Consider the following 56485-nt stretch of genomic DNA (forward strand, 5'->3'; position numbering starts at 1 on the left):
GCTCCGGGCCGCCGGGCTCCGGGCCGCGGAGCCGCCGGGCTGCCGGGCTGCCGGGCTCCGGGCCACGGGGCTGTGGAGCCGCCGGGCCGCCGGGCTGCCAAGCTCCCGGGCTGTCGAGCTGCCTAGCCGCCTGGCCGCCGGGTTCCGGGCCGCGGGGCTGCCGGGCCGCCGGGCCGTCGAGCCGCCTGGCCGCCGAGCCGCTTCCGTCGTCCGGCGAGGCCGAGGTTGAGATGGTGCGTGGCCCGGCGGGGCCGCGCCGGGCCGCGCGCATCGATCGGCGTGGCGTTCGCCGCAGCCGATGCGCACCCGTACGCCCGCGCATCGGCTACGCGCGGGCCGCGCTCCGCCATCCGAGTGGAAACGCTGTGCGTCCTCTGGCCCATCTGACGTAGTCCCCTGCTTACTTGCAGATACCGACTGGTGGGTCGCCCATACCTCTGTCGGGGGACAGTCGGCTTGTCCGCTTGACGTAGGCAGGCCGACCGTATGGGCACCCCCAGGCAGAGGCCATGGCTCCGCGCGGCCTGTACCGCGCGGAGCCGGGCGGCTCATCCCCCTGCCAGCAGGAAAGGGCGGCCGCCTCCATGTCCACCACCACGGTGACCTCCACACCGAACCCCTCCGTCTTCGGTCAGTCCGTCACCTACACCGCCACCGTCACCGGTATCACCGCCGGGTCCGCTCCGTTCGGGGACGTGACCTTCGTCCTCGCCGGCGGTCCGACGCTGGGGCCCGTGACGCTCACCGCCACCGGGCCGGACTCCGGCACGGCCAGTGTCACCGACTCGTCGCTCGCCGTCGGCTCCCATCTGGTCACCGCCACCTTCGTCAACTCCACCGATCCGTTGGACAACTCCTCCGGCACGACGATCCAGCAGGTCAACCTGGCCGCGACCACCACCACCGTCTCGTCCGTCCCGCCCGCGCCGGTCTGCGGGCAGACCGTGACGCTGACCGCCCACGTGGCGGCCGTGCCCCCGGGCAGCGGCACCCCCACGGGGACGGTCACCTTCATCATCAGCGCCGACGGGCCCACGGTGACCGGAACCCTCGACGGCTCGGGGAACGCCTCCGTCACCGTCCCCGGCCTGGCCGTGGGTGCCCACCAGGTCGCCGCGTTCTACAGCGGCGACACCGACTTCGCCGCGTCCAACTCGCCATTGGTGCCGCTCACCGTCAGCCCGGCCTCCTCGACCACGACCCTCACGGTGTCCCCCGCCTCGCCGGTCTGCGGTGCGGCGGTGACCCTGTGCGCGCAGGTGGCGGTGGTGGCGCCCGGCACCTGTACCCCGACGGGCACGGTGACCTTCTCCGTGGCGGGCGGGCCGACGCTCACGGGCACGCTGGACGGAACCGGCCAGGCGTGCGTGACGACCAGTGCCATCCCGGTGGGTACGCATGCCGTGACGGCCACCTACGGCGGCAACGGGGATGTCGTGGGCTCCTCCGGCACCGGATCGGTCACGGTCGGCCAGGGAGTGTCGACCACATCGGTCACGGTGACACCGGCCGCTCCGGTCTGCGGTGAGGCGATCACCATCTGTGCGCAGGTGTCGGTGGCGCCGCCGAGCACCTGTACGCCCACGGGCACGGTGACGTTCGCGATCACCGGCGGCCCGACCCTGACCGGCACGCTGGACGGAACCGGCCAGGCATGTGTGACCACCAGCGCGCTGACGACCGGGTCGTACACCGTGACGGCCACGTACGGGGGCAGCGCGGATGTCGCGGGCTCCAGCGGCTCGGCGCCGATCACCGTGGGCCAGGGCACATCGGCCACCTCGGTGAGCGTCTCGCCCAGCCCGTCCGTCTGCGGTGAGCCGGTGACCATCTGCGCGGACGTGACCGTCGCGCCGCCGAGCACCTGCACACCCACCGGGAACGTGACGTTCACCGTCTCGGGCGGCCCGACCCTGACCGGCACGCTGAACGGGGCCGGTCAGGCATGCGTGACCACCAGCGCCATCCCGGTGGGCACGCACACCGTGACCGTCGTCTACGCGGGCGACACGAACATCACGAGTTCGACGGCCAGCACGCCGATCACGGTGAACCAGGCGGCCTCCACGACCGCCCTGACCGTCTCGCCCAACCCGGCGGTGTGCGGTCAGCCGGTCACTTTGTGCGCACAGGTCACCACGGTGGCGCCGGGTACCTGTACGCCGACCGGGACGGTGACGTTCGCGATCGCGGGCGGCCCGACGTTGACGGGGACGCTGGATGTGACGGGCCAGGCGTGTGTGACGACCGGTGCCTTGCCGGTGGGTACGCATGCGGTGACGGCTACGTACGCGGGCGACGCGGGTGTGGCGGGTTCGTCGGGTTCCGGCTCCGTCACGGTGGGGCAGGCCGCGTCGACGACCACGCTGTCCTTCCTGCCCAGCAACCCGGTGTGCGGCCAGCCGGTGACCCTGTGTGCGCAGGTGACGCCTGTGGCGCCGGGGACGTGTGTCCCGACGGGATCGGTGACGTTCACGGTCGCGGGCGGCCCGACGCTGACGGGGACGCTGGATGTGACGGGCCAGGCGTGTGTGACCACCAGTGCCATCCCGGTGGGTACGCATGCGGTGACGGCTACGTACGCGGGCGACGCGGGTGTGGCGGGTTCGTCGGGTTCCGGCTCGGTCACCGTCGGCCAGGCCGCGTCGACAACGACGGTGACGGTGTCGCCTGTTTCTCCGGTGTGCGGTCAGTCCGTGACGGTGTGCGCACAGGTCACCACGGTGGCGCCGGGTACCTGTACGCCGACCGGGACGGTGACGTTCGCGATCGCGGGTGGTCCGACGTTGACGGGGACGTTGGATGGGTCGGGTAAGGCGTGTGTGACGACTGGTGCGTTGTCGGTGGGTGCGCATGCGGTGACGGCTACGTACGCGGGTGACGCGGGTGTGGCGGGTTCGTCGGGTTCCGGTTCGGTCACGGTGGGTCAGGCCGCGTCGACGACGACGGTGACGGTGTCGCCGGTTTCTCCGGTGTGCGGTCAGTCGGTGACGGTGTGTGCGCAGGTGACGCCTGTGGCGCCGGGGACGTGTGTGCCGACGGGGTCGGTGACGTTCGCGGTCGCGGGTGGTCCGACGTTGACGGGGACGTTGGATGGGTCGGGTAAGGCGTGTGTGACGACTGGTGCGTTGTCGGTGGGTACGCATGCGGTGACGGCCACGTACGCCGGTGACGCGGGTGTGGCGGGTTCGTCCGGCTCCGGCTCCGTCACCGTCGGCCAGGCGAGCACCACCACCACGCTCACCTCCTCGCCGAACCCGTCCGCCCCCGGCCAGACCGTGACCTTCACCGCCACCGTGTCCGCGCTGCCGCCGGCGACGGGCACCCCGACCGGGACCGTCACCTTCCTGATCAGCGGTGGCCCCACCCTCACCGGCACGCTGAACGGCTCGGGACAGGCCACCGTCAGCACCAGCGCCCTCACCGCCGGACCGCACACGGTCGTCGCCACCTACGGCGGCGACGGCTGCTTCGCCGGTTCGACCTCACCGGCCATCGTCCAGACCGTGGTCGTGGCGGGGACCACGACCACCGTGACCGCCACCCCGGCCACCATCCGGCTGCGGTTCAACGGCACGCTGGTCATTCCGACCATGAGCGCGACGCTGAGGGACGCGTCGAACAACCCGCTCCCCGGCCGGACCATCACCTTCGTCGCCAACTCCGCGCTGGGCCCGATCACCCTGGGCAGCGCGGTCACCAACGCCAGTGGCACGGCGACGCTCAGCAACGTCACCGTGGATCCGACCGTCCTCACCGCCTCGACGTACACCGCCTCCTTCGCCGGCGCTCCGGGGCTGAGCCCGTCGTCGGGTTCGGCCTCGCTGACCTTCCAGCCGACGCCGATCCTCCCGTAACGCCCGGAGGTCGGCGGACACCTGGAGCAGACACAGCACACGGCAACAGACACAGGACACAGCCACACAGGACTCAGCCACACAGGACTCAGCCACACAGGACTCAGCCACACAGGACACAGGACGCAGCCACAGGAGACACCGCACGCCCGCGCCGGACCGCCGCACGGCGGCCCGGCGCGGGCCGCCGTGCGGACGCGGAGCCTCCACCCCGCCCACCGGCGTCACCACCGGTGGGCGCCCCATATGCTCATCCGCATGAGCGATGCAGCGCAGCTGGACCCCGAAGACCGCAAGATCATCACGCTGGCCCGCTCCGCGCGGGCCCGCAACTCCGTGGCGGAAGGTGCCGCCGTCCGCGACGAGACGGGGCGTACCTACGTCGCCGGCACCGTGGCCCTCGACTCGCTGAAGCTGAGCGCGCTGCGGACCGCCGTCGCCATGGCCGTGGCGAGCGGTGCCACGTCCCTGGAGGCCGCGGCCGTGGTGACCGAGGCCGAGAGCGCGTCCGAGGAGGACCGCGCGGCCGTACGGGACCTCGGCGGGGCCGGGACCCCGGTGCTGGTGGCCGGCCCCGACGGCGGCTTGCGGACCACCCTGCCGGCCTGACCCACCGCCATCGGCGGTCGCACGGGGCCGGGACGGCCTGGTCCGAACCGGTCGGGGGGATCGGGGAGAATGGGGTCCATGACTGCCCGTACCTCCCCGTCCTCGACCGAGCAGCGGGAGACTCCGCACCGCTCGGGCTTCGCCTGCTTCGTCGGCCGCCCCAACGCGGGCAAGTCGACCCTGACCAACGCGCTGGTGGGGACGAAGGTCGCGATCACCTCCAACCGCCCGCAGACCACCCGCCACACCGTCCGTGGCATCGTGCACCGCCCCGACGCCCAGTTGGTGCTCGTCGACACCCCCGGTCTGCACAAGCCGCGCACCCTGCTCGGCGAGCGGCTCAACGACGTCGTGCGCACCACCTGGGCCGAAGTCGACGTCATCGGCTTCTGTCTGCCCGCCGACCAGAAGCTGGGCCCCGGCGACCGCTACATCGCCACCGAGCTCGCGGGGATCAAGAAGACCCCCAAGGTCGCGATCGTCACCAAGACCGATCTGGTCGAGTCCGAGCAACTGGCCCAGCAGCTGATCGCCATCGACCGGCTCGGCAAGGAACTGGGCATCGAGTGGGCCGAGATCGTCCCGGTGTCGGCCGTCGGTGACCAGCAAGTGGGTCTGCTGGCGGACCTGCTGGTCCCGCTGCTGCCGGAGGGCCCGACGCTCTACGCGGAGGGCGACCTCACCGATGAGCCCGAGCAGGTCATGGTCGCCGAGCTGATCCGGGAGGCCGCGCTGGAGGGCGTACGGGACGAGCTGCCGCACTCCATCGCGGTGGTCGTGGAGGAGATGCTGCCCCGCGAGGGCCGCCCCGCGGACCGGCCGCTCCTCGACGTCCACGCCAACCTCTACATCGAGCGGCCCAGCCAGAAGGGGATCATCATCGGTCCCAAGGGACGCCGCCTGAAAGAGGTCGGCACCAAGTCCCGCAAACACATCGAGGCGCTTCTCGGTACGCCGGTTTTCCTGGACCTTCATGTGAAGGTGGCCAAGGATTGGCAGCGGGATCCGAAGCAGTTGCGGAAGCTGGGGTTCTGAGGTCGGCCCTTACGCCGGTCGGAGGCCGGCGCGGGCGCCCGAAGCCCGGGAGGCCGCCCGGGGCCGAGCGGTGCGAGGGCGGCAGAAGGAGGGGGCTCGAGGCGCTCCTCGGTACGCCGGTTTTCCTGGACCTTCATGTGAAGGTGGCCAAGGATTGGCAGCGGGATCCGAAGCAGTTGCGGAAGCTGGGGTTCTGAGGTCGGCCCTTACCGCCGGTCGGGGGTTCTGAGCCGCCCGGCGGACGCGTTGCCACCCGCCCCGGGCGACCGTGCCCGGGGCGGGCGCGCCCCGGCGGCCCGCACCCGCATCCCCCGCCGCGCTCCTATGCGCCCCGGCGCGCCCTCCGGCCCGTTACGCCCCCTCCTTCAGCACCGTCCGGATCAGTTCCCGCTGGGCGTCGCTCAGGTGGGGGTCCGCGGCGTGGATGGTGCGGCCGTCGACGGTGATCTCGTACTGGAAGCCGTCGGGGACCCCGCGCGGGGCCGTGGTGTGGCCGGTCTCGACGGCCTGATGGGCCAGGGCGTCCAGATGGGTGGCGTCGGGCCGGCCGGTGGTGTCCAGCTCGGCCCGGCGCTCGATTCCGGCGAATCCGCCGGTGCGGATGACGGAGATGCGCATGGCTCCATCACTACCCGATGGCGTGCCCTAGCGCGCGCCCGCGTGGGCCCGCAGATCGGTGATGCCCACCTGCGTCCATGCCTCCCGCACCGCCGCCTGCTCCTCGCCCTCGCCGTAGCGGGCGTGTGCCGCGGCCACCGTGAGCTGGGCGAAGTCGGCGAACTCCGCGTCGGAGGCCAGGTCGCCGCCGGTCAGCACGTCGTACCAGATCTGCCCGGCGCGCTCCCAGGCGTGGCCGCCCAGGGCGGTGGCGGCGAGGTAGAAGGCGTGGTTGGGGATGCCGGAGTTGATGTGGACGCCGCCGTTGTCCCGTGAGGTGCGGACGTAGTCGTCCATCGTGCCCGGCTGGGGGTCCTTGCCCAGCACATCGTCGTCGTACGCCGTGCCCGGGGCCTTCAGCGAGCGCAGCGCCACGCCGGTGACCCGCTCCGTCAGCAGCCCCGCGCCGATCAGCCAGTCGGCCTCCTCGGCGCTCTGGCCGAGCGCGTGCTGCTTGACGAGTGAGCCGAAGACGTCGGACATCGACTCGTTGAGCGCCCCGGACTGGCCGAAGTACTCGAGGTTGGCGGTGTACTGCGTGACGCCGTGGGTGAGCTCGTGGGCCATGACGTCGATCGGGATGGTGAAGTCCAGGAAGACCTCGCCGTCCCCGTCGCCGAAGACCATCTGCTCGCCGTCCCAGAAGGCGTTGTTGTAGTCCTCGCTGTAGTGGACGCTCGCGTTCAGCGGCAGGCCGGAGTCGTCGACCGAGCGCCGGCCGTACGCCTTCAGGAAGAGCTCGAAGGTCGCGCCGAGCCCGTCGTAGGCGCGGTTGACCGAGGCGTCCGCGCCCGCCTGGTCGCCTTCGCCGCGCACCTTGCTGCCCGGCAGCGTGGTCTTGTGCTGGGCGTCGTAGATGGTGCGCCGGGGCTTGTCGGAGGGGGCGGCGGCACGCGCGGCGGGGATTCCGCGCACGGTGGTGATCCGGCGGCGGGTGCGCTGCAGGGCGTCGTGCTCCAGGGTGCGGCGGGCGGGATCGGCCAGCGAGGCGTCCTCGGCGTGGGACAGCTTGTCGAGCACGTGCGGCGGCACGATCGTGCAGAAGGCGGTGCGGTGGGGTCCGGGGGCGGCGGTGCGGCGGTGACCGCGGGCAGAGGCGTTGGCGTCCATGGGGTCCATGGCTGGCAATGTCGCACCGCGTCGTACGGGTGTCACGCCTTGCGGTCATGATTGCTGAAATCGAGTGGAAGATGCGTATTCCTCCGCGAAGCATGCGCCGGTCCGCATGAGGCACATGTGCCGGTCCGCATGAGGCCCACGCGGCGGTCCGCGTGGCACATGCGCCGGTCCGCGTGAGGGCACATGCGCCGGGCCGCGTGAGGCCCACGCGGCGGTCCGGGTGAGGCATGTCCCGGTCCGTATAGTGATACGGGTCCGCCGTGTCCCGTCCGTCTCGGTTAGGCTGCTTCCCATCATGCGTTTCGGGCTGCTTCTTCTTAGCTGCCGCGGCGAGGGCCTGTAGTCGAAGGCCGACCCCCTCCCCGCGGAGTTCGGCGTTGCGGTGATCGCGCCCCGTCGGCCGCCCCCAGGACTTCCGCACAGCGGATCCGTCCAGCGGACAGCGGATCTACACAAGGAGCCCCGCGCACCATGACCCACTCCGATACGCCCGGCCATTCCGAGATCTCCGGCAACGCCGTCGGCCGTCCCACGCCCATCACCGCCGCGACCGTCACCCAGCGGCCCTCGGGCATGCCGATCCACAAGTACGGCCCCTACGAGGCCGTCGACATCCCGGACCGCACCTGGCCGAACAACCGCATCACCGCCGCCCCGCGCTGGCTGTCCACCGATCTGCGGGACGGCAACCAGGCGCTGATCGACCCGATGTCCCCGGTCCGCAAGCGCGCGATGTTCGACCTGCTGGTGCGCATGGGCTACAAGGAGATCGAGGTCGGCTTCCCCTCCTCCGGCCAGACCGACTTCGACTTCGTACGGTCGATCATCGAGGAGGGCGCGATCCCGGAGGACGTGACGATCTCCGTCCTCACCCAGGCGCGCGAGGAGCTGATCGAGCGCACCGTCGAGTCGCTGCGCGGGGCGCACAAGGCCACCGTGCACCTGTACAACGCCACCGCCCCCACCTTCCGCCGTGTGGTCTTCCGCGGCACCAGGGAGCAGGTCAAGCAGATCGCGGTGGACGGCACCCGGCTGGTGATGGAGTACGCCGACAAGATCCTCGGTGATGACACGGTCTTCGGCTACCAGTACAGCCCGGAGATCTTCACCGACACCGAGCTGGACTTCGCGCTGGAGGTCTGCGAGGGCGTCATGGACGTCTGGCAGCCCGAGGCGGGCCGAGAGATCATCCTCAATCTGCCGGCCACCGTCGAGCGCTCCACCCCCTCCACCCACGCGGACCGCTTCGAGTGGATGTCGCGCCATCTGTCCCGGCGCGAGCACATCTGCCTGTCGGTGCACCCGCACAACGACCGGGGCACCGCGGTCGCCGCCGCCGAGCTGGCGATCATGGCCGGGGCCGACCGGATCGAGGGCTGCCTGTTCGGGCAGGGCGAGCGCACCGGCAATGTCGACCTGGTGACGCTGGGCATGAACCTGTTCTCCCAGGGCGTCGACCCGCAGATCGACTTCTCGCAGATCGACGAGATCCGCCGCACCGCCGAGTACTGCAACCAGATGGAGATCCACCCGCGCCACCCCTACGCGGGCGATCTGGTCTACACCGCCTTCTCCGGCTCCCACCAGGACGCCATCAAGAAGGGGTTCGAGGCGCTGGAGGCGAGCGCCGCCGAGCAGGGCAAGACGGTGGACGAGATCGAGTGGGCGGTCCCGTACCTGCCCATCGACCCCAAGGACGTCGGCCGCTCCTACGAGGCCGTGATCCGGGTGAACTCCCAGTCCGGCAAGGGCGGCATCGCCTATGTCCTGAAGAACGACCACAACCTGGACCTGCCGCGCAGGATGCAGATCGAGTTCTCCAAGACGATTCAGGCCAAGACCGATGCCGAGGGCGGCGAGGTCACCCCGGACCAGATCTGGGCGGTCTTCCGGGACGAGTACCTGCCGACCGACGACAACCAGTGGGGCCGGATCGCGCTGCGCAGCGCGCAGACGTCCACCACCAGCGAGGGCACCGACGCGCTCACCGTCGAGGCGGTCGTGGACGGCGCCGAGACCGTGCTGACCGGCACCGGCAACGGCCCGCTGGCGGCCTTCTTCGACGCCCTGGCCGCGATCGACGTGGACGTACGGCTGCTGGACTACTCCGAGCACACCCTGAGCGAGGGCGCCGCCTCCCAGGCCGCCTCGTACATCGAATGCGCGATCGACGGGCAGGTGCTGTGGGGAGTCGGGATCGACGCCAACATCGTGCGCGCCTCCCTGAAGGCGGTCGTCTCGGCGGTGAACCGGGCGCGGCGGTGATCTTTCACCGGACGGGTCCGTCACCCCGTTGACCTGTCACCCACACGGGCCCCGTTCACCGCATGAGGTGGGCGGGGCCTCGGGTTTGGCCTGTTGTCTCCGTTCGGGGTACTGACGCCACATCATGGATGTGGCTAGCATCACGTCAACGCGGCAACGTGGCCGAAGCGTTATGGAGGTGTGACGTGGTGCACCGGCGAGCCCGCCGTGACCGTGACCTGTGTGTGGTAGGCGTACGCACGCTGTGGCGGACCGTCGGCGATGGTGAGTTCTTCTGCCCGGAGTGCGGAGGCGACCGCAATTACCGCCGCCGCACCGGCCGCCGCCGCATCGTGCTGCTCGGCCTGCCGCTGCTGCCGCGCGGACCGGTCGCCCCCATTGTCGAATGCGCCGCCTGCGACAGCCGTTACGGCATGGAGGTGCTCGACCACCCGACCACCACCCGCTTCTCGGCGATGCTCCGCGACGCGGTGCACACCGTGGCGCTCGCGGTCCTCGCCGCCGGCGGCACCGAGTCGGCGGCGGTCCGGCAGGTCGCGGTCGGCGCGGTGCGCGCCGCCGGGTTCGCCGACTGCGGTGAGGAGCAGCTGCTCGCCCTCATCGAGGCGCTCGCCGCCGACACCGGGCGGCTCCCGGGCGCGGGCAGCGGTGAGCGCGACGGCCTGGACCCGTGCGGTACGGCGCTCGCCATCGAGCTGCACGAGTCCCTGGAGCCCCTGGCACCGCATCTGGCCCCCACCGGCCGGGAGGCCGTCCTGCTGCAGGGCGCCCGGATCGCCGTGGCCGACGGGCCGTACCGGCCGGCCGAGCGCGCGGTCCTGGAGACGGTCGGCCGGGCGCTGATGATCTGCCCCGACGACACGGCCCGGCTGCTGGCCGCGACACGGGCGGCGTTCTGACGTTCAGGTGCTCAGGTCACCGGGCACCGTTGGGCTTCCGTGCGCAAGGAGCTCTACGAGGGCGACAGGGTCGAGTACGCGGTGACACAGGGACCGAAGGGGCCGCAGGCGGAGAACGTCGTTCGGCAGAAGTAACGATGCGGGAGCATATCTAGGGGCTCCGCACCGACCGTGAGGTCACTGGGACGGAGCCTCGGCGCTGATCCGCCGAAGCGACCGGGCAGGACATCGGGAGCCGTGTACCTGTGCTGACGCCAGCTCAAACTGCACGTGTCGCCGGGTCGACGCGCCTGCGCCCTGGAGGGTCACGCAGCGGCCGCCCCACTTCACGCGGCTTTGCAGGGTGACCTTGGCCTGGACGAGGGCGAGGTAGGGCAGGATGACCCACCATCACAGGTCCCAGGAGCTCATCGGCTCTCCTTGGCGCTCATGAATGCTCTCGTGGTCGGGTAGGGGAGCGACGCCGGTTGCCCGGGCGCGGGCTGGCGATCCAGTCCGGTCTGTTCTGGTGGCCCGAAAGGTTCCAGGCCGACCTGTTCGCCCGGTGGTCCCTCGACGGCCAGCCTGCCCCAGGCGTCGCGCTCACGCCGGGTTGGTTCGGGCAGGCGGCCGCAGAGCGTGTCGAGGACGCCGGCGTAGGGGGTGGAGTGTTCGTGGAGGGCTTGGCGGAGGAGTTCGAGGCCGGCGTGGCACTGCAGGAGGATGCGGTGGCCGCGGAACTGGCTGCCGCCATCCGACGGGGCGAAGCCCGGCAGGGGTGGCGGAGCCGCCGACAGCTGGTCCTCGTCGTGGGCGGCGAGATCGGCCACCCCGCCGGGATAGTCCAGGGAGCAGTGCTGAGCCATCAGCGCGCCGCTGCCCTCGGCATGCACCTTGGGGATGTACGAAGCCATCTCCCCCACCGACGGCGGCTACTTCTTCGCCCTGTCCTCGCTCTCGCGGGTCTGCTCGCGGTCATGGCCTCTGGGTGACCCGGTGCACGAAAGCGGGCGGCAGGTTCGCCCACACCGTCTTCGAACGTTCCAAGCGGTCGAAACGGCAGGCCAGTTCGGCGGTGAAGTGGCGGGCAGGCGGGGTCCAGGCCGCGTGCAGGTAGGCGAAGGTGGTGAACCGGCCACCGGGCGCGAGGACTGCGGTCACGGCATCCAGGATGTACCCGCGCTGGTTCTGCGGCATGACCGTCCACGGCAGCCCGGAGACCACCGCGTCGACCGGTCCGCCGACCACGACGGCCAGCTCGGCCGCCGAACCCTGCACCACGGTCAGCCGTGTGTCGCGCCGGGTGGCCGACAGCCGGGCGGCGAGCACCGGGTTGAGCTCGACGGCGACGAGCCGTGCGTCGGAGGCGAGCCGGGCGAGGATCGCGTCGGTGAACACCCCGGTCCCCGGGCCGAGCTCGACAACGGTCCGGGCCTGCTCCAGGCCGATGCCCTCGGTCATCGCGTACGCCAGTCGTCGTGAACTGGCCGCCACGGCACCGGTCATGAGGGGCCGTCTGAAGAACTCTGTGGTGATCGACATGGCGGCCATGGTGGAAACGCCCCGGGTGGCCGCACGTCGTATCCCCGGCCGGTGTCCGTACGACTGCGGGAGGACCCCGTGACGCCCGCCAGGACGATGCCGGGGAGCGGGCCCCGGCCGTAGCGTGAGGCGGTGCACCGGCTGATTGAGACCCTGCCCCGCCTGCGGCGCGGACATCCGTGGCTGACGGACCTGCTGCTGGTCGTGCTGGTTGCCGTGCCCCCGGTGATCCGCCCGCAGCCGGGCTGGCGGCCGGTCTGGGTGCAGGCGGTCGTGTACGCCGCTCTGGTGCTGCCGCTGCTGTGGCGCCGCCGCCGGCCGGTGCTCGTCGCGGCCCTGGTGGCGGCCGGGTTCTGGGCGCAGTACCTCGGGCAGGTGTGGGGACAGGAACCGGGACGCGGCGCCGTCGCCCTGGCCGCGGTCCTGGCCACCCTCACGGTACGCGGCCTGCGCCGGGCCGCCGCAGCGACGGTGATCTGTGCCGCCGGCTGCGTCGTGCTGTGGATTCCCGCCTGGCAGCGCGACTACGGGGGCCCGGGTGCCCGCGGTGCCTGGCCCACCCCGCTCGCCGTGGGGCTCCTGCTGGCCGGGGCCTGGGTGTTCGGCGAGTACGTCCGTGCCCGGCGCGCCTATATCGCCGAGTTCGAGCGGCGGGCCGCGCTCGCCGAGTCGGAACGCCTCGCCCTGGCCCGGGTCGCCGTCGCCGAGGAGCGGGCTCGCATCGCCCGCGAGATCCACGACGTCCTCGCACACAGCGTGAGCGTGATGGTGCTGAACGCCGAGGGCGGCAGGCTGATGCGGCACGCCGACCCCACGGTCGTCGACCGCACCCTTGGCGTCATCAGCGCGACCGGCCGCGACGCCCTGGACGAACTGCGCCGACTGCTGGAGGTGCTGCGCACCCCCGACGAGGACGCCCCGGCCGGCAGCCCCGGGGCCGGGCCCGATCATGGTGGGGCCGGTGAGTCCCTCTCGGCCGATCTGCGGCGGCTGGTCGGGCGCCTCAACACGAACGGCACGCGCGCCCGGCTGGACCTTCGCGGAGAGCCAGGCGGCCTTCCGGCGGATCTCACCGTGCAGACGTACCGCATCGTGCAGGAAGCGCTCACCAACGTCGTCAAGCACGCGCCGCCGGACGCAACGGTCCATGTACGGGTCGACACTGGTACCGACGGGCCGGGGCGGCTGGTCCTCGTCAGGGTGGAGAACTCGGCCGGAGCGGGAGCCGTCCCGGAGCACCCCGCCCGACTGCTCTCCTGCGGTCACGGACTAACCGGCATGCGCGAACGCACCGCCCTGTACGGCGGGAGCGTCGACGCCGGACCCACACCCGACGGGGGCTACCGAGTCACCGCCTCCTTGCGCCCCACCAAGCCCGAGCCCACCACGGCGACCCCATGACCAGCCCGGCCCCCGCTCCGTCGTCGTCCCGGGTGCTGATCTGCGACGATCAGGAGCTGATCCGGATGGGACTGCGCATGGTCATCGACAGCCAGCCCGACCTCACCGTGGTGGGCGAGGCCGCCGACGGGGATGCCGCGATCACCGGCGTGGCCGCCCTGGAACCGGACCTCGTCCTGATGGACGTACGCATGCCCGGCCTGGACGGGCTCGCCGCGACCGAACACCTCTGCGCGCAGCCCCACGGGCCCCGCATCCTCGTCGTCACCACCTTCGACCTCGACGAGTACGCCTACGCGGCCCTGCGCGCCGGCGCGAACGGCTTCCTCGTCAAGGACGCCCCCGCCGAGGAGATCCTGGTAACCGTCCGGGCGGTACTGCGGGGGGAGGTCATGGTGGCGCCCTCACTCACCCGGCGCCTGGTCGAACGCTTCGTCCTGCAATCCCCCACGTCCGTGCCCGCCCAGCGCAGCCGCCTGGCCGCGCTCACCGACCGGGAACGGGAAGTCCTCGCCCTGGTCGCCCGAGGGCTGGCCAACGGCGAGATCGCCGACCGCCTCTTCGTCGGGGAGACGACCGTCAAGACCCACCTCGGCCGCATCCTGACCAAACTCGGCCTCCGTGACCGTATCCACGCAGTGATCTTCGCCTACGAAAGCGGGCTGATACAGGCCGGGGACTGAACAGCGACGGGCACAGCGTCAGACTGCCCGCATCGCCGTGTTCCCAGAACTACCTGCGGTGGGTCCCGCGTTCCTCTCCGCTCCGGGAGCCAGCAGCCGGCGGATGCGCTCGTACTCGGCCGCCATCTCCAGTGTGGCGAGGATGTCGTCGAGGTCGGCGGAGACCTCGTGGTCGATGTCCTCGATGGAACGGATGGCGAGTTCGTAGACCTCGCCGCGCCGGTTCTGCTTCAGGTAGCTCTTCCAATGCGCCAACGCGCCGATGGCGGTGAGGACTCCGGGGTCCAGATCGTCATCGACCAAGATGCCGTCATAGATCGTCGCAAGCTCGTCGTGCAGCTCGGCAGCGCTGATCGTCAAGACGTTCGCGCAGGCGGTGGCCAGTGCCGCCCGGGCCTCTTCGGTGAGTTCGTCCTCAGCCGCACCGCGCAGCAGCTCCGGCCGCACCAGACGAGTGACCGTCTCCTCACCGAAGGCACGAACGCCACCCTCGGTGGCCCCGACGACCAGCCGCAGAACGTCCGCCTCAAGCTCGCCGTAATCCACGACCACAGCCTAAGCGGGGTGCCACCGAGACCTGGACCGAGGGTCGACGGGAAGAGCCCGAGGCCGTGATGCGCTCGGGTTCACCCGCACCGACGGGCGACGGCATCGCGGCAGCATCGCCACAGTGTTTCGCCCCTCCGGGTCAGGACGCTGTGGCGGAGCGGGTGTTCTGCGCGAAGACCGGCTCCACCGTTTCCAGCTGCTGCCTCGTTCCGGAGGAGGTCGGGACCGCTAGGCCGTTGTTGGCTACGAGGGGCACAGGGCAGCGGTCATCAGGGCGAGGGCCGCGGGGCTGGCGTCGGCGTCGGTGCCCCAGTCCGTCCAAGCCACGGTGACCTGGCGGGTGCCGTCGAGTGTGTGGAAGGAGATGGTGCGGTAGCCGGGAGTGCCGCCGCCGTGGCCCACGATCGTGCCGCAGGGGAGCGTGGCGATCTCCAGGCCGAGGCCCCAGCCGCCGCTGGTGTCGGCGGTCATCTCGCGCAGCTCAGCCGGGCGCAGGAGGCTGCCGCTGAGCAAGGTTCGGAAGAAGCGGTCGAGGTCGGCGGTGGTGGAGATGATCTCACCCGCAGCGCCGGCGACGGACATGTTTACGGTGGTGAAATCCACCGGGACGAGTGTCCCGTCCGCTTTCTCCACCGGTTCGTAGCCGTGGGAGTGGGGCCCGGTGATGAAGGGAGAGGAGCCCGGCAGGCGGGTGTCCCGGAGTCCGAGGGGCCGGATGATGCGCTGGTCGATCTCGGTGCGGTACGAGCGGCCGGTGACCTTTTCGATGATCATGCCGAGCACGATGTAGTCCGTATTGGAGTAATGGTGATCGGTGCCCGGCGGGAACAGCAGAGGGCGGTCCCGGTTGCCGTCCTTGACGGCACGTCGGACCAGCTCGGCCGGTGTCCAGGTGCGGAAGCGGTCACGGGGGGCGTCGCCGTCGAGCAGTCCGTCCGTGTACTCGGGCAGGCCGCTGGCGTGCTGGAGCAGGTCCCGGACCGTGATCCGGTCGCCTCCGAGGGCGGGAACGAGGCCGGGGAGCCACCGCTCGGCGGTGTCGGACAGACGTAGCCGCCCCTCCCCCACCAGTTGGAGCACCACGGTGGCGGTGAACGTCTTGGTGACGCTTCCGGCGCGGAAGCGGCCGTTGGCGGGGGCCGGTTGCCGGCCGTTGAGCCTGGACTTGCCGCTGCTGCCGCGCCATACGGCGTCGCCCTGCCGGACCTCGGCGACCGCGCCGATCGCTCCGGTTGCCGTCACCCGGTCCAGCGCCGCCTGCAACGCGCTTCCGTCCGGTGCCACGGCGGGCGGCGCGGCGACCGCACCGCCCGCCGTGGGAACCAGCGCGCACACCGTCAGCAGTGCCAACGCCCCGAATCGTGAGCCCCTCATCGTTCTCCCGCCCTCGCTGTTCCCTGTGATCCCCGTCGTACTGGCGTGGACGATGGTGCCCGTCCACGCCAGTACGACGAATCCACCCCGGGAACGAAGGGGTTTCCCGGAACAACGGATCCGGCCACCCCGACGCCGGGATCGGGGGTTCCCCTGGCCTCACCGCGATCGACCCGCCGGCCTGGATGCGTCTCCTGCTGCGGGACGGCGAACTCGCGGCTGCCGGACCGAGGAAGCTCCGCTACCGGCTGCTGCACGTCACCGCACGCCTCACCCGCGACGGCCGCCGACTGCGCCTGCGGATATCGGCGACCTCGCCACAGCCTTCCACCGCCTCGCCGCACTTGCCCCGTCCCGCCGACTGACCGGCAAACCCCTGCTCGCCCACGACCCGAAAGACCTTGGAGAACCCGACCACCGCGCCGGGACGCCGCCATGCCCAAGCGGTGAAAACACCCCGCCCACGCGCCAGTCGACGATCAACGACGTCTCATCACCCCAACCGAAAAGCCGGGATAGTCTGCCGGAATGGAGGTCGTCGAGCGGTCGCCCGCCGTCGGCGTGGGGCAATGAACGGCTTCGCGGGGCACGTGTGGGGCCTCTCCCTCGTCGCGGCGGTCTGCGCGCTGATCATGGTCCATCTGCTGGCCGTACGCACGACCGCCGGTTCCTCCCTCACGGGAGCCGTCGTGCTCACGCTGGCCGTCGCCGCGCTCCCCGCCGTACGCGGTGAACCGCCGCACTACGTGGCGGGGGTCGCGCTGACGGCCGGTGGGGTGGTGGCGGTCGTCTGGGCGACGGGCCGCTCCCGCCGGCACCGGTCGGCCCGCCGGTCCGCGCTGGCGGACTACGAGGCCGGCACGGCGGCGGTCCCGCTGTTCGCCGCGCTGGCGGAACGGGACCGGCTGGCGGCGGAGCTGCACGACGTGGCCGCGCATCGGCTGACCGGGATCGTGGTGGCCGCGGGCGCCGCGCTCAGGCTCGCCGACCGGGAACGGACCGGTGACGCGCTGCGCCACGCCGACGAGGCGGGCCGGGAGGCCGTCCGCGAACTGGAGCGCCTCACCGAGCTGGACGCGACCGCGGCCGGCTTCGCCGAGGTCGACGCGCTGGCCGCCGCGCACTCGGTGGACTACCGGCGCACGGTCGACAAGGCACCGCCGGGCAGTACGGAAGCGACGTACCGGGTCGTCCGGGAGGCGTTGACCAACGCGGCCCGGTACGCCGAGGGCGCGACAGTGCGCGTCCGGATCGAGCCGACGGACGACCGGGACAAGCCCGTACGGGCCGGCGGCGATCACCTGTTCGTCGTCACCGTCACGGACGACGGCGGTACGGCCGTCGAGCCGGGCCTCGGGACCGGGCGCGGTCTCGCGGGGCTGGCGGCCACGGTCACCGCGACGGGCGGGACGTTCCGCGCGGGACCCGTGAGGCAAGGCCGTCGAGAGGGCTGGAGCGTGCGGGCCTCGCTGCCTGCGGCCACGGTTCTTCCCCTCCGCCGGTGGCCCTTGTGGCGTGGGACGGCCGCGCTCGACTACGCGCTGGTGGCCCTGGCGATCGCGCTGTCGCTCGGCGCGAGCCTGCTGTCGGCCGACGTACCAGCTCCGTTCGGCGGCCTGCTGCCCGCGCTGGTGACCATCGTGCTGTCGGGCCTGCACGCCGTGCCGCTGGCCTGGCGCTCACGGGCGCCCGGCCGCGCGCTCGCGGCGGTGCTGTCGGCGCTGCTGCTGTGGTGGGCCTGCGACCGGACGGGCTGGACCCAGCCGCCGGTGAGCGACATCTTCCTGGTGTACGGGTGGGTCGAGCTGACGCTCGTCCACAGCGTCGGAGTGCGTCTGCCGTGGCGCCGAGGCCTGTTCGCGCCGCTCGCCGTGGCCGCCGTGGGCGGGCTCGCGCTGGCGAGCGGCAGCGGCATCACCGGCAGCCGTACGGCGGCCTGGGCCGTACTGGCGGGCGTGCTGGCCGTCCCCGCCCTCGCCGTCTGGTCGTGGGGGCGCCGGACCGCCCGGCGGTATGAGCGGCTGCGGGCCGCGGACACCCGGCGGCGGGTCCTGCTCGACGGGGACGCCGATGCGGCGGTGTCCGCGCAGCGTCTGCTGTTCGCCACCGGGCTGCGGGAAACGGCGCTCCGGCACGCGCGGGCGGTCGTCGCCGCAGCGGAGGAGGGGGACCTGCGGGCCGTGCGGGAAGAGGCCCGCGCCGGACTGACCGCTCTGCGGGACCTGCTGTCCGGGCTGCGCGCAGGGGACGACACCGACGACGCCCCTCCGCCCACCGTCTCCGGGATCACCGCGCTGGCCGCGCGCTACGGCGCCGTCGTCCGGTACGTCGGAGCACGCCGTCCGCTGCCCGCCGCCGTGGAGGTCTTCGCGTACCGGACCGCCTCCGCGCTCATTGCGGTGGGCGTCACCCTCACCGTGCGCACGCTCACCGACGGCGTGGAGGTTTCCGGTCCGGCACCCGCCGTTCCCGCGGTGGAGCGGCGGCTGCGCGCCCTCGCGGACGCCGCCGGCGGTACCCTCTCGACGACCGACCGCGGTGCGGTACGCGTATGGCTCCCGGAGGCGTTCCCATGGCGATCAGAGTGACCGTCGCGGACGACCAGGCCGTCGTACGGGCCGGGATCGCGGCGATCCTCGACGCGGAACCCGACCTGTGCGTCGTCGGGCAGGCGGCGGACGGCGACACGGCGGTCGAACTCGCGCTGTCGGCGCGGCCGGACGTCGCGCTGATGGATGTCCGGATGCCGGGGATCGGCGGGCTCGCGGCGACCGCCGCGATCACCGAACGCAGCCCCGCGACCCGTGTTCTGGTGCTCACCACCTTCGGTCTCGACGAGTACCTGTTCGCCGCGCTGCGCGCCGGGGCCGCCGGTTTCCTGCTCAAGGACGCCGAGCCGGAGCGGGTGATCGACGCGGTACGGGTGGTCCACGGGGGCGCCGCGCTGCTCGATCCGGCGGTCACCCGCACGCTGATCGACCGGTTCACGGACGGGCCCGGTCCGCTCGACACGGCCCGGCTCGACCTGCTCACCCCACGCGAGACGGAGGTGCTGCGGCAGGTCGCGCGGGGGCTGTCCAACGCGGAGATCGCGGCGGTGCTGGGGGTGAGTCCGCCCACCGTGAAGGACCATGTCTCCGTCCTCCTCGGCAAGCTCGGCGTACGCGACCGGGTGCAGGCGACGATCGCCGCGTACGAGACGGGGCTGATCCGGCCGGGCAGCGGGCCGTGAGGTGAGTCGGCACCCCGCCGTGAGGTGGGGGTGACACCCCGCCGCCAGGCGGCCCTCGCACGCGGCGGGACCGTCCCTGAGCTGGACGGATCGCCCGCGTCGGCTTCCTAGTCTCGAAGGCATGTCACGCATACTTCTCCACCGTGTCGCCGGCGGGGTCCTGCTGTTCCTGGCGCTCTTGCTGACCCCTGCCGTGGCGGTGGCCGGTTTCCTCGGCGCGGCGTTCGCCACCGCGAGCGTGCCGGTCCTGGTCATCGTCGGTCTCGTCTGCGGCGCCGTGGTCGGCGGACTGCTGGGCCGGGCGGCGTTCGCCCTGTTCGGCCTCGACCGCCGCCCGGCCCTGCGGGCGTCCGCGTTCCTCACGGTCGGCCTGACCGCGGCCGTCGCCGTCCTCGCCGCCGTCACCGTCCTCCATCCGATGCCCACCACGACGGCCGCCTCCGCCCCGCCCGGCGTGCGGTTCTGGGATCTGCCGACCGGTTCACGCATCGCCTACGTCCACACCCCCGCCACAGGCAAGGCCAGACCGACCCCGGTGATCTTCCTGCACGGCGGTCCTGGCACCCCCGGCGAGGGCGTCCACACCGGGGGCCGTGAACTCGCGGCGGACGGCTTCGACGTCTACTCCTACGACCAGCTCGGCGCCGGCCGCTCCACCCGGCTGCGGGACGTCACCGGATACACCGTCGCCCGACAGGTCGCCGACCTGGAAGCGATCCGGCGCACACTCGGCGCCGACCGGATCACCCTGGTCGGCCAGTCCTGGGGCGGATCACTCACCGCCCAGTACCTGGCCGCCCATGGCGAGCACGTCGCCAAAGCGGTCTTCACCTCGCCGGGCGCGCTGTGGGGCCGTCAATACCCCGGCTCCAAGGCCGGGCAACCCTGGAACCGCCTCTCTCCCGACCAGAAGGCCCGGCTCGACCGGCTGAACAGCGCACCCCGCATCATCGCGGCGAGCCTGCTCCTCCAGATCAACCCCGGCGCCGCGCACGCGCTGGTCGGCGACCGCGAGGTCGACCACTGGATGCACGAAGTCGCCCTCCAGGGAAAAGACAGCACCTCGTGCGAGGGCGCTTCGCCCACCACGGCGCACGACAACCCTCAGGGCTTCTACAGCAACCAGATGACCGTCAGGGACTTCGAGCAGCTCCCCGACCCCCGGCCCCGTCTGCGCACCCTGCACGTCCCCTCTCTGATCATGCGAGGGGAATGCGACTTCATCAAGCCCGCCGTGACCGCCGAGTACCAACACACCCTCGCAGGCTCCGAGTTGGTGACCGTCCAGGGAGCCGGACACTCCATCTCAGGTGAACAGCCCGGCCGCTACACCGCACTGCTGCGGGCCTTCCTCCTGGACGAACCGCTGCCGACGGGCACCGGCTGAGTCGGAACCTGGATCGGCTCACGGACGTCCCCACCCCCGCCGGGCCGACACCTCGCCAGATCGGTGTTCCCGCGACGGCAACATCACTGTCGATCGTCGACGTCCGGCAGGGCAAAAGACGGGAGATGCTTGACAAAGCCGATTCCACAGAACCGGGCGAACCGGCAACCCCAGGGTTCGAACATGTTCGTACGATCGGGTTATGACTGCGAGAAGAGAGCCGATCAGCCGTGAGCGTCCGGCGAAGCCCGCCCTGTCCCGGCGCTGCATTGTGGACACCGCCGTGCGGATCATGCGGGCGGAGGGGCTGGGGAAGGTCACGATGCGCCGCCTGGCGCAGGAGCTGGACACCGGCCCGTCGTCGCTGTACGTGTACGTCGCCAACACTGCCGAGTTGCATGCGGCCGTCCTGGATTCCCTGCTCGGCGAGGTCGACCTGACCGGGCGGGACGGCGGTGGGGACTGGCGCGAGCAGCTCCGCGCCGTCATGACGTCGTACACCCAGGTGCTGTTCGAGCACCCGCAGCTCGCGCGGGCCGCACTCGTCGCCCGCCCGAGCGGCGAGAACTACCTGCGCCTGGTGGAGCGCATCCTCGACCTCCTCTCGCAAAGCGGCGCCGGCCGCGAGCAGGTCGCCTGGGGGGTGGACAAACTGCTCCAGGATGGGACAGCAACCGCTGCCGAGCATTCGACGCGTGAGCACGACCTCGCCTCCGGGGACGACTGGAACGCCACCGTGCGGGCGCTGCACGCCGTGGACGCCAGCACACATCCGGCGATCACCGCGCACATGCCCGCCCTGATCGACGGCTCGGTGCCGGACAGGATCCGCTGGAGCTTCGACGTCCTCGTCAACGGCATCACCCACACACCCGTCCCGGGCGCAGGGGACTGAGCCTGAGGCCGGGCGGCCCGCCCGGGCGGCGGATGCGGCTTGGGAACGCGCGTTTTCCTCGCCGCCTGCCCGCGCTCTGACGAACTTGTTCGTAACGAACGTGTTCGGTACGGTGAGGGGGTGGCCGAGGCATCCCTTGCCGCCCCGTCGCCCACGCCGCCCCTGCACGGAGCCCTTGCGGCGTCGGCGGCGATGACTCGGCGCACCGAGGCGTTTTCCCCTACTGCTTTCGGAGGCCCCCATGAGCACCCGTCATTTCCCGATAGCGATCATCGGGGCAGGTCTCGGCGGCCTGACCGCCGCCCGCGTCCTGCACGTCAACGGCATCGAGTCGGCGATCTTCGAGCTGGAGGCGTCGGCGGCGGCCCGCACGCAGGGCGGGATGCTCGACATCCACGAGGAGAACGGCCAGAAGGCCCTGCACGCCGCCGGCCTCCACGACGACTTCCTCAAGCTCGTCCACGAGGGCGGTCAGGCCATGCGCCTGCTCGGCCCCGACGGCACGGTGCACGTGGCCGAGGAGGACGACGGCACCGGCAGCCGGCCGGAGGTGGACCGCGGCGACCTGCGTGACCTGCTGCTCGACTCCCTGCCCGACGGCGCGATCCACTGGGGCCGGAAGGTCACCGGGGCCCGGGCGCTGGACGACGGGCGTCACGAGGTGACGTTCGCCGACGGCTCGGCCATCACCACCGATCTCCTGATCGGCGCGGACGGCGCCTGGTCCCGGATTCGGCCGCTGGTCTCCAGCGCCTGGCCCGCCTACACCGGCATCTCCTTCGTCGAGACCGACCTGTTCGACGCCGACACTCGCCACCCGCGCAGCGCCGCGGTCATCGGCGGCGGGTTCTTCATCGCCCTGGGACACGAGCGCGGTGTCCTCGCGCACCGGGAGACCGACGGCAGTCTCCACGTCTACACGGCTCTCAAGGCCGACGAGGGCTGGCTGGACACGGTCGACTTCACCGACCAGGCCGCTGCCAAGGCCGCGGTCCTCGCCCACTTCGAGGACTGGGACGAGGGCCTGCGCGGCCTGGTCGCCGACGCGGACACGATCACCCCGCGCCGTATTCACGCCCTGCCCGTCGGCCACCGCTGGGACCGGGTCCCGGGCGTGACGCTGCTCGGTGACGCCGCCCACGTGATGTCCCCCTTCGCCGGGGAGGGCGCCAACCTGGCCATGCTCGACGGCGCCGAACTCGCCCTGACCATCGCGGCCCACCCCGGCGACACCGAAGCCGCCCTGGCCGCGTACGAGGAGGCCCTCTTCCCGCGCAGCGAGGAGTCCGCCGCCGAGTCCGCCGCCAACCTGGACACCATGTTCGGCGAGCGCGGCCTGGAGCAGATGGTCGCCCTCTTCACCTCCGGCCCGGCAGCCCAGTGAGGCCAGCGCTTACGGCCGCCGCGCCCTCAGCCACCGAGCACCCTGCATCCAGGAGGAGGAACTCATGACCGCACCCCTGCAGCGCGCCATCCCCGTACGGCCCGGCCTCGACCTCGAAGTGCGCGAGGCCGGCACCAGCGGCAGCCCGGTCCTCGTCCTGCACGGCGGCCCCGGCCCCTCCAGCATCACGCCCCTGATCGACCACCTCGCACCGGATCACAGGGTGGTCGCGCCCACCCATCCGGGCTGGGAGGGCACCGTACGGCCCGACGATCTGGACTGCGTGCCCGCACTCGCCGCTGCCTACCTGGACCTGCTCGGCCACCTCGGGTGGAACGACGTGACGGTGATCGGCACGTCCTTCGGCGGCTGGGTGGCCACCCAGACCGTCCTGGATGACCGCGAGGGCCGGATCTCCCGGCTCGTCCTCATGGACGCCATCGGCCCCGTCATACCCGGCCGGCAGATCACCGTGCCCGCCGGGCCACCGGCTGCGGCGCCCAGAGCGCCGCAGGGCGGACCGTCCGCGCAGTCGATGGCCGCCATGCGCGCCTACGCAGGCCCGGCCATGGCAGACGCCAGCATGCTGCCCCGCCTTTCCACCGTCACCTGCCCGGTCCTGGTGATCTGGGGCGCCGACGACCCAGTCGTCACCCCGGACTTCGGCCGCGCCTACGCCGCGGCGTTCGGCCACGCACGGTTCGAACTCATCCCCGGTGCAGGACACCTGCCCATCCGCGAGGAGCCCGAGGCGGTCTTCACCGCTCTGGACTCCTTCCTCGCCCCCCGGGCCTCGGCCGCCGGCCACTGAACCCTGCCCTTGGTTCCCCGTCTGCGAGCCGGCGCCGGCATCGCCCTTCGGCAAGCGGGCGCCCATGGGACTCATCACGCGCGGTCGCAGACCGACCGCGCGGGGGCGGGGAACCGACCGTCCCTTTCATCCACCGGAGGCACGATGACGAAGATCGCGATCATTCTCGGCAGCACCCGCACCGGACGCGCCGGCGAACGCGTCGCACAGTGGGTCCTGGAGCAGGCCCGAAAGCGCGGCGACGCCGACTACGACCTGATCGACCTCGCCGAGGTCGACCTGCCACAGATCGACGAACCGTTCCCGCCCGCCATGGGCCGCTACACCCACCCCCACACCCAGCAGTGGGCCACGACCGTCGCCGCCTACGACGGCTACGTGCTCGTCACCCCCGAGTACAACCACTCCTTCCCCGGCGTGTTGAAGAACGCCCTCGACCGCGTCCACGCCGAGTGGAACAACAAGGCCGTCGGCCTTGTCTCCTACGGCGTCGACGGCGGCGTGCGCGCCGTCGAGGCGCTGCGCCCGGTCCTGGGCGCCCTGCAGCTCGCGGACGTCTCCGCGACGGTCACCTTGAACCTGCGCACCGACTTCGCCGACTTCGGCGCCACGTTCACCCCCGGCGACCACCAAGGCCCCGCCCTGACGGCGATGCTCGACCAGCTCCTGCCCTGGAGCAACGCCCTCGCCCAGACCCGCAACAGCGCAGCCCCGGCACTTTCCTGAAGCACCTCCCGCACGACCTCCTCTCTCACGACGGCCCCGGCCCGCAGCCCACTTCGCACGCCAGTCAAGAGCTGCGCTTTGCCCGCGAGCAGGGCCGCGACACCGGCCACGCTGCGGCTCACACACGCGCCCCGCTCCCGGGGAGCCGCAGCACGGATGAAAGGTCGACCATGACCGACTACCGGATGGACCAGACACTCACCCTCGGACCCGTCACGCTGACGGTGGCCGACCTGGAACGCAGCGTGCGCTACTACACGCAGGTCGCAGGCTTCCGCCTCCTCGACCGCCAGCCACAGCGAGCACAACTGGGCGTGGAAGGACAGGTGCTGGTCGACCTCCACGAGGTCGCCGGGGCCATCGCGCCGCCCCGGTCGAGCCCGGGGCTCAGCCACTTCGCCCCGCTCGTGCCCACCAGGGCGGACGTGGCCCGCTTCACCCAGCGGCACCTCGACGCAGGATTCGACGTCGACCTGCGCGACCACGTCGTGAGCCACTCGTGCTACGTCACCGATCCCGACGGCCACACGATCGAGGTGACCTGGGCCTGCCCGCAGGAACAATGGCAATGGACCGACGAGGGCCTGCCCGTCATGGTCGCCACACCGATCGCTGTGCAGGACCTTCTCGACGAACCCGGCGCGAGCACGCCCGCACCCCTGCCGGCCGAGACGCAAATGGGGCACGTCCAACTCAAGGCGACCGACGCCGCCCTCACCCGCACCAGGCCGTTCTACCGCGACCTGCTGGGCCTGGAGATCTACGCCCGCCTGGGAGACGGGTTCATCGGCGTCGGCGTGAGCGACTACCGCAGCCTCCTCGTCCTCACCACCCGGTTCAGCCCGCACGGAGGCACGCCCGCAGGAGCCGACACCGCCCGGCTCACCTGCGTCGACCTGCTCCTCACCAACTCGGAGGCGATCGAGCAACTGGCCGAACGTCTTACTGCCGCTGGCCACCCGCACCAGCGCACGGGAACCAGCCTGACCACACACGACCCCTCCGGGAACCCGCTGCGTTTCTCCGTACACAACACCGCGAAACCGGCATCCAGGACGGACACGTAGCACCCGCCCCGCGCACTGATCGGCGGCCTGCACAGGCGCATCATGCAGGCTGCCGATGCGCCGCCACGCCGCGAGCCGCGCCCGCTCTACTGCACACCTTGGTGCGAATCCGTTCGTAGCGAATGCGTTCGGTCGGCCGCTTCGTGCGCCTCGTCACGCCGTCCCCCAGATCCACAGAAAGGGGTGATCTGTCATGGCGACCCCTTCCATACCGGCCGGCACTGGCGACAGCGTCACCGTCCCCAAGGACAACCGCTGGGTCCTGCTCGGCATCATGCTCGCCCTGCTGCTGTCGATGCTCGACGGCCTGATCGTCGGCACCGCGATGCCCACCGTCGTCGCCCACCTCGGTGGCCTGGACCACATGTCCTGGGTGGTGACCGGCTACACCCTGGCCACCGCCTGCTCCACCCCGGTCTGGGGCAAGCTCGGCGACCTGTTCAACCGCAAGACGGTCTTCCTCACCTCGGTCGCCCTCTTCATCGCGGCCTCCGTGCTGTGCGGCACGGCCGGCTCGATGACCGAGCTGATCATCTTCCGGATCATTCAGGGCCTGGGCGCGGGCGGCATGGGGGCAGGCGCCTTCTCCCTGATCGGCGCGCTGCTGCCGCCGCGAGAGCGCGGCAAGCACCAGGGCATGACCGCCGGTGTGATGGCCGTCGGACAGCTCGGCGGCCCCCTGGTCGGCGGGTTCGTCACCAGCCATCTGAGCTGGCAGTGGGCGTTCTACATCAACGTGCCCGTCGGCGTCATCTGCATCGCCTGGTGCTGGCTGCTGCTCCGCCTGCCGCCCGCGCAGCGCCGCGCGAAGGCCACCATCGACTGGCTCGGCATCATGTTCCTGACCGGCGCGATATCCGCGCTCGTCCTCGCCGCCACGTGGGCCGGCAGCACGTACGCCTGGCTTTCGTGGCAGATCACCGGCCTGGCCGTCCTCGCCCTTACCCTGCTCGCCGCGTTCATCGTCACCGAACGGCGCGCCACCGAGCCGCTGATGCCCTTGCGTATCTACAGCAGGCACCGCAACTTCCCTATCGCCGCGATCCTGCTGACCGCCAGCGGCATCACCGTGTTCGGAGCGACCCTCTACCTGCCGCTCTACCAGCAGGTCGTCCAAGGAGCCTCGGCCGCCAACTCCGGCCTCCTGCTGCTGCCCATGATGATCGCCACACTGATCACCTCCAGCATCGCCGGCAAGGTCATGACCGCGACCGGCCGCTACAAGATCTTCCCCGTACTGGGCACCCTGCTCATGGCCGTCGGCATGGGACTGCTGTCCACCATGAACACCGGCACTCCCCGCACCCTGACCTCCCTCTACATGGTGGTCCTCGGCGCAGGCACCGGCTTGTGCATGCAGATGTCCAGCACCATCGCCCAGAACGCCGTCGAACTACGCGACATCGGCTCCGCCTCCGCCGCCACCAACCTCTTCCGCAACCTCGGTGGCTCCATCGGCATCGCCATCTTCGCCTCCCTGTTCACCGGCACCGTCACCGCCCGCCCCACCCAGACAGCCCGCGGCCTCATCTACATCCACGACGTCGCCCATGCCACCCACCTGATCTTCCTCACTGGCGCCTGTATCGGAACTGCCGCACTGATCGCCTCCGTACTGATCGAGGAAGTACCCCTCCGCGGCAAGTCCGCAGCCGCCGCTTCAGCCGTACCCGATGCCCAGACCGCGTGACTCTCACCCACCCGGCCCTCCCGACGCGTCATGCCGGGCGAGGGGCGTCGGTGGCTCGCCGCCCGAGGGGGCGTCAGCGGCTCGCCGCGTGAGGGTGCCTTCGGGCCGGTCAGCCCGTCTCCCGGCTGCCCCAGCCCTCCCGGTACGCCGCCCAGTCCTCGTCCGTCGCCGCGAAGTCCACGTACAGCGCCAGCCCGAAGCGCTCACGGCGGTGGTCCTCGCGGCCGAGGCCGAGGCGGGCGCCGCGGACGGCCGCCGGAACCGTTTCGGCCCAGGCATGACGGCCGAAGTTGTTGGTGTGGTAGCCGGGGAGGCCCATGAGGAGATCCGTGGTCGGCGGGGTGGCCTCGAGCGCGAGCGCCGTCTGCTGGGCCACATAACCGCCGTAGAGGCGCTCCAGCGGCATCGAGGTGTCGTACGACATCACCGCGATCTGGTCGACCCGCCGCGCCACCTGCCCGAAGTACGACTGTGACCACCACTTCGGGTGGCCGGTGAGGAAGCCCGCGACCGAGTGCAGGGCGGGCAGCGGGTCGATCTGGTGGGCCGCGACCGACAGCGGGGCGTGGCGGGCACGGGTGAGGGTGTGCAGCGCGTCGAGCAGCGCGAGGTAGGCGCGGTCCTCGGAGTGCAGCGGCTCCAGGTCGAAGTGGACCCCGTCGAACCCCGCGTCCAGCACCTGCCGCGCCGAGGCCACGATCCGCGTGCGGTTGGCGCCGTCGGCGAGGCTGAGCCCGGTCGGGCCCTCGGTGTCCAGCACGTCGCCGAGCCACGCCTGGACGCGGACGCCGGGCAGTTCGCGGTGCACGGCCTTCAGCAGCCACCCCGCCTTCGGATAGCGCCCGTCGGGCAGGGTGCCGTCGTGCTCCAACGGGCCCGCGTGGACGTACAGATCGCGGATCCCGGTGCCGCGCACCCGCCGCGCCAGCTCCCGCAGCTCGGCCTCGCCGTTGCGGCCGTCCACCCATGCGTGCCCGAGCCAGACGGCGTCCCGGCCCCGCGTCTGGGTACCGGGCCCGGGATCGCCCGCGTACAGCAGCCGCAGGGAGATCCCGGCGGCCAGCACCGCGAGCAGCAGACACCCCACCAGACCGGTCACGATGCGTTTGGGCCAACGCAGCCGGGGGTGGGACCAGCCGCGTACGAGGGTGCCGCGTGCCTGCCGGAGGGCGGACACCATGGCCAGGACTATCCGGGGTCTCGTCACGGGGGGAGCGTAGCCAGCCGGGCGGGCACGTTCTCACGTCCGTAGGGAGAGCGGGTCCTGGGGTTGCGCGGAGAGCGGGTCCTCGCGTCGTGCGGAGAGCGCCGAGAGGTTCTCATGCGCCGGGAACACGGCTCATACGCCGAACAGCGCCCGGCACGGCTCCAGCCCGGCCACCTCCACCGGGGTGGTGCGGTGCTCCTCCCAGTCCGCGCGGTCCAGCCGCAGCCGCTGAAGGGTGCGCGCCTCGCCCCGTACGGCGAGCACGGACAGCCCGTCGGGGCGGTAGCCGAGCCGCCGGGACACCCCGAGCGAGCGGCCGTTCTCCACCATCGCGCCCGAGGTCAGCGACCGCGCGCCCAGGCCCTCGAACGCCAGGTGCGTCACCGCGGCCCGCATCTCCGTGCCCAGGCCCTTGCCCTGGTGGGCGGTGCCCAGCCAGGAGCCGGTCTCGGCCTCCCGGGTGACCGCGTACGCGCTCGCGGACAGGTCCTGCCGTCCGATCACCGCGCCCTCGTGCAGCACCGCGAGGCTGAGCGTCCACTGCTCCGGGCGCCACTCGGCGATCGTGCGCAGCACGTGCTGGAAGGATGAGCGTCCGCGCTCCTGCGGGGGCGCGTCGGTCCAGGGGAGGCTGAAGGGCATCTCGGCCGGGTCGTGCACCCCGTCCGCCGCGACGGCGGCGAGTTCGTCGAGCCGGGCGAGGTCGGGAAGCCGCAGTTCGAGGCGCGGGGTGCGGAGGCGAAGCCCGTACAGGGGCCAGTAATGGGGGTCCATGACGGGAGGCTGCCGGACGCACGGCCGCCGCGTCGAACCATTTAGAACCCGAGGGCGTTTCAGGACCCGATTGCTGCTGAAGACCGCCCGCTCGTCTTGAGGATCCGCGCGCCTCGCGGGGCTCGCGCGCCTTGCGGGGCTCGCGCGCCTTGCGGGGCTCGCGCGCCTTGCGGGGCCTGCGCGCCTTGCGGGGCTCGCGCGCCTCGCGGGGCGCGATTGCCTCGCAGGGCCGCTCGCCTCGCAGGGCCTGCGCGCCTCGCAAGGCGCGCGAGCCTTGTGGGACCTGTGCGCCTTGCGGGGCCGTTCGCTCTCCGTTCGGGACCTGGGTCGCTGTTCGAGGACCGGCCCGGCCCCTCGACGCCCGTTGACGGTCCCACGGGCGTCCGTCCCGCGCGGCGGTGAACAATTCGGTTGCCGCCGCGCCGGGGCGGAACGCATCCTGTCCCGATGCTCATCCGACGAGAGACCCACTCCGATACGGCCGCCACCCGCGCCGTCACCTCGGCCGCGTTCACGAAGTCGGACACGGAGGTCCCGGTCGAGGCCACGCTTCTGGACGAACTCCGCTCCAGCGACGCCTGGTTGCCCGCGCTGTCGTTCGTCGCCACCACCGGCGAACGCGGCGAGGTGATCGGACATGTCGTGTGCACCCGCGGCCACGTCGGATCCGAACTGGCCCTCGGTCTCGGCCCGCTCAGCGTGCACCCCGCCCATCAGCGCCGTGGCGTCGGCCTCGCGCTCGTCCACGCGGTGCTCGGCGCCGCGGACGCCTTCGGCGAGTCGCTGGTCGCCCTGCTGGGCAACCCCGCCTATTACGGGCGGTTCGGCTTCCGTCCGGCGGCCGAGTACGGCATCACGGCCCCGGACCCGGCCTGGGGCGAGTACTTCCAGGTCCGGACGCTGACCGCCTATCAGCCCACCCTCAAGGGGCTGTTCTCCTACGCCGAACCGTTCGACCGGGTCTGAGCCCCGGGCCGCTTCTGCACCGGATCGGCGCGTCGGGCGGGGGGAAAGCCGGACGATCTGTTCCCGGCACACCGACTCGGACGCCGTCCACCGGCTCCGGGGCCGGGATCCGGCCCTCGGCGACGGTCCCGGACAGCGAGCCGAGCACCGTCGGCCCGCCGGTGACCGCCGGCCCGGCCCGGTGCCCGGCCGCCACGAGGACCGGGGACGCCGCGCGGCGGGCACGATCGCGTCGAAGGAGAGCAGCGCGGTGGTCCGCGCGGGACCGTGCGGGGCGGCCGGGTTCAGCCGAGCGGTCGCGGGCGCGGCCAGCGCTGGTCGGCGGCCCAGGCCGCGAAGGAGGTCCAGGCGATGCCCGGGAAGTCGGCCCGCAGCGCGGCCAGGTCCACGTCATAGCCGGTTTCCGCGAGGAAGGTGAACATGGCTCCCATGTCCGCGCTCGCCTGACGGACCGTGTCCAGCGGCACATGGCGGTACTCCACCGGGCCACCGGCCGCCGAGGAGATCGCCGCTGCCATCTGCCGGGGGGTGGGCGCGTCACCCGCGACCTCCACCCGCCGTCCGATCCACCGCCCGGGGTCGGCGAGCACGGCGGCCACCACTGCGCCCAGGTCGCGGCGGGCGACCTGCTGGAGCGGGGTGTCCCCGGGGACCGCGAGCGACAGCAGGCCCTCGGCGATCTCGTCCAGGCCGCCCAGGGTGTTCTCGAAGAAGTACGTCGGCGCGACCACGGTCGCCGGCAGCCCCGCCTCGGTCAGCTTCCGCTCGATCCGTGCCTTGCTCTCGAAGTGGGGGATACCAGTGGAACGGTCGGCCGAGGCCACCGAGGCGAGCACCAGATGCGCCAGCCCCGCCCGGCCGGCGGCCTCGATGATCGCCGCCCCCTGCCGCACCTCGGCGTCCGTGCCCGACTCGAACGGCGTCGTCACCGCGAAGGCCGCCGACGAGCCGTCGAAGGCCGCCGCCAGCGACGCGGCGTCGCTCAGATCGCCGGCGACCACGTCCACCCCCTGCTGGGCGAGCCGCTGTGCTCGCGGGTGCGCGGGGTCGCGGACCACGGCCCGGACACCATGGCCCGAGTCCAGCAACGCCCGTGTCACCGCACCGCCTTGTCCGCCGGTGGCTCCCAGCACTGTGATCATGAACAACTCCGTAGAACGGCCGAGACCAGCGGCCTCGGAGCGCGATGGGGCTCGATCATGGCCCCGTGCGCCCATGGTGGTACATGATCACTCGCCGGGCGGCAGACGCGCCGTCAACCGTGTCGCCCGGCCGTCCCGGCGCGGGAAGCGGCGCGCACCGCGTCATGAGGTCAGCTCTGCATCGTGAAGGCGGGGCCGCGTCGTGAAGGCAACGCGGCGTCATGAGGTCAGCGCGGCGCGCCGTTCCACTGCCTCCGAGACGGCGCGGCCGAGACCTTCCTCGATGCTCCCGCCGAAGGCGGCATCGGCGAACTGGGCGAACCTGGCGACCACTTCGGCACCGGCGCTCTCGGGGGAACCGGCGTCGAACGGCGGCTGCGGGGTGTACTCCATGGCCAGCTGGGAGAGTTTCGCGGCGTCCTCCCCGAGAACGCGGGCGATGAGGGTGAGCGCGAAATCGATGCCCGCGGTCACTCCGCCGCCGGTGGCCCTGTTCCTGTCGACGCACACGCGCTCGTAGGACACCTCGACGCCGAACCGCGCCAGTTGGGCACGCGTGGCCCAGTGCGTCGCCGCCCGGTAGCCGTCGAGCAGGCCCGCCGCGGCGAGTACGAGCGAGCCGGTGCAGACGGAGGTGATGTACGAGGCCGTACGCCCCCGGTCCACGAGGAAGTCGATCTTGTCCTGGTCGAGCAGCACCTCGTGGACGTGGCCGCCGGGCACGAACAGGATGTCCAGGTCCGCGGGGCAGTCCTCGAGCGTGACGGTCGGCAGGACGGCCAGACCGATGTCGGAGGCCACGGGTGCGAGTGAGTCGGACACCAGGTGGACCCGCATGCCCGCACTCGAGAAGGCCAGGTGCGGGCCGACGAAGTCGAGTGTGGTGTGCCCCTCGAACAGCAGCATGCCGACGTCCAGCGGACGTGCGGCGTCGCCTGACCGCGAACTGTTCCCGTGCGTGCCTTCGACGGTCAACTCGGTCCTCCTTATGCGTCGAGCGTGTGGAATCACGCCCATTCGGGAGGCTAGGCACCGGTCGGCGCCGGAACCATGAGCGTTCCTGCCGTCCCCGCGCGGATTCTCGCCAGCGCCCCGCGGGCCCGCCGGTGCCTTGGGGACTCGTCGCCGGAGGCCCGCCTGTGCCTCGCGGGCTCGTCGGCGCGTCCCGGGTCCATCGGCGGCTCGCGGGTCTGTCGGCGCCTCGCGGGACCATGGGCAGGCACCTCGCAGGTCCGTCGGCACCTCGCGGGTCCGCCGGTGCCGTCGCGGGCGGGGTGCGACGGCACCGGCGGACCCGGCCGGTACGCCCCGTCAGCCGAACTGGCCGGGCCGGTAGTCACCGGCGGGCTGCCGGACGATGACGTTCAGGCGGTTGTACGCGTTGATGACGGCGATGAGGGACACCAGGGCCGCGAGCTGTTCCTCGTCGTAGTGCTTGGCGGCGTTCGCCCACGCCTCGTCCGTGACACCACCGGCCGCGTCGGCGAGGCGGGTGCCCTGCTCCGCCAGCTCCAGCGCGGCGCGCTCGGCGTCCGTGAACACCGTGGCCTCCCGCCAGACCGCGACCAGGTTGAGACGCGTCGAGGTCTCCCCGGCCTTCGCGGCCTCCTTGGTGTGCATGTCGAGGCAGAAACCACAGCCGTTGATCTGACTGGCGCGGATCTTCACCAGCTCCTGCGTCGCGGCCGGCAGCGGCGAGTCCGTGACCACCTTGCCCGCCGAATTGAGGTGCTTGAGGAACGTGGCCGCGAACGGGTTGCCGAAGAGGTTCAAGCGAGCATCCATGAGGGGCTCCTATGCTGTTGCTCGGTGGTGGTGACACCTCCTTGACGGATCCGCCCGGCACGATGTGACAGAGCCGGATGTAGAGCCGGATGTGACGTGCGTCTCGCCGTCCCGTCGCCCTTCCGGCAGCCACGGCCTTCCGCCGTTCGGCCACGGCCGTGGTGACAGGCGGAGGGAACAGCGGCAGGCGATGGACGGAACACCGGACCCGGGTCTATGCCGGTGGGTGTGACCTGCCGGAACGCTGCGGGCAGTGGTGGACGGTCCCACGGGGGCGGCCGGCCGGCGAAGAACCCACCGCCGCAGCACCCCTCCCCGTCGCCTCACGGGCGCTCAGCTCTCCGTGGAGACAGGCGAACACCGCGCACACCAGCGGCATGACCACTACAGGCAGCAGGAGAAGGGCCACGGCTGTGGGAAGGATCATCACCAGCACACCGGTGATCCACACATTGTCGTCGCTGAGCCACAGCATTCCGAGTCCGGCGAGGTGGGCAAGGGGGGCGGCTGCGTACCGGGCCAGCCAGAAGACGAGCACGGCGGCCGCGGTGACCAGCGTGCCCACGCCGAGGGTGCGCCATCGTGCGCGGCGGGTCAGCACCCAGGAGCGGTACAGCGCCATGAGTGGGGAACGGCGCTCCAGCACCGTCTCGGCGGTGGCGACCGAGAGACGGAAGTACAGCAGCGGGCCCAGACACCCGATGGCGATCGGCAGTACCCACCCCACCAGCGTGTACTGCGGCGTCGCGGTTTCGTGCAGGGGCGTGGGCTCGACGCCAGGCACCCTGCCGCTGTCGGCGAGGCCCCACAGCACCAGGCCCGCCATCTCCACGGCGCCCACAGCCAGTCCGGTCAACGTGTTGACCAGGAAGGCGGCGGGAAAGCGCCGACGGGTGCGCCGCCACAACTCGCGGGTGGTCAGTGGTCCGCCGTCGCGCGTGGCGTGGGAGTTGCCGATGGCGTACGCGGTGTGCAGGACGGAGACGACGGAGAGGGCCAGGACGAGCAGCAGCAGCGACACCACGGCACCGGCCCGCACCAACGGGGGCATCCCGCCGTCGGCGTAGGCCACGTAGGAGTCCTCGTTGGCGATGTTGGTGTCCGCGTAGTCCCGGACGCCCTCGAAGGTGTCCCAGGTCGCCGCGAATCCGCCGGCCACGATCGCGCATCCGAGCACGGCTGTCAGGGCGGACACGCGGAGGGTGAAGCCGTACAGCGCGCTGCGGTAGCGTCCGACGACGGCGAGCGCCCCGCCGATGATGCCGCCCGGCTGCTCGGCGGGATCGCCCACGCCCTCGGCCACCCGGCCGGTCGACTGGTCTCCGTCGTGCGCCATGACTTGGCCTGACCTCCGTGCGGCTCCGTAGTGACGACAGCCAAGACGTCGAGCCGGGCGCGTGAGTTCCCGGGGCCAGGCCCCGTTGGCCTCCGCACCGAACCGCTGCCGGTGCCCCGCGAGCCTGGCGGCCGACGAGGCATACGGCAACGGCCCGCGGCTTCCTCTTCCTCGGCGCCCCGGCGGCTGCCCCACCAATCGGCCACGAACCTGAGCTACCGAACCTGAGCGACCGAACCTGGGCTACCGGCCGCGTCCCTAGTGGTGCCAGGCGCGCCCGCCGGTGTTGTGGATGAACCGCTGCAGCACCTTCATGGTGGTCAGGTACTCCTCGTCGGAGATGCCCGCGTGCCGCTCCGCCCACAGCTCGTCCTGGAGGGCGGCGGCCTTGTCGTAGAACGCCCTGCCCGCCGCCGTGATGCCCAGACGTCCCCCGGCGTCCTCGGTGATCCAGCCCTGGGCGATGGTCGCGTCGATCTCCGCCTCCATGGCCTCCGGACCGGTGTCGAGGTAGTTCCGGAGCAGCCGGGACACCTCGGCGCGGGTCTTGACGGTCTCGGCCCGCGCGACCTGGGCGAGGACCCACCACTGTGGCTGGGTGGTGCCGATCTCGGCGAGGGCGGCCCGGATGCGGCTGACGACGGCCTTGTAGGCCGCCCAGCTCCAGTAGCCGATGGGCTGGCGTATCAGTTCGGCGTCACTGTGTGAGTACTCCATGGCTGACCGGTCCCTCCGTTGGATGCGAACTCGTTCCACGGAGACGACCGTAGAAGTTAAACCAAAGGTGAGGTCAAGGCCGTCGCCCGGCCCCTGCGCGGCGTCCCGGCCCATGCGCGGCGTCCCGGCCCGTCCCGGTCAGTCCCGGCCCGTCCCGGCCAGGACGGGTCCGGGCGATCACGTCCGGACCCCCGGACCCGTCCTGGTACGGAGAGCGGAGAGCGGTGTCCAGCCCTCGAAGGTGGCCTTCGGCCTCGCGCCAGGCCCGCAGGGCGTCGTCGTGGCCGACCCGGATGGGGCGGGTCCCCATTCCGAAGCCCGGCCCGCTGGTCCGCGCGGGGAGGCCGGTCACTTCGAGTCGATCCGTCCCAGCGGATCGCCGGCCGCGGCCAGGGTGCGGCGGAGGGTGGGCCATGCCTCGTCGTCGAGGCCCAGCGAGGTACGCAGATACGCGAGGGTGGCCTGCTGGACGACCGCGACGCGCTCGGGGCTCTCGTCGGTGGTCCGGGTGTCGAAGGATCCCTGGATGCCGCCGAGCCCGTGCTCCGCGCCGAACAGGGTCAGCAGATCAGTGGCGCCGGGGCTGAGGCGGTAGCCGTCGGTGAACCAGTCCGGGCCGCGCACCGTCAGCGGGGACTGGTCGTGGTCACCGGCGACTACGAGGCTGGGCGTTTTCAGCTCGGTGAAATCGGGGCTCATGAACGGGAAGTACTGGGCGGCGAGCGGGCTCAGGTCGGCGCCGCCGGTCCCGGGCAGGCACAGCAGCACCGCTGCCCTGACCCGCGGGTCGGCCAGGCTCTCACCGGGTGTGCCGTCGGCGCCGACGACCCGGGCGCCCACGAGTGTGCTGGCGGTCTGGGCGCCCCAGGAGTGTCCGGCGACCGCGACGCGGTCGCGGTCGACGCGGCCGGCCAGCCCTGGCACCTGGGCTTCGACGGCGTCGAGCCGGTCGAGGATGCCGGTCATGTCGTCGGCCCGGATGCGCCAGATCAGCGGAGTGCGCGGGTCGTCGGGGGCGAGGCCCAGCGAGTCGAGGTGGGTGGGCTGGACGACGACGAATCCATGGGAGGCCCAGTAGCCGGCCAGAGGCGTGTAGTCGTCCATGGACAAGGTCATGCCGTGCGAGAAGACGACGACGGGCAGACGGTGGCCGGTCGTCGGTGCCGAGACCCGCACGTGAAGGTCCTGGCCGCGGCCGGGGGCGGTGAGGGTGACCGGTCCGACGGAGATGACCGGGCCGGCCGTGTCGGTGCCGACGTGGGCTGAGGTGGTGTCGCTCAAGGGAATGGATGCCTTTCCGGGTGGGCTCGCGGGCCCGCTCTGTGCGACGATCTGCCAGGACAAGGAAATGCGGAGCGTCGCTCCGCATCACAATACGGAGCAGCGCTCCGCTTTGCAACTGGAGGTGCCCACGTGTCCACGGACGAGACGCCGCCGTCCCGTGCCGGCCGGGCCAAGCGAGACAAGCGAGCCGATGTTCGCCGGAACGAGCAGAAGCTCCTGGACGCGGCCGCGGCCGTGTTCGTCCGCTCGGGGATCGACGCGCCCGTGCGGGAGATCGCCGCCGAATCGGGCCTCGGCATGGGCACCATCTACCGCCACTTCCCCACCCGGGCGGACCTGGTGGTCGCGGTCTTCCGGCACCAGCTCGACGCGCTCGCCGCTGTCGCGGACCTCCCCCCGGCCGCCGACACCCCTGATGAGGTCTTGCGGCTATGGGTGCACCGGTTCGCCGACTTCCTGGTCACCAAGCACGGCCTGGCCGAGGCGCTGCACTCGGACCAGGCCGGATTCGAGGCCCTGCACGCCGAGTTCGTCGAGCGCCTGCTGCCCGTACTCGACCAGTTGCTGACAGCGTCCGCCGCCGCCGGCCGCACACGGGCCGACGTACGGGCCTACGACTTCATGCTCGCCATCGGCAACCTGTGCATCGGAGTGGAGACCTTCCCCGACTACCAGGCTCGTCGCATGATCGACCTGCTGCTCGCCGGTCTCCTCCAGCCTGCCCCGGCGCCGACAGGCGGTGACCTGGGATAGCACCGGCCCTCACCGGCTCTCGTCAGCCCTCGCTGGCCGGCTCCGGACGTGATCGCCCGGACACGTCCTTCCAAGGTGCGTATCGGGTCGTGATGAACGAGTGGTTCGTGTGAGGCCCTTGATCCAGGTCATTGCGGCGCGCAGGTGGAGGCCGGCGAGGCAGCTGCCAGGGTCTTGCCGTACCGGGTGGCGATGCCGCGCCCGGCCTTGAGCTTGTTGATCAGGCGGGGCCGCGGCGATCCGGTGACCGCGCCGACGAACGTCGCGAGGCCGCCGTCCGCTACCTCTCCGGCGCGGTGGCATCCGACGGTCTCGACGGGGCGTCGGCCGTTTCCGTGCCGGAACCCGCTGTAACGGGGCCGAATGCCGGACGCGTCGGCCGGAATTCGCCATGGGAATTCCTCGCCTTCCGCCCCGTCAGCGCCTCTGCTGATCCTCAAAGGATTCCCGCAGGGCCCGGACAATGATTTCGTGCGTTTCGCCTCCGTCATTCCTGGTGACCGCAAGAATGCTCCGTCCGAGCCAGTTCGGGTCGTCCACGCGTACCAGGGCGATGTTCTCCGGTACGACCGGGGCGAGGATGTCTGGAATGACACAGACTCCGAGACCGGCGGCGACGAGTCCGAAACGGCTGTGCCAGGTCCGCGTACGGAAGGCGATGAGCGGATCGGTCAGCGTGGGCCAGGCGCCGAACTGTGGTTCGTCCCGGGCACCCTTGCCCACGATCCATGGCGCGTGGGCGAGTTCACGCACCGGGACGGTGCCTTCCATCGCGGCGAGAGGGTGTCCGCGTGGCACGCCCACCGTCAGCTCGCCGCCCGGCAGCGGGGCGATCCGCAACCCCTCCAGGGCCGGCTGCGGCAGGCCGGGTCCGGAGGCCACGACCGCGACGTCCAGCCGCTTGCTGATGATCTGGTGCACGAGCTGCGGCGAGGACGCCTCGGTGAGCGCGAATGTCAGCCTGGGCTGTTGCTCCAGTGCCCTGGCCAGCGCGAAGGGGAGCAGAGCGGCGTTCGCGGCGGGGAAGGCCCCCACCCGGACCCGCACCTCGGGTCCGTAGGCCAGCTCGTCGAGCCGTTCGTCCAGCCGGTCGAGACCGGTGAGGGTCTCGGTGGCGAACCGGGCGACGAGCTCCCCCGCGGGGGTCGTCCTGACGCCGCGCGCGCCGCGTACGAAGAGGGGCTGCCCCGCGGCTTTCTCGGCGGCCGAGACCTGGCGGGAGATGGCGGGCTGGGAGTAGCCGAGGGTGCGCGCCGCGCGGCTCAGGGAGCCGTGCGCGGCCACCGCGCGCACGACGCGGAGAGCGTTGATGCTGAGTTCGGGCACGGCACCATCGTAGCCGTCCGAGCCATGCACAGTCGTTATGGGAACGGTCCGATGATTGCATGTTACGCAGGGCCGAAAGGGGGTTTTCAGGGTCTAGTGTCGAAAGCGGCGGCAACGCCACCACCACTACCCCTGAAAGGATTTTCTGGTGAGCGAGTTCATTTCCCCTGACGACACCCGTTACGACGAGCGGGCGCGCGCCCTGGTGCGGATCGGGCGCGAGGCGATCGCCGTTGCTGACGACGAGAAGCTGGACGCCTACTTCGCGGATGACTTCGTTTTCCACGGCCCCGACGGCGACATGACGTACGCGCAGCTCCGTTCCTTCTTCGCGGCCATGCGTGCCGCGTTCGAGGGATTCGCATGCGAGCGGCGCACCATTGTCAGCGAGGGTGAGTACATCGGTGCGCGTACCTGTATGTCGGGGCGTTTCACCGCACCCTTCGAGGCGTCCCCGATCGGCACGATCGCGCCGAACGGGCAGCCGATGCGACTCGAACTCATCAACGTCTTCCGCTACCACGAGAACGGCCAGTTGGCCGAGGAGTGGGTCCAGTACGACAACGTCGGCTTCCTGCGTCAGCTCGGCGTCGACCTCACCGAGGGGCACTGACCGGCACTCCGATGGCCGTCCCGCCGCCCGGGTACCTTCAAGGGGTGTCTCCACGGAAAGACCGGGGAGGCACCCTTCTTCAGTCCCGGAACGAACCGTCCGCCCGGCGTGCGTGCCGCGACAGCAGGTGTCCGCACTGCGGGCAGTGCCGCCTGAACCCCTTCTTGATCAGATAGCTGATGCCGAGCGTGCAGATGTGCATCAGCCCCACCGCCGCGTTCTGGAACAGCCGCCCCAGCCACGACCTCGTACACGTCTCACAGTCCCGGCAACCGGCCGCCATGGCGTTTCCCTCCCACTCGTCGCTGACCTGCCCTGACGGAACCAGTGTGCGCAACGGAGAACGCCGCCGAGCCGCCAACCGCCGCCCCGCGCCGGGTTGTGACCGGCCCAGACCGCCCCCAGCACACGGCTGTGACATCGTGGCCGCGACATCGCGCGGTTCGTGACGCAGACCACAGAGAAAGGGTGACAGGGTGTTGTCGCGGGCGGCTGCGACGGTCGGCGGTATGACGATCACTGATGAGGACTGCCTTCCCGAAACCCTGGCCTTCAACGAGAAGTTCGAGGCCGCCGCGGCGAGCCGCCCGGCACGTGAGCAGGCGCCGAGCGCGGCCGAGCTGGCGCTTCTGCGGCGCAACCGGCTCGGCGCCGACACCCCGCCGGTGCGGCTGGAACACGGCCAGGACCGCGTCGTCGCGGGCGGGGTGAACGTGCGGACGTTCGTGCCGGACCGCGTCGACGGCGTGCACCTGCACATCCACGGCGGCAGCTGGGCGTTCGGCTCCGCGGACGGGCAGGACGAAAGGCTCTGGCGGCTTGCCGTGGAGGCCCGGCTGGCCGTGGTGAGCGTGGACTACCGGCTGGCGCCGGAGCACCCGTTCCCCGCCGGGCCCGACGACTGCGAAACGGCCGCCCGGTGGCTGGTGGAACACGCCGCGGCCGAGTTCGGTACGGAACGGCTGCTGATCGGCGGCGACTCGGCCGGTGCCCACCTCACCGTCCTGACGCTGCTGCGCCTTCGCGACCGGCACGGCATCACCGGCGCGTTCCGCGCGGCCCACCTGCTCTTCGGCGCCTACGACCTGTCGATGACGCCGAGCGTGCGGTTGTTCGGCCCCCGACCGCTGCTGATCAACACCGATGGGCTCCGGGGCGCCTACGAGATGTTCACCCCGGGGATGGGGGCGGAGCAGCGCCGCGATCCCGAGGTCTCCCCGCTCTTCGCGGACCTGGCCGGTATGCCGCCCGCCCGGATCGTCGTCGGCACCGAGGACCCGCTGCTGGACGACTCCCTGTTCCTGGCCCGGCGGTGGGAGTCGGCGGGCGCGCCCGTACGGCTCGACGTCATCGCCGGAGCTATGCACGGATTCACCCTGTTCCCCCTCACCATCACCGAGCGGGAACAGCGGCGTGAGCGGGACTTCCTGGCCACCGCGTGACGGTAGCGTCGGCTCCATGAACCGCACTGCCCGGCTGTACGCGCTGGTGGAGGAGTTGCGCGCGGTCGCGCCGCGGCCACTGACGGTCGCGGCGCTCGCCGCGCGATTCGAGATCAGCACCCGCACGGTGCAGCGCGACCTCCAGACGCTGATGGAGACCGGCGTCCCGGTGCGCACCACACCCGGGCGGGGCGGGGGCTGGTCCATCGCCGCGGAGATGACCCTCCCCCCGATCCACCTCACCCCCGAGGAAGCCTCGGCGCTGACCGCCGCGCTCGCCGCCGTCGGCGCCGCCACGCCCTACGCGGGCGCGGCCCGCACCGCGGCCCAGAAGATCGCGGCCTCGATGACCGGCCCCGCCTCGACGGTGGCCCGCGAACTCGCCGCACGGATCGTGACACGCCCGTCCCGGACGGACTCCGCGATCCGCACCGCGGTGGAACAGGCCCTCACCCACAACACGGCGCTGCGGCTGTCCTACACCGACGCGGCGGGACGCGAGACCGACCGCGTCGTGGAACCGGCCGGACTCCTCACCGCCGAAGGCCGTTGGTACCTCATCGCCTGGTGCCGCACCCGCCGCGCCGGCCGGGGCTTCCGCCTGGACCGCATCACCGCGGCGACCCCCACCGACGAGGCGGCCCGGCCCCACAACCTGTCCGACCTCCTCCTCGGCTCGACCGCCGCCGACGCGGTCCGGCCCACCGCGCTGGCTGCCCTCACGGGGTCTGCTCGATGAGGGGTTCGCGCAGCTCGCACCAGATGTGCTTGCCGGTGGGGTGCAGCCCGTTCTCCCAGGTGACACCCCAGGCGTAGGCCAACTCCCGCATCAGGAACGGCCCCCGCCCGCCCTCCTCGTCGAGCGCCGCGTCGCGGGGGTAGGGGTGGCGTTCCGGGGAGCCGTCGCGTACGGCGATGGTCGCGATGCGGTCGCGGACGGCCTGTGACCGTCATATCGACGGCCGCCCATCCGCCCGGGAGAGACGAGACGGCTGGTCTCCGCCGGTCGCTGGGCCAGGGCCTTGTGCTCGCGCACGTCGGCGGGGCCGACCGTCACATCGGCCGCTTGGAACTCCTCAGCGGGTCGGACCGCCTCAGTGCAGGGTCTGGAGCGCGTCGGTGCTGAACGGTGTGAGGTCGGCCTCCTTGCCGCTGAGGACCTTGTGGGCCCACTCCGGGTCCGCCAGCAACGCGCGGCCGACGGCGACCAGGTCGAACTCGTCCCGCTCCAGGCGCTCCAAGAGACCCTCGACGCTCGTCACGCCGACCCTTGTGCCGGGAGCGAAGGAGCTGGGGTCGAAGGCGGCGTCCAGCCCCACGGAACCGACCGTGATGACGGGCTTGCCGGTGAGCTTTTTGGTCCAGCCCGCCATGTTCAGGTCGAGGCCGGTCTCGGGGAACTCGGGCTCCCAGTAGCGGCGGGTCGAGGCGTGGAAGGCGTCCACCCCGGCTCGGGCCAGCGGCTCCAGCAGCGTCCGGAGCTCATCCGGGTCGGTGGCGAGCTTGGCGTCGTAGTTGTCGGCCTTCCACTGGGAGAAGCGCAGGATCACCGGGAAGTCCGGTGAGACCCGTTCGCGGATGGCGGCGACGATGTCGGCGGCGAATTTGGTGCGGGACAGCAGGTCGCCGCCGTAGGCGTCGGTGCGGTGGTTGGTCCGCTCCCAGAGGAACTCGTCGATGAGGTAGCCGTGGGCGCCGTGCAGCTCGATCCCGTCGAACCCGATGCGTTCGGCTTCCTGCGCGGCCTCGGCGAAGGCCAGGATGATCTCGTCGATGTCGGTGAGGGAGAGCGTCTCGCCCGCGCCGGGGGTGCCGTCGAGCGCGATGCCGGACGGGCCGACCGACGGGGCCTCGGTGAACGGCGGGCTCCCGGCCCGGCGAGTGATGCCGACGTGCCAGAGCTGGGGCACGATTCGCCCGCCCTCGGCGTGCACGGCGTCGACGACCCCGCGCCATCCAGCGAGCTGCTCCTCGCCGTGGAAGCGCGGCACGTTCTCCAGGTCGCCCGCGGTCGGGTGGCCGATGTAGGTGCCCTCGGTGATGATCAGGCCGGTTCCCGCAGCGGCCCGGCGGGCGTAGTAGGCGGCGACATCACCCCCCGGAATGCCGCCGGGGGACTGGGCTCGCGTCATGGGAGCCATCACGATCCGGTTCCGCAGTTCGGCCGAGCCCAGCGTGAAGGGCTTGGCCAGGTACTGGGCCGCGCGAGAGGTCATGGCGTCGCACTCCTGGGGGTGAGGCAGTAATGTGTGTTCGACAAAGATACACATCGCCGCCTGTGAAAGTGCAACTTTCATAGGTACTTTTTAAGTCAGGGTAGCGACGTTCGATATGCTTCGTCCGGGAAGAAAGGGTGGTGCCCCACGTGCTGGACGTCAGGTTCTCCAGCGCCCTGACGACGCTCTTGCTCCTTGCCGCCGCGGCCGAGGAGGGCCCGCCGGTGATGAGTTCCGCGCAGCTCGCCGAGCGGCTGGGCACCAATCCGAGCCTGGTCCGCAAGCTGTTGTCCTCACTCGCCAAAGCGGGTCTGGTCGAGTCGGTGATGGGGCGTACGGGCGGTACGAAGCTGGCCCGGCCCCCGCAGGACATCCCGCTCGCCGAGGTCTACCTCTGTGCGGTCGGCGACAAGCCGTTGTGGACCTGTCGCCCTGAGACCGAACACGAATGCCTGGTGTCGACGCACGCCGCCGGCTACTTCGAGCGTCTGACCGAGCGGGCCGAGCAGGCCGTGCTCACGACGCTGCGCGGTCAGACACTCGCTGACGCTCTGCGGGAGATCCGCTGCTCGGGCCACTCGCAGCCTCGCCTGAACCACTGAAGTAGTCCCGGGCTCGCTGTCCCCTCCACGCGGCCCGAACTCGCGAGGCCGGGGCGGACGGCTCTTGGACCCGAGGGCGGTGGCCCGTCACGGCGATGCGGGATCGCGCAGCTCGAACCAGATGTGCTTGCCGGTGGGGTGGGCGCCGCTCTCCCAGGTGACACCCCACGCGTAGGCCAACTCCCGCATCAGGAACAGCCCCCGCCCGCCCTCCTCGTCGGGCGCCGCGTCGCGGGGGTAGGGGTGGCGTTCCGGGGAGCCGTCGCGTACGGCGATGGTCGCGATGCGGTCGCGGACGAGGGTGTCGATGTGGATCAGCTGGGTGTCGGTGTGGCGATTGACGTTCGTCACGGCCTCGGAGACCAGGAGTTTCGCCGTGTCCGCGAGGTCGTGCAGGTCGTTGGCGTGGAGGAGGGCGGCGATCGCGTCGCGGCAGACCCTGGGGCTCTTGGGGGAGTTGGGGGCGCTGAGGCGGTAGGCGGATGCGGGTTCGGCGGCCTCGGCGACTTTGGCGACTTCGGGCATGGCGGTGTCTCCCAACGCGATGCGTAGTTGGTCCGATGCGCTGCGCTGTTGAGACCATAGGGCATTGAGTGCAGTCATGTACTGAATGACGAGAATCCCTGCACTCAATGTGGTGACACGGTAACGTTGCGACGACACCGCGTGACGATGAAGTTTGGGGGAGGTGAGGGGTGTGACGCACAGAGCATCCCCGAGTGCGAGGCGGCGCCGACTTGGCGCGGAGCTACGCAAGATGCGTGAGCATGCCGGGATGACGGTGGCCTACGCGGCTCAACAACTGGGCGCCGAGGGCGCACGGGTCAGCAACATGGAGTCGGGACGCCTCGGCGTGAGCGAGGAACGCGTCAGGATGCTGGCCGCCATCTACTCCTGCGGCGACCAGGCATACGTTGACGCTCTCGCGGCCATGGCCGCCGAGCGTGGCCGGGGCTGGTGGGACGACTATCGGGAGCGGATGGCCGTCGATGCGCTGGACCTGGCCGAGCTGGACTCCCACGCCGTGGGTCTGCGCGCGGTGCAGATCATGCACATTCCGGGACTGCTACAGACTGAGGACTACGCGAACGCCGTGTTCTCCACCGCCGAACCCGCACTCACCCCCGCGCAACGGCGAGTGAACGTGTCGTACCGGATGAGGCGACGTGAGGTGCTGGATCGGGAAGACCCGCCGCGATGCACCTTCCTTGTTCACGAGGCGGCGTTGAGGATGGAGTTCGGCGGGTCCAAGGTGGCCCGTGGACAGTTGGAGCGCCTGTTGGAGGCGTCGGAGTGGGACAACGTCACCGTCCGGGCCATTCCCTTCTCCGCTGGGGGATTTCCGCATGCGGGAGCCTCCGTGACGTACATGTACGGAGTGGTTCCGCAGTTGGATACGGTTCAGCTCGACACGCCCACCGGTGTGACCTCCCTGGATGGGGAGACACATCTCGCCAACTACCGGCGGATCCTCGACCGGACGGAGAGGCTATCCCTCTCACCTGCGGACACGCGCGATTTCATCCACGCCATCGCACAACGACTCTGAAGGTATCGAGATGTCCGACATACAGTGGCAGAAGTCGTCCTACTCGGCGGACGGCCCCGGCAACAACTGCGTCGAGCTGGCCCACGCCCCTGGCGCTGCGGTCCTTCTCCGCGAGAGTGACGATCCGGACGTGATCATCGCGACCACTCCTGCCGCTCTCCGGCAGCTGATGGAGAGGGTCAAGGCCGGAGGGTTCGACGACATGGCCGACCGCTGATGTAGGAGGCAGAGGGATGTCGTACGTACAGCGCTGGCAGAAGTCGTCCTACTCGGCGGACGGCCCCGGCAACGCTTGCGTCGAGCTGGCCCACGCCCCTGGCGCTGCGGTCCTTCTCCGCGAGAGTGACGATCCGGACGTGATCATCGCGACCACTCCTGCCGCTCTCCGGCAGCTGATGGAGAGGGTCAAGGCCGGAGGGTTCGACGACATGGCCGATCGCTGATGTAGGAGGCAGAGGGATGTCGTACGTACAGCGCTGGCGGAAGTCCTCGTACTCGGGAGAGGATGCCGAGCACAACTGCGTGGAACTCGCGCAGCGTGATGCCACCGCGATCCTCCTGCGCGAGAGCGACGAACCGCACACCGTGATCACCACCACCCCCCTCGCCCTCCGCGCCCTCACGCGTGCCGTGAAGGCGGGGCGGCTCGATCACCTGTCCCGCTGAGGGACAATAAGCGCCATGAGTCTGTTCCGCGACGACGGCATCGTGCTGCGCACCCAGAAGCTGGGCGAGGCGGACCGGATCATCACCCTCCTCACCCGCAACAACGGCCGCGTCCGCGCCGTGGCGCGGGGGGTGCGGCGGACGAAGTCGAAGTTCGGCGCGCGGCTCGAACCGTTCAGCCACGTCGATGTGCAGTTCTTCGCCCGCGGCGGCGAGCTGATCGGCCGCGGGCTGCCGCTGTGCACGCAGAGCGAGACGATCGCCCCGTACGGTGGGGCGATCGTCACCGACTACGCCCGCTACACCGCCGGTACGGCCATGCTGGAGACGGCCGAGCGGTTCACCGACCACGAGGGCGAGCCCGCCGTACAGCAGTACCTGCTCCTCGTCGGCGCCCTGCGCACCCTCGCCGCCGGGGATCATGAGCCGCATCTCGTCCTGGACGCGTTCCTGCTCCGCTCCCTGGCCGTCAACGGTTACGCGCCGAGTTTCGACGACTGCGCCAAGTGCGGGATGCCCGGTCCGAACCGGTTCTTCTCGGTCGGCGCGGGCGGGGTCATCTGCGGGGAGTGCCGGGTGCCCGGAAGCGTCGTACCCTCGGCGGAGTCGCTGACGCTGCTGGGCGCGCTGCTGACGGGGGACTGGGCGACGGCGGACGCGTGTGAGCTGCGCCACGCCCGGGAGGGCAGCGGGCTCGTGGCGGCGTATTTGCACTGGCACCTGGAGCGGGGGCTCCGGTCGCTGCGGTACGTGGAGAAATAGCGGTACGCAGAGAAACAGCAGTAGCAGCACAGAGAGCGAAGGCAAGAGGGAGACGTGGCAGGCATGGCAGGACGCGGGTTTCTGGGCCGACAGCGGCGCGAGTACCGGGCGCCGGACCCGCACCCGTCCGGTGCCCGGCCGCCGAAGATCCCCGGTGAGCTGGTGCCGCGGCACGTGGCCGTGGTGATGGACGGGAACGGCCGCTGGGCCAAGGAGCGCGGGCTGCCGCGCACCGAGGGGCACAAGGTCGGCGAGGGCGTCGTGCTGGACGTGCTCAAGGGCTGCCTCGAGATGGGGATCAAGAACCTCTCCCTCTACGCCTTCTCGACCGAGAACTGGAAGCGCTCGCCCGACGAAGTGCGCTTCCTGATGAACTTCAACCGCGACGTCATCCGCCGCCGCCGCGACGAGATGGACGAGATGGGTGTGCGGATCCGCTGGGCGGGCCGGATGCCGAAGCTGTGGAAGTCGGTGGCGCAGGAGCTTCAGGTCGCCCAGGAGCAGACCAAGGGCAACGACGCCATGACGATGTACTTCTGCATGAACTACGGCGGCCGGGCCGAGATCGCGGACGCGGCGAAGGCGCTGGCGGAGGACGTCCGGGCGGGCCGGCTGGACCCGTCGAAGGTGAACGAGAAGACGTTCGCGAAGTACCTCTACTACCCGGACATGCCGGATGTGGACCTCTTCCTGCGCCCCTCGGGCGAGCAGCGGACGTCGAACTACCTGATCTGGCAGAGCGCGTACGCCGAGATGGTGTACCAGGACGTGCTGTGGCCGGACTTCGACCGCCGCGACCTGTGGCGGGCGTGCCTGGAGTACGCCTCGCGGGACCGCCGCTTCGGCGGGGCGATCCCCAACGAGGAGCAGCTGAAGAAGGACTCCGAGAAGGACTCCCCGTCCGCGTAAGCGCGCAGGCGGCCGGCCGTCCCGGCTCATGGAGGGGGGAGCGATTCTTTCCGCGCTCGCGAACATAGCGATGGGGCTGGTGACCAGTCTCCTCGGCGGTGGGTTTGTCTGGCTGTGGGAGCGTGGCAAGCGCACCCGGACGTTGAACAGGAAGGCACGCTTCTTCGGTATCAGGCCCGGCGAGACCTGCCTCGTCGTGCTGCCCAACAAACACAACGCGCCTGGCACCGCGCATCACCGGGATGTGCAGGCCGTAGTGCAGGTGGCCATGCTCGCGGGCGAGTTGGGCGGTCACGTCGTGGTGGCATCCGACTCCCTCCGCGGTAGCAACGGCGACCGCACCGAGTTCTGTGTCGGCGGTCCGCTCGGCGACGCCAATATCCGTGCCGGTGGGCACCTCGCGGCGTATCTTCCGGGCGTCACCCTTCATCCCTACAGCGACCGGCCCGATTCGGTGGCCTTCTCGGTCGGCGGTGAACAGTACCTGTTCGACCGCGGCAACGCGGAATACGCCCTCGTCGCGAAGTTCACTCCGCAGGAGTCGAGCCGCCCCGTGGTCTTGGTGTGCGGGCAGAGTGCGCTGGCGAATCAGGCTGCCATCCACTTCCTCCGCCGCGAGTACGCGCGGGTGGCCACTGAGATCACGTCGGAGGAACGCTACTGTCTGCTGATCAAGATCTCGGACATCCGGACCTACGAGTTCCACAGGGCGGTACTCGAACGCGACATCTCCGCGGCCGCGTTCGCACAGCCATGAGCGCTCACCGCTGCGCCACGGCGCCGAGCACCACGGCGGCGGCCTCGCTCCACGGCACTCGCTCCGCGAGTCGCGCACGCAACTCAGCCGTCTGCCGGAAGGCACCTTCGCGGTCCCTCAGCTTCCGGTCGATGGCCCGTGCCCACTTGCCCGTGTCCTTTTCGTCGTCTCCGGACATGGACACGACGAACTGGTCGGCCGCCTCATGCCCAAGTGCCTCGCGCAGGAGCTGGGCGAGACCGCTCCCCGAACTGACGAGAACGGGGACTCCCTGGGTGATCGCTTCGACGCCGACCAGACCGAACCCCTCCGACCTGGACGGCACGATCACCAGACTGGCACTGTTCAGGTCGTTGGCGACGCGCTCCTCAGCGGATGCGTAGGCGCGGACGACGACTTCGAGTTGTGGGTTGCCTGCCCACGCCACGATCTCCGCTCGCTGCTGCTCAACAGCGGCTTCCGGGGCCCCGCGGACGAGCAGTCTGAGCCGGCGCAGACCGTCCTCGTGCCACCACGTCGCGACCCGGCCGCAGGCGGTGGCGGCGAGATCCACCCCTTTCAGGCGGGCGTCCTCGGTGCGGCCGATCATCAGCACCCGCAACGGGGAACCGCCTGGCGGTGTGCGGGGTACCGAGGGCGCGGTGACATCGAATCCCGGGTCCAGCCGCAGAGGTGGAAGGGCCTCGGTACCGGCGAATTCGGCCAGGAACTGATCGTGCAGCCGGGGGCCGACAGCGACCACGCGATGCGCGCCTCTGCCGAGCGCGCGCTCGATGTCCGTCCGTTCCTCGGCTCGCATCCCGGCGTCGGTCCCTCGGTCCGGCTTGTACCACTCGATTTCGTCCGGGGCCATGTGCACGAAGTGCAGGCGGCGGGCCATGGGGTAGAAGTCGTCGGCGATCTTCTTCGCCACCGGCCCGGTGATCCGGCCATGTCCCACCACAAGATCCGGCAGCATCCCGGCGGGCAGTTTCGGCCGACTGGTGAGCCGCATGTCCTCGGAGGCTCCGGGCATGTCGGGGGCAGGAAGCAGGGTGACGCCCGCCTCGGCCGCCGCCGCCACTTCCTCGGAGGCGGCGGCGAGCACCACACAGAACACCAGGGCACCGGCGTCGGCCAGCGCGCGGCACAGATCGCGGTTGAAGGTGCTGAGCCCTCCGTGGGAGGACGCCCACTCGGTGGCCACGGACAGAATGACCGGTGCTCGGCGGCCGGGTGCCGGATGATCGGCGCCCTGGTGCCGGAGCGTGCTCTTCTCAGGTCCCTCCTCGTCCCGCCGCCGAGGGAGTCCCGGGCTGCCGGGACCGACGCCGAGCAGGGCGCCGGCGTGCCGCACCGCTTCGACCAGGTCGACATCGGTCTCCTCGTGCAGGGTCGCCGCGTCGTCGGGGTCCGGTAGCAGGAGATAGCTCACGGTGTACTCGGGGATCGCCACGGTGTCCAGCACTTCGGCCGCGTTCACCAAGTGGTCGGCGGCTGAGGTCCGGTCTCCCGCCGTGAGTCGGGCCATGGCCGCGTTGTAGAGGCTCAGCGCGCGGTTCAGGGGGGCGTCCGCCAGGTCGAGGGCGCGCTCTGCCCAGGTGAGCGCGTCGTCTGTGTTCCCCGTGGCCAGGATGAGGTACGTCAGATTGTTGGCCTGCTCCCAGCCGGGAGCCAGAGTGAACGAGTCCCGGAGACGACCGACCGCGGCGGGAATGTCACCCCGACTGTAGGCTTCGTACGCCCTGTTGAGGTGGTTGTCCGCGAGCTCGGTCCGCAGCCTGCCTGTCGCCCTCTGGAACCAGCTCCGGGCCGGCCACGACCGGAGTGGCACGCGGACCCGGTCGGTGGTGAGCTCGCCGCCGAGCTGTGCGACGCGTTCGACGACCGTCTTGAAGTCGGGAGAGTCGGCCAGAACGACGTCGTCCGTATCTGCCGCGTACAGCCAGCGCTCCACGGTATGACCGGAAAATGTGCAGGTCACGGTGGTGAGGTCGAGAGCGGATGGTTCGCCCGCCCGCAGGATCGCGTCATGAAGGAGATTGATCCGCGGGGTGGCGTCGGGCCCTTCCTCGGGCAATGTCTCCAGGGCCTTGAAGATCTCCTCGATATGACCGCCGTTCATCGCGGGGCAGCAGGTGGGGAAGAGCCGGAGCGGCCCGGTCGCGATGTCACACAGGAGATGGTCGAGACGCTGTACCAGCAGCGGATGGAGGGGGTTCCGGCTGGTGTACTGAGCGTGCCGGACCGATCCCACTGTCCCGACCGTCCACAGTCTCGCGTAGATTTCGTCGAAGAGTTCGGTGGGCACGGCGAACCTCACAGGGTCCTCGTCGGTGAGGATGCCGTCCGCGATCAGTGATTGGCGACATAGGTCGTACTGCGCACGGGTGATCTCCGGCGGTCCGGCCATCTTGTAGGCGAACCAGGTTTCCTCCGCCGTCGCATGGCCGAGTGCGGAGGTCAGCACGTTGAACGCGATGAGATCATGCCGATTCATCGCGCGTACCGCGCGGATCAGCGGACGATCGAGGACATCGCGCCCCGACTCCATACGGGAGCGGATGCCTTCCAGTACTTCCGCGGTCAGCTCCATGCGTTCCGCGGCACCACGCTGCCAGCGGGCGAACATCTCATGGCAGTACAGCTGAATTTCGTAGGGATTGCCGTCCGTGAGCTGTCTGAGGGCGGAGACCACACCGGCCGAGGCATGGCCGTGAATACCAACGCTCAAGAGCGGGCGCTCTATGCACGCGTGGATGTCCTCCCACTCGACGAATCCTCTGACCGCGATTTCTTTGAACTGCCGCAGGATGGGTGAGTGAACGTCGGTGATCCGGTCGATGAGCCCGGAAGTGCCGGCGAGTACCAGGACCAGCCCGTCCACGCGTGAGGTGAGGAACCTGAGAGCGGACAGCGCACGCGCGTCGTGGGCCATCAACTGGGCTTCGTCGACCAGCAGGACGATCGGACGCCCGAGTAGCCGTATGAAGTAGGCAAGATCAGCCCGCAGCGCCGCCTCCGGCACCCGCCCCTCCTGCCCGGCGAGTGCCACGGCTTCAGGGAACTCCAGTGGCGCTACCGAGGCGGCTTCGGCTGCTCCGGCCATCACCCGTCGCACTGCGGCCGGTCCGGGGACGCTCAACTCATCCGGGCCGTCAGCGGTGATCGCGGAGACCAACTCCTCGTACACCTTCCGGAAGAAAACCGTCGGCTCACCGTCGCCCTCGATTAGCTCCACACGTACGGTGACAAACCCGTTCTTCTCAGCCATCCACTCAGTGGCGTTGAGCAGGCTCGTCTTGCCGGCCGCTCGTGGTCCATGGAGGACGACACAGACCGACGGGCGGTCCACGGCTGCCTGATCGAGCTCGTACTTGATGACCCCGACTTCCTCACCCCGCCCGGCGAAGAAGGCGGCATCGCGCACGGGGTTCCGGTAGTCGTAGGGATTGCGTAACGCGGAAATGTTCACGAGCCCCCCTCACCTCACCTCGATCGTACGATCCGCGCGGGTGCGTCGGGAGCATTCCGCTGCAGCATCTCGGGCAGGGTGCGCAGCGCGTTGTTGTGGCGGCGGTGGACCGGGGCGCCGTCCATGGTGCGGTGTGGGCGGCACCAGGTGGCGCCGCCCACGGCCGGATCGCCCCTACTCCGCCGCCACGATGCGCTCCACCGCCGCCGCCACCAGCTGATCCCGCTCCGCCTCCGTGAAGACGTCCGGCAAGGTGAGCTGTTCGATGATCAGCCAGTTCAGCGCCAGCATGAGCAGCCTGACGGCCGCGGCGTCACCGGGGAGGCCCGACTCCTCGTGGTACGCGACGTTCGCGTCGAGGTCGGCCCGGACCCGCTCGGTGAGGACCCTGCGCAGCCTGGACCGGCGGGTGGCCTTGAGGTGGAGTTCCAGCAGCGTCAGGTAGCCGGTGCGGAATGCGGCGACGCGGCTGACGAGCTCGTGCATTAGCTCCGCGTAGGTCTCCCGGTCGCGGCCCGCCGCCCGCTGGCGGGCGATCGTGGCCTCGTCGGGCTGAAGCCGCTCATAGACCCGGGCAACCGGCCTGGGTGAGCAGATCGTCGCGGCTGCCGAAGTAGTTGGACGCGGTCCCGGCGGGTACGGCGGCCTCGGCGTCCACCGCACGGAAGGTCAGGCCGCGTGCGCCTTCCCTGGCCAGCACCTCGATCGCGGCGTCCACGAGGGCGGCGCGCCGCTGGTCGTTCCGTCTCACCATTGAGCCCACTCCAGCTGTAGTACTACAGCCAACCAGTCACCGCTCATTGCCGGTGCGCAGCCACGCGATGTACTCGGCGACCGCGCGCTCGGTGTCATAGGCGGGCTCGTAGCCGGTGTCCTGCTGGATGCGGGTGATGTCGAGGTGGCGCGGCGGGGTGGTCCCGCCGGTGGGGAGGTCGACCCGCGCGTCGGGGACGACCTTCTTGATCGCGGCGATGATCTCGGCGTTGCTCGTGGCACGGCCGGAAGCCACGTTGTAGGTGCGGTGGTTGAGGCGGTCCGCGAGCTGGAGGAGCGCGATGGCCCCGGCCCGCGTCCTTCACGTAGCACAGGTCGAGCGAGTCCTCCGCGTACGCGGGCGCCGGGAGGGGGGAGAGGTCCGGCTCGGTGCCGCGGGCGGCGGCGTGGACGAGTTCGGGGGCGGCGAAGAACAGCGGGCCGTGCGGCTCGAGTGGCCCCCAGATGCCGGAGATGCGGTAGTTGATGATCTCGATGCCGGTGGCGTCGGCCAGGTGGTCGTTGAGGAGTTCGCCGATCTTCTTGAAGGTCGGGAAAGGAAGCGGTCGAAGAAGTGCTGAAACAGAATCGCGACGAGATAGACATGCGTGGCGTTAATAAAATGTACCAAGTGACTGGCAAGGTTGACGGGACAACCTACGTGCTGGGTATCAACCGAGGGCGAGTCGGTCAGTTCTATCCGCTCGACGAGTAATGAGGGCCATGGTATCCGTCAATTCTTTCCTCAAGGAGCCAGGCGGTTCCTTCGTCCCTGTGGGGCAGGCGCGGTTCCGGATCCCGGACCCGGACTATGTTGAGGGTGCCCTGGAGTTGGAGGTGGGGGGCGTCCCTCTCATCTCCGTGGCCGATTGGGATTATGTTGATCAGCTCTGGTCGTACTTGATCAACATGATGGAGGAGTATTCGCAATCGGGTGTCGCGTCGACCAGGTTTCCCGACCAGCCCACCAAGCTGACCGTGTCGAAGCAAGGCAACAACTACCTTCTCGTGCGAGTGGACAGCGGTGAAAAGTCGCGGAGCTCGGCAGTCGAGGAGGGGGAGTTCTTCGGCGCCCTATGTGAATCCGGAGACCTGTTCTTCCGCAGTATGGCGAGAATGGTTCCGGAGGCCGAAGACTATTACGTCTCCGAGCGGGAAAGGCTCCGCGATGCTCGGCGTTGAGCAGTAACTCGATGGGCATGCCGTGGGCACCCGGAGGTACGGAACCAGGGCGACGTCGGGTCCGCCGGAGGCTTCTGCCCGGCTTGACCCGACGCGCACTCGGTCGTTGGGTTATCCGGCTTCCTCGGCACGCGCACGCGCACGGGCAGCCCCGGCCCCCGACGCGGCCACCATGGCCACCGCCGTCGCGGCCAGGGCGGCGCTGACCCACGCCGCGCCCCGGTAGTCGTCCGTCGTCCCGGTCGCCGCGCCCGCGATCAGCGGACCCAGGAAGGCGCCCGCGTTCAGCGCGACCGTGGCGAACGAACCGCCCAGCGAGGGCGCCTCCTGCGCGGTGCGCATGACGCGGGTGACCAGGGTCGAGCCGATGCCGAACGACAGGGCGCCCTGGAGGGCCGTCACGAGGAAGAGCGGGGCCGGGTAGCCGCTGGTCGTGGCCAGGAGCGCCCAGCCCAGGGGCAGGGCGCACAGGGCGAGGAGCAGGCCCCGCCCGAGTTCACCGTCGGCCGTGCGGCCGGCCGTGGTCACCCCCGCGAACGCGCCCACGCCGAACGCCGCCAGGAGGGCGGGCACCGTGGCTTCGGGCAGGTGGGTGATGTCGGTGGCGATGACGGCCAGGTAGGCGAAGGTCGCGAAGGTCGCCCCGTTGACCACGGCCGCGAGCAGCATGGCCCGCCGCACCGGGCGCGACCCCAGCGCGCGGGCCTCGCGCCGGATCGAGACCTCCTCCCGGCCGGCCGCGTCGGCGGGCGCCCGGTGGAAGACCAGAGCCAGCGCGGGCAGACACAGCGCGGCGACGGCCCAGAACGCGGAGCGCCAGCCGGACCAGTCCCCGAGCAGCGCGCCCGCGGGGACGCCGGCGACGCAGGACAGGGTGACCCCGGACAGCAGGACCGCGGTGGCCCTCGCGTGCCGGGACGGGGGGACGAGGGCGGTGGCGACGGACATCGCGACCGCCAGGAAACCGGCGTTGACGACCGCGGCCACGATACGGGTCCCGAAGAGCACGGCGAAGTCCGTCGTGACCGCCCCGATGACGTGCACGATGACGAACGCCGTCAGAAAGCCCGCCAGCGCGCGGCGGCGTGGCCATCGCGCGCTCAGCGCGGCCATCACCGGGGCACCGACGATCATCCCGATCGCGTACGCGGACGTCAGACTCGCCGCGGCCCCCACCGATACGGACAGGTCGCGGGCGATACCCGGTACGAGACCGGACAGCATGAACTCGGACGTTCCTTGCGCGAAGACGGCCAGCGCAAGGACATGGATGAACACAGGCAAGAGGTCGACTCCAGCGGTGAGGTATGCGGGCAGGAGCAGCCGCGTGCTGGACGCCGGACCTCATCGAGAGCCCGAAAGGGGACCAGACACACGGAGCCGTGTCCGGTCACTGGAAGCGAGATCAATCGACCCTAGGGCCGGTCAGACACCTGCTCGCCGCCGAGCGACCGGCGGCTCCGTTCTGTCTGATTCAGGGCTCATCACGTCCGGCACCGTACCCAGGACACCGGCGGAGATCAACCGGATCGCGGGGCGCCCCGCCCTGTCGGTTCGGGCTCGGGTCCTGCGCGTACGTGCGTCAGCTCTGTCGGTTCGGGCTCGGGTCCTGCCTGTACGTGGCTCGGCCCTGTCGGTTCGGGCTCGGGTCCTGCGCGTACGTGGCTCGGCTCTGTCGGTTCGGGCTCGGGTCCTGCCCGTACGTGCCTCAGCTCTCTCGGCACGGGCCCGATCGCTGCTCGTACGTTCCCCAGCCCTCCCGGTACGCGGCCCAGTCACCCGGCGTCGCCGCGAAGTCCACGTACAGCGCGACGCCGAACTTGGCGCGGCGTGTGCCCTCGCGGCTCAGGGCGAGCCGGACGCCCCGGACGGCCGCCGCGACCGTCTCGGCCGACTCGTGGTGGCCGATGTCGTCGGTGTGGAAGGCGGGGAGGCCCATCAGCAGGTCGGTGCCGCGCGGGGTCGCCTCCAGGGCCAGTCGCGTCTGCCGGGCGACATAGCCCCCGTACAGGCTCTCCAGCGGCATCGCCGTGTCGTAGGACATCACCGCGATCTGGTCGACCCGGCGGGCGACCTCGCCGAAGTACGACGGTGACCACCACTTGGGGTGACCGGCGGCGAAGCCCGCGAGGGAGTGGAGGGAGGGGAGTGGGTCGATCTGGTGCGCGGCCACCGACAGCGGCACGCGGTGGGCGCGGGTGACCTCGCGCACGTCGTCCAGCAGGGACAGGTAGTCCCGGTCGCCGGAGTGCACGGGCTCCAGGTCGAAGTGGACGCCCTCGAACCCCGCCTTCAGTACCTGGTGTGCCGAGCGCACGATCCGTTCGCACGTCGCCCGTTCGCCGAGGTCCATCCCGGTGCGGCCCTCGGTGGACAGGACGTCGCCGAGCCACGCCTGGACGCGCACACCGGGTAGCTCGCGCCGGACCGCGTCCACGAGCCAGCGGGCCTTCGGACGGCGCGACGCGGGCAGGCCGCCGTCGTGCTCCAGCGGGCCCGCGTGCACGTACAGGTCCCGGACGCCGGTGTCGCGGATCCGCCGGACCAGTTCGGCGAGCCGGGCCTCGCCGTTGCGCCCGTCCACCCAGGCGTGCCCGAGCCACACCGCGTCCCGTCCGCGGGTGCGCGTGCCGGGGGCGGGTTCTCCCGCGTACCGCAGCCGTAGCGACACCCCGGCGGCGAGCAGCGGCACGGCCACGAGCACGGCGGTGCCCGCCATGACGCGTCCGGGCCACTTCGGGCGCGGACGCGGCCCGTGGGATACGAGGACCGGCCGACCGCGCCCGAGGCGCCCGGCGGCGGAGACCACCCGGCGCGCCACCTCGCGCGCCGCCCGGCGCGGTGCCTGGCGCGCCACCCCGCGCGGTGCCCGGCGCGGCGGGTGGCCGGTGGTGCGGTCCGTGCGGCTCGTACGGCTCGTGCGGTTCGTACGGTCGGTGCGGTTCGTGCGGTCGCGGGGCATCGGCGGTCAGCTTCCGTCGTAGGACACGATCGTGCCGTGCAGGGCGTCGGCGACGCGTGACCCGAGGTCGTAGTCGCAGAGGTTGACGGTCCAGTTGCCGGCCGTGACCAGGGTCGCGGGCACGCCCTTGTAAGCGATGGCCTCGCGCAGCACCGCGTCCCGGTCGG

Annotated in this window: 56 protein-coding genes and 2 pseudogenes (1 of these 58 cut by a window edge); 34 read left to right on the top strand and 24 right to left on the bottom strand. The window is 71.1% G+C overall.

Annotation, left to right across the window (positions count from 1 at the left end):
• Positions 1 to 584 precede the first annotated feature (584 nt).
• The 4 genes and pseudogenes from AXW62_RS14545 to AXW62_RS42815 all read left to right on the top strand — a co-directional run.
• Positions 585 to 3857, top strand: coding sequence for a beta strand repeat-containing protein (locus AXW62_RS14545; protein WP_079115624.1), 3273 nt, complete (start codon positions 585 to 587; stop codon positions 3855 to 3857).
• A 246-nt stretch (positions 3858 to 4103) separates the two neighbouring features.
• The gene (locus tag AXW62_RS14550) at positions 4104 to 4466 is read left to right on the top strand and encodes a cytidine deaminase-like protein (protein ID WP_030835470.1); all 363 of its coding nucleotides are present in this window, start codon (positions 4104 to 4106) and stop codon (positions 4464 to 4466) included.
• 69 nt (positions 4467 to 4535) lie between these two features.
• Positions 4536 to 5501 (top strand): GTPase Era, encoded by a 966-nt coding sequence (gene era / locus AXW62_RS14555; RefSeq protein ID WP_102865609.1) that lies wholly within the window; start codon positions 4536 to 4538, stop codon positions 5499 to 5501.
• An 86-nt stretch (positions 5502 to 5587) separates the two neighbouring features.
• Positions 5588 to 5698, top strand: a pseudogene (locus tag AXW62_RS42815) (GTPase Era); the annotation flags it as partial.
• Positions 5699 to 5852: 154 nt separating this feature from the next.
• Here the strand turns inward: AXW62_RS42815 and AXW62_RS14560 are convergent.
• Positions 5853 to 6119, bottom strand: coding sequence for a protealysin inhibitor emfourin (locus tag AXW62_RS14560; protein WP_060944907.1), 267 nt, complete (start codon positions 6117 to 6119; stop codon positions 5853 to 5855).
• 27 nt (positions 6120 to 6146) lie between these two features.
• Entirely contained in the window at positions 6147 to 7268 is a 1122-nt protein-coding gene (locus tag AXW62_RS14565; protein ID WP_079105860.1) for a M4 family metallopeptidase, read from the bottom strand.
• Positions 7269 to 7748: 480 nt separating this feature from the next.
• Here AXW62_RS14565 and leuA point away from each other — a divergent pair, with 480 nt between their 5' ends.
• The 3 genes from leuA to AXW62_RS47110 all read left to right on the top strand — a co-directional run bounded on the left by leuA (position 7749) and on the right by AXW62_RS47110 (position 10576).
• A complete protein-coding gene (leuA, locus tag AXW62_RS14570; protein ID WP_060944908.1) occupies positions 7749 to 9542 on the top strand; it encodes a 2-isopropylmalate synthase in 1794 nt (597 codons plus the stop codon).
• Between the two features lie 185 nt (positions 9543 to 9727).
• Positions 9728 to 10441 (top strand): TerB family tellurite resistance protein, encoded by a 714-nt coding sequence (locus AXW62_RS14575; protein WP_030835455.1) that lies wholly within the window; start codon positions 9728 to 9730, stop codon positions 10439 to 10441.
• A gap of 39 nt (positions 10442 to 10480) precedes the next feature.
• A complete protein-coding gene (locus AXW62_RS47110; RefSeq protein ID WP_078962129.1) occupies positions 10481 to 10576 on the top strand; it encodes a cold-shock protein in 96 nt (31 codons plus the stop codon).
• A 272-nt stretch (positions 10577 to 10848) separates the two neighbouring features.
• On the opposite strand, the gene AXW62_RS45790 is transcribed toward AXW62_RS47110, so the two are convergent.
• Positions 10849 to 11334, bottom strand: coding sequence for a hypothetical protein (locus AXW62_RS45790; protein WP_244503154.1), 486 nt, complete (start codon positions 11332 to 11334; stop codon positions 10849 to 10851).
• A 61-nt stretch (positions 11335 to 11395) separates the two neighbouring features.
• Entirely contained in the window at positions 11396 to 11962 is a 567-nt protein-coding gene (locus AXW62_RS14585) for a class I SAM-dependent methyltransferase (protein WP_060944948.1), read from the bottom strand.
• Between the two features lie 132 nt (positions 11963 to 12094).
• Here AXW62_RS14585 and AXW62_RS14590 point away from each other — a divergent pair, with 132 nt between their 5' ends.
• Positions 12095 to 13363, top strand: a complete 1269-nt coding sequence (locus AXW62_RS14590) for a sensor histidine kinase (RefSeq protein WP_060944910.1) — start codon at positions 12095 to 12097, stop codon at positions 13361 to 13363.
• Positions 13360 to 14046, top strand: coding sequence for a response regulator (locus AXW62_RS14595; protein ID WP_060944911.1), 687 nt, complete (start codon positions 13360 to 13362; stop codon positions 14044 to 14046). Before AXW62_RS14590 ends, AXW62_RS14595 begins: the two co-directional genes overlap by 4 nt.
• A gap of 18 nt (positions 14047 to 14064) precedes the next feature.
• Here the strand turns inward: AXW62_RS14595 and AXW62_RS14600 are convergent, their stop codons facing one another.
• Both AXW62_RS14600 and AXW62_RS14605 read right to left on the bottom strand, forming a co-directional pair.
• Positions 14065 to 14592, bottom strand: coding sequence for a hypothetical protein (locus AXW62_RS14600; protein WP_060944949.1), 528 nt, complete (start codon positions 14590 to 14592; stop codon positions 14065 to 14067).
• A gap of 246 nt (positions 14593 to 14838) precedes the next feature.
• A complete protein-coding gene (locus AXW62_RS14605) occupies positions 14839 to 15945 on the bottom strand; it encodes a serine hydrolase domain-containing protein (RefSeq protein WP_159060879.1) in 1107 nt (368 codons plus the stop codon).
• 209 nt (positions 15946 to 16154) lie between these two features.
• On the opposite strand from AXW62_RS14605, the gene AXW62_RS43930 reads away from it, so the two are divergent.
• From AXW62_RS43930 to AXW62_RS14650, 10 genes are all read left to right on the top strand, one after another.
• Entirely contained in the window at positions 16155 to 16334 is a 180-nt protein-coding gene (locus tag AXW62_RS43930) for a hypothetical protein (RefSeq protein ID WP_067079376.1), read from the top strand.
• 204 nt (positions 16335 to 16538) lie between these two features.
• Positions 16539 to 18557, top strand: a complete 2019-nt coding sequence (locus tag AXW62_RS14610; protein ID WP_060944913.1) for an ATP-binding protein — start codon at positions 16539 to 16541, stop codon at positions 18555 to 18557.
• Entirely contained in the window at positions 18542 to 19201 is a 660-nt protein-coding gene (locus AXW62_RS14615; protein WP_030826499.1) for a response regulator, read from the top strand. The genes AXW62_RS14610 and AXW62_RS14615 overlap by 16 nt, the downstream gene beginning before the upstream one ends.
• A gap of 121 nt (positions 19202 to 19322) precedes the next feature.
• Positions 19323 to 20588 (top strand): alpha/beta fold hydrolase, encoded by a 1266-nt coding sequence (locus AXW62_RS14620; protein ID WP_060944914.1) that lies wholly within the window; start codon positions 19323 to 19325, stop codon positions 20586 to 20588.
• Positions 20589 to 20790: 202 nt separating this feature from the next.
• Complete coding sequence (locus AXW62_RS14625; protein ID WP_060944915.1) at positions 20791 to 21483, top strand: TetR/AcrR family transcriptional regulator; 693 nt, start codon at positions 20791 to 20793, stop codon at positions 21481 to 21483.
• Positions 21484 to 21724: 241 nt separating this feature from the next.
• Positions 21725 to 22867: an FAD-dependent oxidoreductase gene (locus AXW62_RS14630; RefSeq protein ID WP_060944916.1), complete on the top strand. Its 1143-nt coding sequence runs from the start codon at positions 21725 to 21727 to the stop codon at positions 22865 to 22867.
• A 64-nt stretch (positions 22868 to 22931) separates the two neighbouring features.
• A complete protein-coding gene (locus tag AXW62_RS14635) occupies positions 22932 to 23678 on the top strand; it encodes an alpha/beta fold hydrolase (RefSeq protein WP_060944917.1) in 747 nt (248 codons plus the stop codon).
• A 144-nt stretch (positions 23679 to 23822) separates the two neighbouring features.
• A complete protein-coding gene (locus AXW62_RS14640; RefSeq protein WP_060944918.1) occupies positions 23823 to 24404 on the top strand; it encodes an NADPH-dependent FMN reductase in 582 nt (193 codons plus the stop codon).
• A 170-nt stretch (positions 24405 to 24574) separates the two neighbouring features.
• A complete protein-coding gene (locus AXW62_RS14645) occupies positions 24575 to 25471 on the top strand; it encodes a VOC family protein (RefSeq protein WP_060944919.1) in 897 nt (298 codons plus the stop codon).
• Between the two features lie 193 nt (positions 25472 to 25664).
• The gene (locus AXW62_RS14650; protein WP_060944920.1) at positions 25665 to 27161 is read left to right on the top strand and encodes an MDR family MFS transporter; all 1497 of its coding nucleotides are present in this window, start codon (positions 25665 to 25667) and stop codon (positions 27159 to 27161) included.
• Positions 27162 to 27270: 109 nt separating this feature from the next.
• Here the strand turns inward: AXW62_RS14650 and AXW62_RS14655 are convergent, their stop codons facing one another.
• Both AXW62_RS14655 and AXW62_RS14660 read right to left on the bottom strand, forming a co-directional pair.
• Positions 27271 to 28341, bottom strand: coding sequence for a glycoside hydrolase family 18 protein (locus AXW62_RS14655; RefSeq protein WP_060944921.1), 1071 nt, complete (start codon positions 28339 to 28341; stop codon positions 27271 to 27273).
• A gap of 159 nt (positions 28342 to 28500) precedes the next feature.
• Positions 28501 to 29142 carry a GNAT family N-acetyltransferase gene (locus AXW62_RS14660; RefSeq protein WP_079115625.1) on the bottom strand — a complete coding sequence of 214 codons (642 nt, stop codon included), beginning with the start codon at positions 29140 to 29142 and terminating at the stop codon, positions 28501 to 28503.
• A gap of 447 nt (positions 29143 to 29589) precedes the next feature.
• Here AXW62_RS14660 and AXW62_RS14665 point away from each other — a divergent pair, with 447 nt between their 5' ends.
• Positions 29590 to 30108 (top strand): GNAT family N-acetyltransferase, encoded by a 519-nt coding sequence (locus tag AXW62_RS14665; protein WP_060944922.1) that lies wholly within the window; start codon positions 29590 to 29592, stop codon positions 30106 to 30108.
• Between the two features lie 284 nt (positions 30109 to 30392).
• Here AXW62_RS14665 and AXW62_RS14670 read toward each other — a convergent pair whose 3' ends face one another.
• The 6 genes from AXW62_RS14670 to AXW62_RS14695 form a co-directional block, all read right to left on the bottom strand.
• Positions 30393 to 31250: an NmrA/HSCARG family protein gene (locus tag AXW62_RS14670; protein WP_060944923.1), complete on the bottom strand. Its 858-nt coding sequence runs from the start codon at positions 31248 to 31250 to the stop codon at positions 30393 to 30395.
• Positions 31251 to 31469: 219 nt separating this feature from the next.
• Positions 31470 to 32225, bottom strand: coding sequence for a DJ-1/PfpI family protein (locus AXW62_RS14675; RefSeq protein ID WP_060944924.1), 756 nt, complete (start codon positions 32223 to 32225; stop codon positions 31470 to 31472).
• 336 nt (positions 32226 to 32561) lie between these two features.
• Positions 32562 to 33035, bottom strand: coding sequence for a carboxymuconolactone decarboxylase family protein (locus AXW62_RS14680; RefSeq protein WP_060944925.1), 474 nt, complete (start codon positions 33033 to 33035; stop codon positions 32562 to 32564).
• Between the two features lie 214 nt (positions 33036 to 33249).
• Positions 33250 to 34371 carry a hypothetical protein gene (locus AXW62_RS14685; protein WP_252368610.1) on the bottom strand — a complete coding sequence of 374 codons (1122 nt, stop codon included), beginning with the start codon at positions 34369 to 34371 and terminating at the stop codon, positions 33250 to 33252.
• A 258-nt stretch (positions 34372 to 34629) separates the two neighbouring features.
• Positions 34630 to 35088: a MarR family winged helix-turn-helix transcriptional regulator gene (locus AXW62_RS14690; RefSeq protein ID WP_060944926.1), complete on the bottom strand. Its 459-nt coding sequence runs from the start codon at positions 35086 to 35088 to the stop codon at positions 34630 to 34632.
• 348 nt (positions 35089 to 35436) lie between these two features.
• Positions 35437 to 36375 (bottom strand): alpha/beta hydrolase family protein, encoded by a 939-nt coding sequence (locus AXW62_RS14695; protein ID WP_435842783.1) that lies wholly within the window; start codon positions 36373 to 36375, stop codon positions 35437 to 35439.
• A 126-nt stretch (positions 36376 to 36501) separates the two neighbouring features.
• Between AXW62_RS14695 and AXW62_RS14700 the strand changes: the two genes are divergently transcribed.
• Positions 36502 to 37125 carry a TetR/AcrR family transcriptional regulator gene (locus AXW62_RS14700; protein ID WP_060944928.1) on the top strand — a complete coding sequence of 208 codons (624 nt, stop codon included), beginning with the start codon at positions 36502 to 36504 and terminating at the stop codon, positions 37123 to 37125.
• A 417-nt stretch (positions 37126 to 37542) separates the two neighbouring features.
• Here AXW62_RS14700 and AXW62_RS14705 read toward each other — a convergent pair whose 3' ends face one another.
• On the bottom strand, positions 37543 to 38451 hold the full coding sequence (locus tag AXW62_RS14705; protein WP_060944951.1) for a LysR family transcriptional regulator: 909 nt from the start codon (positions 38449 to 38451) through the stop codon (positions 37543 to 37545).
• 148 nt (positions 38452 to 38599) lie between these two features.
• Here AXW62_RS14705 and AXW62_RS14710 point away from each other — a divergent pair, with 148 nt between their 5' ends.
• Complete coding sequence (locus AXW62_RS14710; RefSeq protein WP_060944929.1) at positions 38600 to 39064, top strand: ester cyclase; 465 nt, start codon at positions 38600 to 38602, stop codon at positions 39062 to 39064.
• A 79-nt stretch (positions 39065 to 39143) separates the two neighbouring features.
• Here AXW62_RS14710 and AXW62_RS14715 read toward each other — a convergent pair whose 3' ends face one another.
• Positions 39144 to 39347, bottom strand: a complete 204-nt coding sequence (locus AXW62_RS14715) for a hypothetical protein (protein WP_030826458.1) — start codon at positions 39345 to 39347, stop codon at positions 39144 to 39146.
• 226 nt (positions 39348 to 39573) lie between these two features.
• Between AXW62_RS14715 and AXW62_RS14720 the strand changes: the two genes are divergently transcribed.
• Complete coding sequence (locus AXW62_RS14720; protein WP_060944930.1) at positions 39574 to 40506, top strand: alpha/beta hydrolase; 933 nt, start codon at positions 39574 to 39576, stop codon at positions 40504 to 40506.
• A 16-nt stretch (positions 40507 to 40522) separates the two neighbouring features.
• Positions 40523 to 41245 (top strand): helix-turn-helix transcriptional regulator, encoded by a 723-nt coding sequence (locus AXW62_RS14725; protein WP_060944931.1) that lies wholly within the window; start codon positions 40523 to 40525, stop codon positions 41243 to 41245.
• Between the two features lie 355 nt (positions 41246 to 41600).
• Here the strand turns inward: AXW62_RS14725 and AXW62_RS14735 are convergent, their stop codons facing one another.
• The gene (locus tag AXW62_RS14735; RefSeq protein ID WP_060944932.1) at positions 41601 to 42722 is read right to left on the bottom strand and encodes an NADH:flavin oxidoreductase; all 1122 of its coding nucleotides are present in this window, start codon (positions 42720 to 42722) and stop codon (positions 41601 to 41603) included.
• 140 nt (positions 42723 to 42862) lie between these two features.
• On the opposite strand from AXW62_RS14735, the gene AXW62_RS14740 reads away from it, so the two are divergent.
• Positions 42863 to 43324: an RrF2 family transcriptional regulator gene (locus tag AXW62_RS14740; RefSeq protein WP_244503156.1), complete on the top strand. Its 462-nt coding sequence runs from the start codon at positions 42863 to 42865 to the stop codon at positions 43322 to 43324.
• A gap of 87 nt (positions 43325 to 43411) precedes the next feature.
• On the opposite strand, the gene AXW62_RS14745 is transcribed toward AXW62_RS14740, so the two are convergent.
• Entirely contained in the window at positions 43412 to 43849 is a 438-nt protein-coding gene (locus AXW62_RS14745) for an ATP-binding protein (RefSeq protein ID WP_060944933.1), read from the bottom strand.
• A gap of 172 nt (positions 43850 to 44021) precedes the next feature.
• Between AXW62_RS14745 and AXW62_RS14750 the strand changes: the two genes are divergently transcribed.
• The 7 genes from AXW62_RS14750 (at position 44022) to AXW62_RS14780 (ending at position 47967) form a co-directional block, all read left to right on the top strand.
• Positions 44022 to 44873, top strand: a complete 852-nt coding sequence (locus AXW62_RS14750) for a helix-turn-helix domain-containing protein (protein ID WP_079115627.1) — start codon at positions 44022 to 44024, stop codon at positions 44871 to 44873.
• A 10-nt stretch (positions 44874 to 44883) separates the two neighbouring features.
• Complete coding sequence (locus AXW62_RS14755) at positions 44884 to 45090, top strand: DUF397 domain-containing protein (protein WP_060944935.1); 207 nt, start codon at positions 44884 to 44886, stop codon at positions 45088 to 45090.
• A 16-nt stretch (positions 45091 to 45106) separates the two neighbouring features.
• Positions 45107 to 45316 (top strand): DUF397 domain-containing protein, encoded by a 210-nt coding sequence (locus AXW62_RS14760; protein WP_060944936.1) that lies wholly within the window; start codon positions 45107 to 45109, stop codon positions 45314 to 45316.
• Positions 45317 to 45332: 16 nt separating this feature from the next.
• Positions 45333 to 45539, top strand: coding sequence for a DUF397 domain-containing protein (locus tag AXW62_RS14765; RefSeq protein WP_060944937.1), 207 nt, complete (start codon positions 45333 to 45335; stop codon positions 45537 to 45539).
• A gap of 15 nt (positions 45540 to 45554) precedes the next feature.
• On the top strand, positions 45555 to 46301 hold the full coding sequence (recO, locus tag AXW62_RS14770; protein ID WP_030826431.1) for a DNA repair protein RecO: 747 nt from the start codon (positions 45555 to 45557) through the stop codon (positions 46299 to 46301).
• Between the two features lie 63 nt (positions 46302 to 46364).
• Positions 46365 to 47210, top strand: coding sequence for an isoprenyl transferase (locus tag AXW62_RS14775; RefSeq protein WP_060944938.1), 846 nt, complete (start codon positions 46365 to 46367; stop codon positions 47208 to 47210).
• A 70-nt stretch (positions 47211 to 47280) separates the two neighbouring features.
• Positions 47281 to 47967 carry a hypothetical protein gene (locus tag AXW62_RS14780; protein WP_252368612.1) on the top strand — a complete coding sequence of 229 codons (687 nt, stop codon included), beginning with the start codon at positions 47281 to 47283 and terminating at the stop codon, positions 47965 to 47967.
• A gap of 4 nt (positions 47968 to 47971) precedes the next feature.
• On the opposite strand, the gene AXW62_RS14785 is transcribed toward AXW62_RS14780, so the two are convergent.
• The 3 genes and pseudogenes from AXW62_RS14785 to AXW62_RS44820 form a co-directional block, all read right to left on the bottom strand.
• A complete protein-coding gene (locus AXW62_RS14785; RefSeq protein ID WP_060944940.1) occupies positions 47972 to 51421 on the bottom strand; it encodes a glycosyltransferase in 3450 nt (1149 codons plus the stop codon).
• A gap of 174 nt (positions 51422 to 51595) precedes the next feature.
• Positions 51596 to 52175, bottom strand: a pseudogene (locus AXW62_RS14790) (TetR/AcrR family transcriptional regulator).
• 36 nt (positions 52176 to 52211) lie between these two features.
• The gene (locus AXW62_RS44820; RefSeq protein ID WP_060944941.1) at positions 52212 to 52430 is read right to left on the bottom strand and encodes an NAD-dependent epimerase/dehydratase family protein; all 219 of its coding nucleotides are present in this window, start codon (positions 52428 to 52430) and stop codon (positions 52212 to 52214) included.
• A 151-nt stretch (positions 52431 to 52581) separates the two neighbouring features.
• On the opposite strand from AXW62_RS44820, the gene AXW62_RS44825 reads away from it, so the two are divergent.
• Together AXW62_RS44825 and AXW62_RS14805 are read left to right on the top strand one after the other, a co-directional pair.
• Positions 52582 to 52755, top strand: a complete 174-nt coding sequence (locus tag AXW62_RS44825; RefSeq protein WP_174556391.1) for a hypothetical protein — start codon at positions 52582 to 52584, stop codon at positions 52753 to 52755.
• A gap of 142 nt (positions 52756 to 52897) precedes the next feature.
• A complete protein-coding gene (locus AXW62_RS14805; RefSeq protein WP_063817586.1) occupies positions 52898 to 53356 on the top strand; it encodes a hypothetical protein in 459 nt (152 codons plus the stop codon).
• A 111-nt stretch (positions 53357 to 53467) separates the two neighbouring features.
• Here AXW62_RS14805 and AXW62_RS14810 read toward each other — a convergent pair whose 3' ends face one another.
• From AXW62_RS14810 to AXW62_RS44830, 3 genes are all read right to left on the bottom strand, one after another.
• Positions 53468 to 54640 carry a Cmx/CmrA family chloramphenicol efflux MFS transporter gene (locus AXW62_RS14810; RefSeq protein ID WP_060944944.1) on the bottom strand — a complete coding sequence of 391 codons (1173 nt, stop codon included), beginning with the start codon at positions 54638 to 54640 and terminating at the stop codon, positions 53468 to 53470.
• A gap of 424 nt (positions 54641 to 55064) precedes the next feature.
• Positions 55065 to 56075, bottom strand: a complete 1011-nt coding sequence (locus tag AXW62_RS14815; RefSeq protein ID WP_079115628.1) for a glycoside hydrolase family 18 protein — start codon at positions 56073 to 56075, stop codon at positions 55065 to 55067.
• 249 nt (positions 56076 to 56324) lie between these two features.
• Positions 56325 to 56485 carry part of the coding region annotated (locus AXW62_RS44830) for a hypothetical protein (RefSeq protein ID WP_060944945.1) on the bottom strand (this coding region is incomplete at its 5' end). Its footprint extends 559 nt past the window's final position, so 161 of the 720 annotated nt are shown.

The sequence above is a fragment of the Streptomyces hygroscopicus subsp. hygroscopicus genome (genome assembly GCF_001553455.1).
Lineage (GTDB): Bacteria > Actinomycetota > Actinomycetes > Streptomycetales > Streptomycetaceae > Streptomyces > Streptomyces hygroscopicus.

Coding starts and splice junctions, on each gene's coding strand:
- AXW62_RS14545 (WP_079115624.1), top strand. CDS start 585: ATGTCCACCACCACGGTGACCTCCACACCGAACCCCTCCGTCTTCGGT.
- AXW62_RS14760 (WP_060944936.1), top strand. CDS start 45,107: ATGTCGTACGTACAGCGCTGGCAGAAGTCGTCCTACTCGGCGGACGGC.
- era (WP_102865609.1), top strand. CDS start 4,536: ATGGGGTCCATGACTGCCCGTACCTCCCCGTCCTCGACCGAGCAGCGG.
- AXW62_RS14620 (WP_060944914.1), top strand. CDS start 19,323: ATGTCACGCATACTTCTCCACCGTGTCGCCGGCGGGGTCCTGCTGTTC.
- AXW62_RS14670 (WP_060944923.1), bottom strand. CDS start 31,250: ATGATCACAGTGCTGGGAGCCACCGGCGGACAAGGCGGTGCGGTGACA.
- AXW62_RS14550 (WP_030835470.1), top strand. CDS start 4,104: ATGCTCATCCGCATGAGCGATGCAGCGCAGCTGGACCCCGAAGACCGC.
- AXW62_RS14690 (WP_060944926.1), bottom strand. CDS start 35,088: ATGGAGTACTCACACAGTGACGCCGAACTGATACGCCAGCCCATCGGC.
- AXW62_RS14780 (WP_252368612.1), top strand. CDS start 47,281: ATGGGGCTGGTGACCAGTCTCCTCGGCGGTGGGTTTGTCTGGCTGTGG.
- AXW62_RS14725 (WP_060944931.1), top strand. CDS start 40,523: ATGAACCGCACTGCCCGGCTGTACGCGCTGGTGGAGGAGTTGCGCGCG.
- AXW62_RS14715 (WP_030826458.1), bottom strand. CDS start 39,347: ATGGCGGCCGGTTGCCGGGACTGTGAGACGTGTACGAGGTCGTGGCTG.
- AXW62_RS43930 (WP_067079376.1), top strand. CDS start 16,155: ATGCGTCTCCTGCTGCGGGACGGCGAACTCGCGGCTGCCGGACCGAGG.
- AXW62_RS14735 (WP_060944932.1), bottom strand. CDS start 42,722: ATGACCTCTCGCGCGGCCCAGTACCTGGCCAAGCCCTTCACGCTGGGC.
- AXW62_RS14565 (WP_079105860.1), bottom strand. CDS start 7,268: ATGGACGCCAACGCCTCTGCCCGCGGTCACCGCCGCACCGCCGCCCCC.
- AXW62_RS14560 (WP_060944907.1), bottom strand. CDS start 6,119: ATGCGCATCTCCGTCATCCGCACCGGCGGATTCGCCGGAATCGAGCGC.
- AXW62_RS45790 (WP_244503154.1), bottom strand. CDS start 11,334: ATGGCTTCGTACATCCCCAAGGTGCATGCCGAGGGCAGCGGCGCGCTG.
- AXW62_RS14755 (WP_060944935.1), top strand. CDS start 44,884: ATGTCCGACATACAGTGGCAGAAGTCGTCCTACTCGGCGGACGGCCCC.
- AXW62_RS14720 (WP_060944930.1), top strand. CDS start 39,574: ATGACGATCACTGATGAGGACTGCCTTCCCGAAACCCTGGCCTTCAAC.
- AXW62_RS14595 (WP_060944911.1), top strand. CDS start 13,360: ATGACCAGCCCGGCCCCCGCTCCGTCGTCGTCCCGGGTGCTGATCTGC.
- AXW62_RS14805 (WP_063817586.1), top strand. CDS start 52,898: ATGGTATCCGTCAATTCTTTCCTCAAGGAGCCAGGCGGTTCCTTCGTC.
- AXW62_RS14680 (WP_060944925.1), bottom strand. CDS start 33,035: ATGGATGCTCGCTTGAACCTCTTCGGCAACCCGTTCGCGGCCACGTTC.
- recO (WP_030826431.1), top strand. CDS start 45,555: ATGAGTCTGTTCCGCGACGACGGCATCGTGCTGCGCACCCAGAAGCTG.
- AXW62_RS14610 (WP_060944913.1), top strand. CDS start 16,539: ATGAACGGCTTCGCGGGGCACGTGTGGGGCCTCTCCCTCGTCGCGGCG.
- AXW62_RS14650 (WP_060944920.1), top strand. CDS start 25,665: ATGGCGACCCCTTCCATACCGGCCGGCACTGGCGACAGCGTCACCGTC.
- AXW62_RS14765 (WP_060944937.1), top strand. CDS start 45,333: ATGTCGTACGTACAGCGCTGGCGGAAGTCCTCGTACTCGGGAGAGGAT.
- AXW62_RS14585 (WP_060944948.1), bottom strand. CDS start 11,962: ATGTCGATCACCACAGAGTTCTTCAGACGGCCCCTCATGACCGGTGCC.
- AXW62_RS14640 (WP_060944918.1), top strand. CDS start 23,823: ATGACGAAGATCGCGATCATTCTCGGCAGCACCCGCACCGGACGCGCC.
- AXW62_RS14660 (WP_079115625.1), bottom strand. CDS start 29,142: ATGGACCCCCATTACTGGCCCCTGTACGGGCTTCGCCTCCGCACCCCG.
- AXW62_RS14630 (WP_060944916.1), top strand. CDS start 21,725: ATGAGCACCCGTCATTTCCCGATAGCGATCATCGGGGCAGGTCTCGGC.
- AXW62_RS14665 (WP_060944922.1), top strand. CDS start 29,590: ATGCTCATCCGACGAGAGACCCACTCCGATACGGCCGCCACCCGCGCC.
- AXW62_RS14615 (WP_030826499.1), top strand. CDS start 18,542: ATGGCGATCAGAGTGACCGTCGCGGACGACCAGGCCGTCGTACGGGCC.
- AXW62_RS14635 (WP_060944917.1), top strand. CDS start 22,932: ATGACCGCACCCCTGCAGCGCGCCATCCCCGTACGGCCCGGCCTCGAC.
- leuA (WP_060944908.1), top strand. CDS start 7,749: ATGACCCACTCCGATACGCCCGGCCATTCCGAGATCTCCGGCAACGCC.
- AXW62_RS14685 (WP_252368610.1), bottom strand. CDS start 34,371: ATGGCGCACGACGGAGACCAGTCGACCGGCCGGGTGGCCGAGGGCGTG.
- AXW62_RS14815 (WP_079115628.1), bottom strand. CDS start 56,075: ATGGCGGGCACCGCCGTGCTCGTGGCCGTGCCGCTGCTCGCCGCCGGG.
- AXW62_RS14625 (WP_060944915.1), top strand. CDS start 20,791: ATGACTGCGAGAAGAGAGCCGATCAGCCGTGAGCGTCCGGCGAAGCCC.
- AXW62_RS14775 (WP_060944938.1), top strand. CDS start 46,365: ATGGCAGGACGCGGGTTTCTGGGCCGACAGCGGCGCGAGTACCGGGCG.
- AXW62_RS14645 (WP_060944919.1), top strand. CDS start 24,575: ATGACCGACTACCGGATGGACCAGACACTCACCCTCGGACCCGTCACG.
- AXW62_RS14745 (WP_060944933.1), bottom strand. CDS start 43,849: ATGCCCGAAGTCGCCAAAGTCGCCGAGGCCGCCGAACCCGCATCCGCC.
- AXW62_RS14655 (WP_060944921.1), bottom strand. CDS start 28,341: ATGGTGTCCGCCCTCCGGCAGGCACGCGGCACCCTCGTACGCGGCTGG.